Origin of the sequence: Methyloligella sp. GL2 (assembly GCF_013341275.1) — a bacterium.
Taxonomy (GTDB): Bacteria; Pseudomonadota; Alphaproteobacteria; order Rhizobiales; family Methyloligellaceae; genus Methyloligella.
Window position 1 is genome coordinate 928,200 of sequence record NZ_CP054476.1, and the last position, 56,898, is coordinate 985,097.

Annotated in this window: 53 protein-coding genes and 1 tRNA gene (2 of these 54 running past the window's edge); 35 read left to right on the forward strand and 19 right to left on the reverse strand. The window is 63.4% G+C overall.

Going from position 1 to position 56,898, the window contains the following annotated elements; genetic code table 11:
• The 5 genes from HT051_RS04365 to HT051_RS04385 all read left to right on the forward strand — a co-directional run.
• Positions 1–379, forward strand: partial view of an NUDIX hydrolase gene (locus tag HT051_RS04365; protein WP_208454382.1) — the 3' portion only. The gene continues 8 nt to the left of window position 1, outside the view; 379 of the gene's 387 nt are visible here — the last part of the coding sequence; its start codon lies beyond the left edge, outside the window; its stop codon occupies positions 377–379.
• A 202-nt stretch (positions 380–581) separates the two neighbouring features.
• A complete protein-coding gene (gene hemH / locus HT051_RS04370) occupies positions 582–1,580 on the forward strand; it encodes a ferrochelatase (RefSeq protein ID WP_174540902.1) in 999 nt (332 codons plus the stop codon).
• Between the two features lie 163 nt (positions 1,581–1,743).
• The gene (locus HT051_RS04375; protein WP_174540903.1) at positions 1,744–2,718 is read left to right on the forward strand and encodes an SPFH domain-containing protein; all 975 of its coding nucleotides are present in this window, start codon (positions 1,744–1,746) and stop codon (positions 2,716–2,718) included.
• A 22-nt stretch (positions 2,719–2,740) separates the two neighbouring features.
• Positions 2,741–3,199 (forward strand): NfeD family protein, encoded by a 459-nt coding sequence (locus HT051_RS04380; RefSeq protein WP_174540904.1) that lies wholly within the window; start codon positions 2,741–2,743, stop codon positions 3,197–3,199.
• A gap of 172 nt (positions 3,200–3,371) precedes the next feature.
• Positions 3,372–5,003: a B12-binding domain-containing radical SAM protein gene (locus HT051_RS04385; RefSeq protein WP_174540905.1), complete on the forward strand. Its 1,632-nt coding sequence runs from the start codon at positions 3,372–3,374 to the stop codon at positions 5,001–5,003.
• A 173-nt stretch (positions 5,004–5,176) separates the two neighbouring features.
• Here the strand turns inward: HT051_RS04385 and HT051_RS04390 are convergent, their stop codons facing one another.
• Positions 5,177–6,175, reverse strand: a complete 999-nt coding sequence (locus tag HT051_RS04390; protein WP_174542861.1) for an SIS domain-containing protein — start codon at positions 6,173–6,175, stop codon at positions 5,177–5,179.
• A gap of 333 nt (positions 6,176–6,508) precedes the next feature.
• Here HT051_RS04390 and HT051_RS04395 point away from each other — a divergent pair, with 333 nt between their 5' ends.
• A complete protein-coding gene (locus HT051_RS04395) occupies positions 6,509–8,113 on the forward strand; it encodes an outer membrane beta-barrel protein (protein WP_174540906.1) in 1,605 nt (534 codons plus the stop codon).
• A gap of 311 nt (positions 8,114–8,424) precedes the next feature.
• On the opposite strand, the gene galU is transcribed toward HT051_RS04395, so the two are convergent.
• Positions 8,425–9,300, reverse strand: coding sequence for a UTP--glucose-1-phosphate uridylyltransferase GalU (galU, locus tag HT051_RS04400; protein WP_174540907.1), 876 nt, complete (start codon positions 9,298–9,300; stop codon positions 8,425–8,427).
• Positions 9,301–9,415: 115 nt separating this feature from the next.
• Here galU and galE point away from each other — a divergent pair, with 115 nt between their 5' ends.
• The 7 genes from galE (at position 9,416) to HT051_RS04435 (ending at position 18,124) form a co-directional block, all read left to right on the forward strand.
• A complete protein-coding gene (galE, locus tag HT051_RS04405; protein ID WP_174540908.1) occupies positions 9,416–10,408 on the forward strand; it encodes a UDP-glucose 4-epimerase GalE in 993 nt (330 codons plus the stop codon).
• A 77-nt stretch (positions 10,409–10,485) separates the two neighbouring features.
• Entirely contained in the window at positions 10,486–11,793 is a 1,308-nt protein-coding gene (locus tag HT051_RS04410; protein ID WP_174540909.1) for a lytic transglycosylase domain-containing protein, read from the forward strand.
• A gap of 83 nt (positions 11,794–11,876) precedes the next feature.
• Positions 11,877–13,106 (forward strand): lytic murein transglycosylase, encoded by a 1,230-nt coding sequence (locus HT051_RS04415; RefSeq protein ID WP_174542862.1) that lies wholly within the window; start codon positions 11,877–11,879, stop codon positions 13,104–13,106.
• A 255-nt stretch (positions 13,107–13,361) separates the two neighbouring features.
• On the forward strand, positions 13,362–14,576 hold the full coding sequence (locus HT051_RS04420; protein ID WP_208454383.1) for an SGNH family hydrolase: 1,215 nt from the start codon (positions 13,362–13,364) through the stop codon (positions 14,574–14,576).
• 34 nt (positions 14,577–14,610) lie between these two features.
• Positions 14,611–16,122 carry a GDSL-type esterase/lipase family protein gene (locus HT051_RS04425; RefSeq protein ID WP_174540911.1) on the forward strand — a complete coding sequence of 504 codons (1,512 nt, stop codon included), beginning with the start codon at positions 14,611–14,613 and terminating at the stop codon, positions 16,120–16,122.
• Between the two features lie 12 nt (positions 16,123–16,134).
• Positions 16,135–17,613, forward strand: a complete 1,479-nt coding sequence (locus tag HT051_RS04430; RefSeq protein ID WP_174540912.1) for an MBOAT family protein — start codon at positions 16,135–16,137, stop codon at positions 17,611–17,613.
• Between the two features lie 10 nt (positions 17,614–17,623).
• A complete protein-coding gene (locus tag HT051_RS04435; RefSeq protein ID WP_174540913.1) occupies positions 17,624–18,124 on the forward strand; it encodes a hypothetical protein in 501 nt (166 codons plus the stop codon).
• A gap of 281 nt (positions 18,125–18,405) precedes the next feature.
• Here the strand turns inward: HT051_RS04435 and HT051_RS04440 are convergent, their stop codons facing one another.
• The 3 genes from HT051_RS04440 to HT051_RS04450 form a co-directional block, all read right to left on the reverse strand.
• On the reverse strand, positions 18,406–19,824 hold the full coding sequence (locus tag HT051_RS04440; RefSeq protein ID WP_174540914.1) for a glutamate synthase subunit beta: 1,419 nt from the start codon (positions 19,822–19,824) through the stop codon (positions 18,406–18,408).
• Positions 19,825–19,949: 125 nt separating this feature from the next.
• Entirely contained in the window at positions 19,950–24,629 is a 4,680-nt protein-coding gene (gltB, locus tag HT051_RS04445) for a glutamate synthase large subunit (protein WP_246810174.1), read from the reverse strand.
• 741 nt (positions 24,630–25,370) lie between these two features.
• The gene (locus tag HT051_RS04450) at positions 25,371–25,832 is read right to left on the reverse strand and encodes an Hsp20 family protein (protein ID WP_174540916.1); all 462 of its coding nucleotides are present in this window, start codon (positions 25,830–25,832) and stop codon (positions 25,371–25,373) included.
• 254 nt (positions 25,833–26,086) lie between these two features.
• Between HT051_RS04450 and HT051_RS04455 the strand changes: the two genes are divergently transcribed.
• Entirely contained in the window at positions 26,087–27,076 is a 990-nt protein-coding gene (locus HT051_RS04455; protein ID WP_174540917.1) for an alpha/beta fold hydrolase, read from the forward strand.
• A gap of 37 nt (positions 27,077–27,113) precedes the next feature.
• On the opposite strand, the gene hisN is transcribed toward HT051_RS04455, so the two are convergent.
• Both hisN and HT051_RS04465 read right to left on the reverse strand, forming a co-directional pair.
• Positions 27,114–27,833, reverse strand: coding sequence for a histidinol-phosphatase (hisN, locus tag HT051_RS04460; RefSeq protein WP_246810229.1), 720 nt, complete (start codon positions 27,831–27,833; stop codon positions 27,114–27,116).
• Positions 27,834–28,220: 387 nt separating this feature from the next.
• Positions 28,221–29,120: an N-formylglutamate amidohydrolase gene (locus HT051_RS04465; protein WP_174540918.1), complete on the reverse strand. Its 900-nt coding sequence runs from the start codon at positions 29,118–29,120 to the stop codon at positions 28,221–28,223.
• Between the two features lie 514 nt (positions 29,121–29,634).
• Here HT051_RS04465 and cpdR point away from each other — a divergent pair.
• Together cpdR and HT051_RS04475 are read left to right on the forward strand one after the other, a co-directional pair.
• Positions 29,635–29,997: a cell cycle two-component system response regulator CpdR gene (gene cpdR / locus HT051_RS04470; RefSeq protein WP_174542864.1), complete on the forward strand. Its 363-nt coding sequence runs from the start codon at positions 29,635–29,637 to the stop codon at positions 29,995–29,997.
• Between the two features lie 99 nt (positions 29,998–30,096).
• Positions 30,097–30,171 (forward strand) — tRNA-Val (locus tag HT051_RS04475).
• Positions 30,172–30,293: 122 nt separating this feature from the next.
• On the opposite strand, the gene HT051_RS04480 is transcribed toward HT051_RS04475, so the two are convergent.
• The 5 genes from HT051_RS04480 to HT051_RS04500 all read right to left on the reverse strand — a co-directional run bounded on the left by HT051_RS04480 (position 30,294) and on the right by HT051_RS04500 (position 32,901).
• The gene (locus tag HT051_RS04480) at positions 30,294–30,671 is read right to left on the reverse strand and encodes a type II toxin-antitoxin system HicB family antitoxin (RefSeq protein WP_174540919.1); all 378 of its coding nucleotides are present in this window, start codon (positions 30,669–30,671) and stop codon (positions 30,294–30,296) included.
• Positions 30,668–30,922 carry a type II toxin-antitoxin system HicA family toxin gene (locus tag HT051_RS04485; protein ID WP_174540920.1) on the reverse strand — a complete coding sequence of 85 codons (255 nt, stop codon included), beginning with the start codon at positions 30,920–30,922 and terminating at the stop codon, positions 30,668–30,670. The genes HT051_RS04480 and HT051_RS04485 overlap by 4 nt, the downstream gene beginning before the upstream one ends.
• A 276-nt stretch (positions 30,923–31,198) precedes the next feature.
• Positions 31,199–31,585, reverse strand: coding sequence for a DUF4345 domain-containing protein (locus HT051_RS04490; protein ID WP_174540921.1), 387 nt, complete (start codon positions 31,583–31,585; stop codon positions 31,199–31,201).
• 23 nt (positions 31,586–31,608) lie between these two features.
• A complete protein-coding gene (locus tag HT051_RS04495; protein ID WP_174540922.1) occupies positions 31,609–32,325 on the reverse strand; it encodes an SOS response-associated peptidase in 717 nt (238 codons plus the stop codon).
• A gap of 15 nt (positions 32,326–32,340) precedes the next feature.
• Entirely contained in the window at positions 32,341–32,901 is a 561-nt protein-coding gene (locus HT051_RS04500) for a nitroreductase (RefSeq protein WP_174540923.1), read from the reverse strand.
• A gap of 228 nt (positions 32,902–33,129) precedes the next feature.
• Between HT051_RS04500 and ykgO the strand changes: the two genes are divergently transcribed.
• The 8 genes from ykgO (at position 33,130) to HT051_RS04540 (ending at position 37,922) form a co-directional block, all read left to right on the forward strand.
• On the forward strand, positions 33,130–33,255 hold the full coding sequence (gene ykgO / locus HT051_RS04505) for a type B 50S ribosomal protein L36 (RefSeq protein ID WP_174542865.1): 126 nt from the start codon (positions 33,130–33,132) through the stop codon (positions 33,253–33,255).
• A 118-nt stretch (positions 33,256–33,373) separates the two neighbouring features.
• Entirely contained in the window at positions 33,374–34,252 is an 879-nt protein-coding gene (locus HT051_RS04510) for a tetratricopeptide repeat protein (RefSeq protein WP_174540924.1), read from the forward strand.
• 190 nt (positions 34,253–34,442) lie between these two features.
• Positions 34,443–34,763, forward strand: a complete 321-nt coding sequence (locus HT051_RS04515; protein ID WP_174540925.1) for a hypothetical protein — start codon at positions 34,443–34,445, stop codon at positions 34,761–34,763.
• Positions 34,764–34,767: 4 nt separating this feature from the next.
• Positions 34,768–35,169: a hypothetical protein gene (locus tag HT051_RS04520; protein WP_174540926.1), complete on the forward strand. Its 402-nt coding sequence runs from the start codon at positions 34,768–34,770 to the stop codon at positions 35,167–35,169.
• A 9-nt stretch (positions 35,170–35,178) separates the two neighbouring features.
• Positions 35,179–35,358, forward strand: a complete 180-nt coding sequence (locus tag HT051_RS04525; RefSeq protein WP_174540927.1) for a hypothetical protein — start codon at positions 35,179–35,181, stop codon at positions 35,356–35,358.
• Entirely contained in the window at positions 35,355–36,749 is a 1,395-nt protein-coding gene (locus tag HT051_RS04530; RefSeq protein WP_174540928.1) for an APC family permease, read from the forward strand. Before HT051_RS04525 ends, HT051_RS04530 begins: the two co-directional genes overlap by 4 nt.
• Before the next feature lie 110 nt (positions 36,750–36,859).
• Entirely contained in the window at positions 36,860–37,594 is a 735-nt protein-coding gene (locus HT051_RS04535; protein ID WP_174540929.1) for a hypothetical protein, read from the forward strand.
• Positions 37,569–37,922, forward strand: coding sequence for a hypothetical protein (locus HT051_RS04540; protein ID WP_208454385.1), 354 nt, complete (start codon positions 37,569–37,571; stop codon positions 37,920–37,922). The genes HT051_RS04535 and HT051_RS04540 overlap by 26 nt, the downstream gene beginning before the upstream one ends.
• A gap of 36 nt (positions 37,923–37,958) precedes the next feature.
• On the opposite strand, the gene pyk is transcribed toward HT051_RS04540, so the two are convergent.
• Both pyk and HT051_RS04550 read right to left on the reverse strand, forming a co-directional pair.
• The gene (pyk, locus tag HT051_RS04545) at positions 37,959–39,395 is read right to left on the reverse strand and encodes a pyruvate kinase (RefSeq protein ID WP_174540930.1); all 1,437 of its coding nucleotides are present in this window, start codon (positions 39,393–39,395) and stop codon (positions 37,959–37,961) included.
• Complete coding sequence (locus HT051_RS04550) at positions 39,392–39,883, reverse strand: DUF1036 domain-containing protein (RefSeq protein WP_246810176.1); 492 nt, start codon at positions 39,881–39,883, stop codon at positions 39,392–39,394. The genes pyk and HT051_RS04550 overlap by 4 nt, the downstream gene beginning before the upstream one ends.
• Before the next feature lie 270 nt (positions 39,884–40,153).
• Here HT051_RS04550 and HT051_RS04555 point away from each other — a divergent pair, with 270 nt between their 5' ends.
• Entirely contained in the window at positions 40,154–41,284 is a 1,131-nt protein-coding gene (locus tag HT051_RS04555; protein WP_174540931.1) for a DUF1244 domain-containing protein, read from the forward strand.
• Between the two features lie 152 nt (positions 41,285–41,436).
• On the forward strand, positions 41,437–41,700 hold the full coding sequence (locus HT051_RS04560; RefSeq protein ID WP_246810177.1) for a DUF2312 domain-containing protein: 264 nt from the start codon (positions 41,437–41,439) through the stop codon (positions 41,698–41,700).
• A 30-nt stretch (positions 41,701–41,730) separates the two neighbouring features.
• Here HT051_RS04560 and HT051_RS04565 read toward each other — a convergent pair whose 3' ends face one another.
• The 3 genes from HT051_RS04565 to HT051_RS04575 all read right to left on the reverse strand — a co-directional run bounded on the left by HT051_RS04565 (position 41,731) and on the right by HT051_RS04575 (position 46,740).
• Positions 41,731–43,050: a DUF882 domain-containing protein gene (locus tag HT051_RS04565; RefSeq protein WP_208454386.1), complete on the reverse strand. Its 1,320-nt coding sequence runs from the start codon at positions 43,048–43,050 to the stop codon at positions 41,731–41,733.
• A 308-nt stretch (positions 43,051–43,358) separates the two neighbouring features.
• A complete protein-coding gene (locus tag HT051_RS04570; protein ID WP_174540934.1) occupies positions 43,359–45,083 on the reverse strand; it encodes a murein L,D-transpeptidase in 1,725 nt (574 codons plus the stop codon).
• A 154-nt stretch (positions 45,084–45,237) separates the two neighbouring features.
• On the reverse strand, positions 45,238–46,740 hold the full coding sequence (locus HT051_RS04575; RefSeq protein ID WP_174540935.1) for a sigma-54 dependent transcriptional regulator: 1,503 nt from the start codon (positions 46,738–46,740) through the stop codon (positions 45,238–45,240).
• 377 nt (positions 46,741–47,117) lie between these two features.
• On the opposite strand from HT051_RS04575, the gene HT051_RS04580 reads away from it, so the two are divergent.
• A complete protein-coding gene (locus tag HT051_RS04580) occupies positions 47,118–48,959 on the forward strand; it encodes a M3 family oligoendopeptidase (RefSeq protein ID WP_174540936.1) in 1,842 nt (613 codons plus the stop codon).
• Between the two features lie 33 nt (positions 48,960–48,992).
• Positions 48,993–50,102 (forward strand): DUF6790 family protein, encoded by a 1,110-nt coding sequence (locus tag HT051_RS04585; protein ID WP_174540937.1) that lies wholly within the window; start codon positions 48,993–48,995, stop codon positions 50,100–50,102.
• A 24-nt stretch (positions 50,103–50,126) separates the two neighbouring features.
• On the opposite strand, the gene HT051_RS04590 is transcribed toward HT051_RS04585, so the two are convergent.
• Positions 50,127–50,570, reverse strand: a complete 444-nt coding sequence (locus tag HT051_RS04590) for a DUF411 domain-containing protein (protein WP_174540938.1) — start codon at positions 50,568–50,570, stop codon at positions 50,127–50,129.
• A gap of 74 nt (positions 50,571–50,644) precedes the next feature.
• Positions 50,645–51,598 (reverse strand): endonuclease/exonuclease/phosphatase family protein, encoded by a 954-nt coding sequence (locus HT051_RS04595; RefSeq protein WP_174540939.1) that lies wholly within the window; start codon positions 51,596–51,598, stop codon positions 50,645–50,647.
• A 100-nt stretch (positions 51,599–51,698) separates the two neighbouring features.
• Between HT051_RS04595 and HT051_RS04600 the strand changes: the two genes are divergently transcribed.
• The 7 genes from HT051_RS04600 to HT051_RS04630 form a co-directional block, all read left to right on the forward strand.
• Positions 51,699–53,069, forward strand: a complete 1,371-nt coding sequence (locus tag HT051_RS04600) for an AarF/ABC1/UbiB kinase family protein (RefSeq protein WP_174540940.1) — start codon at positions 51,699–51,701, stop codon at positions 53,067–53,069.
• Positions 53,070–53,209: 140 nt separating this feature from the next.
• Positions 53,210–53,599, forward strand: coding sequence for a hypothetical protein (locus HT051_RS04605; protein WP_174540941.1), 390 nt, complete (start codon positions 53,210–53,212; stop codon positions 53,597–53,599).
• A gap of 275 nt (positions 53,600–53,874) precedes the next feature.
• Complete coding sequence (locus tag HT051_RS04610) at positions 53,875–54,111, forward strand: hypothetical protein (RefSeq protein WP_174540942.1); 237 nt, start codon at positions 53,875–53,877, stop codon at positions 54,109–54,111.
• Positions 54,112–54,740: 629 nt separating this feature from the next.
• Entirely contained in the window at positions 54,741–54,884 is a 144-nt protein-coding gene (locus HT051_RS04615) for an aa3-type cytochrome c oxidase subunit IV (RefSeq protein WP_174540943.1), read from the forward strand.
• Between the two features lie 104 nt (positions 54,885–54,988).
• The gene (locus tag HT051_RS04620) at positions 54,989–56,212 is read left to right on the forward strand and encodes a Re/Si-specific NAD(P)(+) transhydrogenase subunit alpha (protein ID WP_174540944.1); all 1,224 of its coding nucleotides are present in this window, start codon (positions 54,989–54,991) and stop codon (positions 56,210–56,212) included.
• A gap of 17 nt (positions 56,213–56,229) precedes the next feature.
• Positions 56,230–56,652 carry a proton-translocating transhydrogenase family protein gene (locus HT051_RS04625; RefSeq protein ID WP_174542868.1) on the forward strand — a complete coding sequence of 141 codons (423 nt, stop codon included), beginning with the start codon at positions 56,230–56,232 and terminating at the stop codon, positions 56,650–56,652.
• Positions 56,653–56,654: 2 nt separating this feature from the next.
• Positions 56,655–56,898: the beginning of an NAD(P)(+) transhydrogenase (Re/Si-specific) subunit beta gene (locus HT051_RS04630; RefSeq protein WP_174540945.1), read on the forward strand. It continues 1,154 nt past the right edge of the window; 244 of the gene's 1,398 nt are visible here — the first part of the coding sequence; its start codon is at positions 56,655–56,657; its stop codon lies off the right edge, out of view.

Sequence of the window (56,898 nt, forward strand, 5' to 3'; positions counted from 1 at the left end):
TGACGCCTCGGGAAGGGTGCTGCTGATCCGGCGTAAGAACCCGCCGTTCCAGGGCGAATATGCGCTGCCTGGCGGGTTCGTCGATATCGGCGAGACGGTGGAGGCGGCCTGCCGGCGGGAGCTCGCCGAGGAGACCGGGGTCACGGCGGGCGATCTTCATTTGATCGGCGTGTTCTCCGATCCGTCCCGCGATCCGCGCGGCCATACGGTCAGCGTCGCCTATCTCACCGAGCTGCAAGACGAGGCAGTGCCGGTGGCCGGAGACGATGCGGCGGCGGCCGAATGGGTAGCGGATTGGCGCGCCGAGCGGCTTGCCTTCGACCACCGTGAGATTCTGGAACGCGCTGTTTTGGTTGCAGAAACGATATCTTCGCGCTAGCCACCCTCTTTGGTGGTGGTGCAAACGCGAATGGTCTATCTAAGGATCGGGACGTCTTGCGGATCGCTCCACCGCGTTCGAAGCGTGCCAGATGCGGCCGTGCAAGACGTGCTCGAGGTTTCAGTCTTCGAGAAGGCGTTGCGAGATGAACGAGAGGCCTGCTCCGTGCCAATTTGCTGCCGAGCGGTCGAAGGAAGGACCGATGCTGGCGACTGGTAGAGTTGGCGTGCTGCTGGTGAATTTGGGCACGCCGGATGGGACCGATTACTGGTCCATGCGCCGCTACTTGAAGGAATTCCTCTCCGACCGCCGCGTGATCGAGGTCAGCCAGCTGATCTGGTGGCCGGTCCTCAACGGCATCATCCTCACCACACGGCCGTCGAAAAGCGGCGAGGCCTATGCCTCGATCTGGAACGAGGAGCTGAACGAATCTCCCTTGCGCACCATCACGCGCAGCCAAGCGGAGAAGCTCGCCGCAGCATTCTCCAACCAGCCGGAAATCGTGGTCGATTGGGCCATGCGCTACGGCTCGCCAAGCATCAAATCGCGGATGACGGCGCTGGTCGAGGCGGGCTGCGACCGTATCCTGGTGTTTCCGCTCTATCCGCAATATGCGGCGGCGACCACGGCGACCGTGAACGATGTCGCCTTCGAGGCGCTGCAGAAGATGCGCTTCCAGCCGGCGGTGCGCACCGTGCCGGCCTATCCCACCGAGCCGATCTATATCGACGCGCTAGCGAAATCGATCCGGGCGCATCTGGCCAAGCTCGACTACGAGCCGGAGGTGATCCTCGCCTCGTTCCACGGCCTGCCCAAGGAATATGTCGATAAGGGCGATCCCTATCAGGGCCAGTGCAAGCGCACGACCGAGGCGCTGCGCAAGGCGCTTGGCATGGACGAGACCAAGCTGCGCCTGACCTTCCAATCCCGCTTCGGCAAGGCCGAATGGCTGCAGCCCTACACCGATAAGACGGTGGAGGCGCTGGCCCAGCAAGGCGTGAAGAGCATCGCCATTCTCACCCCCGGCTTCGTCGCCGATTGCGTCGAGACGTTGGAAGAGATCAACGGCGAAGCGCGCGAGATCTTCGAGGAAAATGGCGGCGAGAAGTTCAGCTTCATCCCTTGCCTCAACGACTCCGACGAAGGCATGGCGGTGCTGCAGACGGTGATCCACCGCGAGCTTGCCGGCTGGGTGGGCTAGGCGTCCGCAGCCTCCAAAAAGCCGGACGCTTCAGCGAACAGCGTAAGAAAAACGAGCTAGCGCTTAAGCTTAGCCGAAATGCCTTGCCGCGCTCTTCTCATTTGGAGCGTGCCGGCCCATCTTAGGGCTGGTTATCAGCCGCGATCTGCCTGGGGAGGGCGCCATGTTCGGCTTCAACGTCTTCGTTCTGGTTCTGCTTGTCCTTTTCGTCGTTGTTATCCTGGCTGGCGTGAAAGTCGTGCCGCAAGGCTACAACTACACGGTCGAACGGTTCGGACGGTATACCCGCACGCTGCATCCCGGCCTCACCCTGATCATCCCGTTCATCGACCGGTTGGGCCGCAAGCTCAACATGATGGAGCAGGTCTCCGAGGTGCCGAGCCAGGAGGTGATCACCCGCGACAACGCCATGGTGCGGGTCGACGGGGTCTGCTTCTTCCAGGTGCTGGATGCGGCGCAGGCGAGCTACGAGGTGACGGATCTGGAGAAGGCGGTGATGAACCTCACCATGACCAATATCCGGACCGTCATGGGCTCGATGGATTTGGACGAGCTGCTCTCCCAACGCGACGAGATCAATCACCGGCTGCTGCGGGTGGTGGACGATGCGACCCATGCCTGGGGGGTGAAGATCACCCGTATCGAGATCAAGGATATCGAGCCGCCGCGGGATCTGGTGGATGCCATGGCGCGGCAGATGAAGGCGGAGCGCGACAAGCGCGCCGCGATCCTGGTGGCCGAGGGCGAGCGGCAATCGGAGATTCTGGAGGCGGAAGGGGCGAAGCAGGCGCAGATCCTCGCCGCGGAAGGCCGGCGCGAGGCGGCCTATCGCGATGCCGAGGCGCGCGAGCGCGAGGCGGAGGCCGAAGCCAAGGCCACCGCCATGGTCTCGGAGGCCATCTCCCGCGGCAATGTGCAGGCGATCAACTACTTCATCGCCAACAACTATGTGGGCGCGCTGAAAGCGCTGGCCGAGGCGAAGAACCAGAAGGTCTTGATGCTGCCGCTGGAGGCGAGCTCGCTGATCGGCTCGATCGCCGGTGTCGGCGAGATCGCCCGCGAGGCTTTCGGCAAGGATGGCGGTGAGGCGCCGCGTCCGCCCGCCGGTCCGGTGCCACGAACCGGTCCGAAGACTTAAATGCTAGACCTGGGAGGAGACCATGGAGGAGGAGCTGCTATTCGGCCCCTGGGGGTGGATGGTTCTCGCCGGCGTGCTGTTCGTGCTCGAGGTGATTGCGCCGGGCATCTTCTTCATGTGGTTCGGGCTTGCGGCGGCGATTACCGGGCTGCTGGTCTTCGGCTTCGACATCTCCTGGCAGTGGCAGCTGATCTGGTTCGGCATTCTGGCGACGGTGATCGTCGGTATCGTTGTGCGCTTCCTGCGCCGCCATCCCCTGAAAAGCGAGCGGCCGCTCCTCAACGAGCGGGCGGTCAGCCAGATCGGCAAAAGCTACGAGTTGCTCGATCCGATCGTGAACGGGCGCGGCTCGGTGAAGATCGGCGACAGCGTCTGGAGGGTGACCGGACCTGACCTTCCCGCCGGCACCAAGGTCAAGGTGACGGGCGCAGACGGCACGCTGCTTTCGGTGGAAGCGGCAGGAAACTCCGAGGCCGCTTAAGCGCCGAACGGCCCGGTTCGTCGTGACAGCGACAAAAACTTGCGACATTCTGTCTGGCGAAAGCCGGATACTGCGCTCCCTCCGCGCCCCGGCGGCCGGTTGCGGGCGCAACCCTTCAGCGGATGGGGCGTTGGTATCCCTGTTGCCGACGTCCAATAGCTCGGAGGGCTGAATGGCCGATATTGTCATCGTCAACCCGCGTTTCGACGTCTCCTTCTGGGGGATGGAACATTGCATGGGGCTGCTTGGTAAGAAGGCCAATCTGCCCGTTGCCTGCCTGGCGCTGCTCGGCGCCCTGGTTCCCGACCATCACGATGTGACGCTGATCGACGAGAATGTCGAAGACGTCGATTTCGACCGGCTCGGCCGCGCCGATCTGGTCTGTCTGACGGGTATGAGCATCCAGGGGCGGCGCATCGGCGAGCTCCTGGACGAGCTTCGGGCGCGGGATGTGATGACCGCGGTCGGCGGGCCGATGGCCACGGTGGAGCCGGAGCAGCTTGAAGGTCTTTGCGACGTGATCTTCGTCGGCGAGGCCGATACCACCTGGCCGCAATTCCTGGCCGAGTGGGAGGAAGGGTGCCACAAGGACCGCTACGAGCAGGCGGAGAAGACCGATATCACCCAGCTGCCGCTGCCGCGCGTCGATCTCCTTCGATCCGAGCGCTACATGTTCGGCAGCATGCAGATTTCCCGCGGCTGTCCGTTCACCTGTGAGTTCTGCGATATCATCGTGACCTTCGGTCGGAAGCCGCGGCTGAAGACCTCCGACCAGGTGATTGCCGAGCTCAATGCCTTCTGGGAGGCGGGGCTGAAGATCGTCTTCGTGGTCGACGACAATCTGATCGGCAACAAGAAGGCGATCAAACCGATCTTGCGCGACATCGTCGCCTGGCAGCAGAAGCACGCCTATCCGCTGACCCTGTTCACTGAAGCCTCGCTCGATCTCGCCGAGGACGAGGAACTGATGGAGCTGATGGGGCTGGCCAATTTCCAGAGCGTGTTCATCGGCATCGAGACGCCGAACGAGGAGTCGCTGAAAGAGACCAAGAAGCTGCAGAATGTGCGGCCCAAGGCGGGCACGCTTCTCGACCGGGTGCATACGATCCAGGATCACGGCATCGATGTGTGGTGCGGGATGATCGTCGGCTTCGATCACGACGAGCCGGATATTTTCGAGGTGATGCCGAAATTCTTATCGGACGCCCGTATCGCTTCGGCACTGATCGGCATGCTGCACGCCATTCCGACCACGCCGCTCTATAAGCGGCTGAAGGAGGCCGGGCGGCTGAATGACGACGATGCCTCCGATTGCTACGGCACCAATGTCATTCCGCTCGGCATGAGCCGGGAAGACTTACGCGACGGTTTCGTCGATGTGATGCAGGAATCCTATGGCGCGGGGGCGTATTTCGAGCGGCTGGATTCGCTGTTCGTGGAGAAGCGCTTCCAATTCGTCATCCACCAGCTTCCCTATTGGTGGAAGCGTCCCTTCGCCTACACCAAGCGGGCGACGCTGAACTATATCCGCTTCGCCGTGGTGGCGGCGCGGCTGCTGCGCCATGTAGAGGACGAGGAGCTGCGGGCTAGATACAAGACGCAGCTCATGCGTATCGCCAAGACACGGCCGCTGGAGCCGCATATCCTGTTCGTCTATGCGCTGAAAGTGGCGCTGCATCACCATTATGCGGCGCTGACGGCGCAGCTTTCGGACGTCTATGAGGAGGGGAACGTGATGCCAAATGCGGGCCGCTCCTTCTCACGGGTGCGCCGGGCCGAGCCGGTGCAGGTGCTGGCGTCTTAGGAGACAGCCTCGCAAGAGAGAACGACCCCACGTAAAACAGACGACCCCCACCCCGGCCCTCCCCCTTCTAGGGGGAGGGAGAGTATCGGCGCGATGTCGCGGCGAGTCGCTCTCCCCCCTAAAAGGGGGGAGTTGGAGGGGGGTCGGATTTTCCGGCTGAGTGTGAGGCGCCTCTAAACGACGCCGGCGCGGAGCAGGTCGTGGACGTGGAGGATGCCGACGGGGCGGCGATCGTTCTCGACCACGAACAGCGCGGTGATTGCCCGGGAGTTGATCACCTCCAGCGCGGCGCTGGCCATGATCTCCGGGGTGATCGTCTTCGGATCGGCGGTCATGATCTCGCCGGTGCGCCGCTGCAGCAGATCGTTCCCCATATGACGGCGGAGGTCGCCATCGGTGATGATGCCGACGAGCTGGCCGTCGCTATCGACGACGCCGAGGCAGCCGAAGGCCTTCTCGGTCATGATCACCAAAGCTTCCGCCATGGGGGTGTCGTCGCCGGCTATCGGCAGGCGCTCGGCCTTATGCATCAGATCGCCGACGAATTTCAGCTTGGCGCCGAGACGGCCGCCAGGGTGGTATTCCTTGAAGTCCTCGGCGGTGAAGCGCTTGCTCTCCAGAAGTGCGATGGCGAGGCTGTCGCCAAGCGCAAGCTGCATCGCGGTGGAGGTGGTCGGCGCCAGGCCCAGCGGGCAGGCCTCCTTGGCGTTGGGCAGCGCCAGCACCACGTCGCTGGCCTCGGCCAGGGTGCTGTTGGGGTTCGAGGTTACCGCGATCAGCGGCACCGTGAAGCGTCCCGAATAAGACACCAGATTGCCCAGCTCCATGGTCTCGCCGGACCAGGAGAAGGCCAGGATCACGTCGTTCTTGGTGATCATGCCGAGATCGCCATGGCTGGCTTCGGTCGGATGCACGAAGAAGGCCGGCGTGCCGGTGGAGGACAGGGTGGCGGCGACCTTCACGCCGATATGGCCGCTCTTGCCGAGGCCGGTGACGATGATCCGGCCCTCGCAATTGCGCATCAGCTCCACGGCGCGGGCGAAATGATCGCCGAGCCCGTTGCCAATGGCGGCTTTCAGGTCGCTGAGGCCCTGGATCTCAAGGGCAAGAGTGCGGGTGGCCGAGGCAATGGCTTCGGCACCCTGCGCAGCTTCGCTCTCAGCGCCGGTCATGCCTTCCGGCGCGGCGCTGTTTTCGATCTTATCGGTTGCGAAATCCCGGCTCGTACCGGGAATGAGTCCGCTGGACATGAAGGTCCCCCCTGGCGCAGTACCGTCATTGATTTAGCATGAATTTGACGGTCTTAAGGCCGTCGCGCGTGCGCCATTTGGAAACATGGCTAAACGTCCCGTTAACAATATGGCCGCTAGGGTCGGAGGACAACGGTTCGGAACGCTGCGCCAACAGCGTTTTTCGCAATCGCATCCGAGGGTTTGTCCTTGCCGCGTCCTCTTCATCCCAGCGCAGCGGGCGCTCTCGCGATCGCCCTGCTCCTCAGCGCACCTATGCCTTCGACCGCCCAAACGGCCGATTCCGTCGCTTTGCGGGGGGCGGTTGGGGTCGAGACCGCCGATGCGGGCGAGGAGCTCGGTTCGCGGCGGGATACGCCTTTTGGTGCCGCGCCCTCGGCGGCGACATATCCACAGCCTGTTGCAAATCCCGATGCGCTTTCCGGCGCTGGCAGCGCCCCGCCGCCCTCCAACCAGGCCCTGAACTCCGGTCTCGGCGATGTCGGCGAGGTGCGCACCGGCCCGCCGCTCGGCGGGATGGGCGACGAGACGGGCGGCCAGCAACAGCCGCAAGCGGCGGGCGAGAACCCGTTTGGCGACCGGCAGACGCCGTTTCCCGGCGGCGGGACGACCCGTTCGGAAGCCGACCGGATCCTGCAATCGGCGGCGCAGCGGGCGACCGGCCGGCGCGAGGCGCCGCCGCTTTCGCCTTTGGCGCCGGCGGCGGGTGAGGTCTCGTTCGACCCTTACGCGCCGATCGGCACGCGGATCGGCAGCTTCCTGCTCTATTCGGAGCTCACCTCCAACATCATCACCACCGACAACGTGTTCGCCACGCGCGGCGATCAGCGTTCCGATTGGGGGCCGGAGCTGAAGCCGGATATCCGGCTGGAGTCCAACTGGAGCCGCCACTTCCTGTCGTTCAACGTCAATGCGACGCGGAGCTGGTATCAGAACTATCCCAGCGAAGACACCAAGGATCTTCAGGGACTGCTCAAGGGGCGGATCGATATCCGCAGCCGCACCAATCTCGCCTTCGAGCTGGAGAAGAGCAAATCTCAGGACGGGCGCAATGCGGAGGATCTGCCCGACGCCAATGTGGCGCGCAGCGATCTCGACGAGCAGCATGCGAGCCTTGCTCTCGACCACCGCTTCAACCGGCTCACCTCAACGGTGACCGGTACCGCCACCCAATACGACTATAACGATGTGATCCTGCTGAGCGGGACCTCGGCGGCGGCGGACGACCGGGATTATCTGGAGCGGGAGCTGAGGCTGCGCAACGCCTATGAACTGCAGCCCGACCTCACGCTGTTCGTGGATACGGCGATCAACGACCGCGACTACACCCAAGGCAGGTCGACGTCGGGCGGCTTCCTGCGTGGTTCCGACGGCTATCGGCTTCTGTCGGGGGCGGCGTTTCGCGTCGGCGGCAAGATCAGCGGCGAGATCGGCCTCGGCTACGGCAAGCAGACGCCGGTCGACAACCGGCTGACCGAGGTGTCCGGGTTCCTGTTCGATGCCGATGTGCTGTGGCAAGTCACCGGGCTCACCGCGTTGAGCTTCCAGGCGCGCACCGATCTGAACGAGACTTCGGCGAGCGATGCGTCCGGCGTGTTCAGCCGCTTCTTCGGCGCGACGCTGACTCATAACCTGCGGGACAATATCATTCTCGGCGGCTATGTGAGCTACGACACGGCGGACTATATCGGCCAGAATCTGACCGATGACCGTTACCGCGAAGGCGTCACGGCCGAATATCTGTTCAACCGCAACATGGCGCTGGTCGCCGCCTACGAACACACCAACTATGTCAGCTCGAGCAGCACCGGCGATTACGAGGCAAACGAGGTGACGGTCGGGATGCGGCTGCGGAAGTGAGCGGTGCGCGCGCCGTCATCCTTCGAGGCGCGCAAGCGCGCACCTCAGGATGACGATCTTCGTTTCACGGATCGCTAAGGGGTGAGTATTCCCCTCCTTCGTCATTGCCGGGCTTGACTTGAGCCTGCGCCCGGGCTGGCAGAGCCGGACCCGGGTGGCAATCCATGCCGTTTCGGTTCGGCAAATTCGGAGCTTACTTCTCGCTATTGCGCCGGCTGCACGGTCACGGCATGGACCCCCGGATCAAGTCCGGGGGTGACGAAGCAAGGGGCTGAAGTCGACGCCGCTAAAGGGGACGCGAAGTCCCAGCCCTAATCCAGCAGCTTCAGGATCTCCGCCGTGAAGGCCTCCTTGAGATCCGGCCGGTCCAGCCCGTAAGCCACATTGGCGGCAAGGAAGCCGATCTTGGAGCCGCAGTCATAGGTGGTGCCTTCGCACTTCACCGCGTGGAAGGGCTGGCTCTCGAGCAGCTTCAGCATGGCGTCGGTGATCTGGATCTCGCCGCCGGCGCCGGTCTCGTGTCCCGACAGGATGTCGAAGATCTCCGGCTGCAGGATATAGCGGCCGAGAATGCTCAAATTGGAGGGGGCCTCTTCCGGCTTCGGCTTCTCCACCATGCCGTCGACCGGGAAGACGTCGCCGTCGCCTTCGCCGACGCTCAAGATGCCGTAGCTGGAGACGGCGTCGCCCGGCACTTCCTCCACGGCGAGGATGTTGCCGCCATAGGTGTCGTAGACGTCGAGCATCTGGGCGAGGCAGCCCTTGCCTTCCGCTTTTACCAGCACGTCGGGCAGCACCACGGCGAAGGGCTCGGCACCGACGATCTCGCGGGCGCACCAGACGGCATGGCCGAGGCCAAGCGCATCTTGCTGCCGGGTGAAGCTGGTGGTGCCGGCATGGGGCAGATCCTCCTGCAGCACGGCCAGGGCCTCGGTCTTGCCGCGGGCGGCGAGCACTTCCTCCAGCTCGTATTGCCGGTCGAAATGGTCCTCGATGACCCCTTTGTTGCGTCCGGTGACGAAGATCAGATGCTCGATGCCGGCGTCTTTCGCCTCGTCGACCACATGCTGAATCAGCGGCCGGTCGACAACGGTGAGCATCTCCTTGGGCATGGCTTTGGTGGCAGGCAAAAAACGCGTGCCGAGACCGGCCACGGGGAAGACAGCCTTGCGGACGGGGGCGTTCATTCAGTCCTCGTTAGGGTTAAGGGAAGGAACATTTGGCGAGTTGGCTCGACGTTACCGCCCTTCAACCGGTTTTGCGATAGCAAGAGGCGGGATTATCGGTCGAGGATCTACCAGCGTGAGCGTACTTGTCACCGGCGGCGCCGGCTATATCGGCAGCCATATGGTTCTGGCCCTGCTCGATGCAGGGGAAGAGGTGGTGGTTCTCGACAATCTATCGACCGGGTTTCGCTGGGCGGTGACACCGCCGGCGCAGCTTATGGTTGGCGATATTGGCGATTCTGAGCTGGTTCGGCATCTGATCCGCGAAGAGAAGGTAGAAGCGATCGTCCATTTCGCCGGTTCCATCGTGGTGCCGGAATCGGTCTCCAATCCCCTCGGCTACTATCTCAACAACACCTGTAAATCGCGCGCGCTGCTCGAATGCGCTGTGGACGAAGGAGTGAAGAATTTCATCTTCTCCTCGACCGCCGCGGTCTACGGCATGCCGGAGAAAAATCCGGTCGCCGAGGATGCGCCGCTGGCGCCGATCTCGCCTTACGGCAGCTCCAAGCTGATGACCGAGACCATGCTGAAGGATACCAGCTTCGCCCATGATCTCCGCTATGTGGCGCTGCGCTATTTCAACGTTGCGGGCGCCGATCCGGCCAAGCGGGCGGGCCAATCGACGCCTAACGCCACCCATCTGATCAAGGTCGCGGTGCAGGCGGCGCTCGGCATGCGGCATGGCATGGAGGTGTTCGGCACCGATTACGACACCCCCGACGGCACCTGCATGCGCGACTTCATCCACGTCACCGATCTGGTCGCGGCGCATCTGGCGGCGCTGCGCTACTTACGCGAGGGCGGAGAGAGCCAGGTGCTGAATTGCGGCTACGGCAAGGGGTTCTCGGTGCTTGAGGTGATCGAGGCGGTGAAGCGCATTTCGGGGCGCGATTTTCCGGTGAAGATGAGTCCGCGGCGGCCCGGCGATCCGGCGATGATCATCGCCGGTGCCGCGAAGATCGGCGAGGTTCTGGGCTGGCAGCCGAAACATGCCGATCTCGACGAGATCGTGGAGGATGCGCTGAATTGGGAGCAGCGGCTGACGGAAATCCGCGCCGCTTCTTAGGGCGCCTTTTTCCGTCTTTCCCTCCAGGTGACCTTTCGCCTTTTCAGCGTCAAAGCTGCCCGGCACACTCTCACCCCATGAGAATCACCCGTCTTGCCGCCGGGCTCGCTTTGAGCCTCGCCGTTCTTTTGCTTTGCCTGACGCCGGCGCGCGCCGATTCCGTTTCCGCCTATCGGGCCGCGGTGGACAAGGAATTTGCCGCCTGGATCGCGGCGCGCTGGCCGGAGGCGGAAGCTGCCGGCGTCTCGCGCCAGACTTTCGAGACCCAGACCCGCGGGCTGAAATTCGATTGGGATTTGCCGCATCTTTCCTTGCCCGATCCCGCCTATGCCGGCGGGCCGGCTCTACCGCAATCGATGAAGCCGAAAGCGCCGCGGCACCAGCCGGAATTCGATTCCCCGGGCCGGTATTTCTCCGCCAACAATCTCAATGCGCTGGCCTCGCAAGGACGGGCGAAATACGCCCAATACAAGGATGTGCTGGCGGCGGTGCAGCAACGCTTCGGCGTGCCGGCCAGCATCATCGTCGCCATTTGGGGCCGCGAGACGGGGTATGGCGGGGTGCGGCTGCCATACGATGCGCTCTCGGCCATCGCTACCCAGGGCTTCGCGGGCATGCGCAAGGACGTCTTCACCAAGGAGTTCGTGCTGGCGCTGAAAGTGCTGCAATACGGCCATGTCTCACGCGCCGAGATGCGCAGCTCCTGGGCCGGGGCGATGGGGCATACGCAATTCCTGCCCAGCGATTTCCTGCGCTATTCCATCGATTTCGACGGCGACGGGGCGGCGGATATCTGGAACTCGACGGCGGACGCGCTGGCTTCCACCGGCAACTCCTTGCGCGACCACGGCTGGATCGCCAGCCAGGCCTGGGGCTATGAGGTGAGTCTGCCGAAGGGCTTTGACTGCACCTTGCAGGGGCCGGACAAGGCGCGGCCGTTTTCCGATTGGATCAAGCTTGGCATCGTCCGGGTGAAGGGGCGGCAATTCAAACCGGAGACGCTGGACGATAGCGGCTTCCTGGTGCTGCCTGCCGGGATGAAGGGACCGGCTTTTCTCGTCACCGAGAATTTCTCGGTGCTGAAGAAGTACAACAACTCCGATGTCTATGCGCTCTTCGTCGGACATCTGGCCGATATGATCGCCTATAACTCGCCTGCGAATTTCGTCGGCGCCTGGCTGCCGGTGGAGCGTTTCACCCGGCCGCGCATCCTGGATTTCCAGAAAGTGCTGGTCTCGCGCTACGGTTACGATGTCGGCAAGGTGGACGGGCTGGTCGGCTTCAAGACCCGCCAGGCGATCGGCCTGTACGAGAAACGGATCGGCGCGCCACTCACCTGCTATCCGAGCGAGAAGATCGTCGCCTCGGTGCTTGCCCAGCGATAAGCGCCAATGACCATGGTTGCCTAGGTTTTGCCCGCAGCCATTGTTAGAATCCCGGCATGCGAATCAATTTCGGCATGGGCAGAATGCGCCCGGTGCAAAAGAATCTTCGGCGTGCCGCGCTTGCATTGGCGCTGCCGCTCCTGGTGCTCGGTGCGGTTGCGGGATACGCGCCGCGGGCGGAGGCGGCCAGCTTCCAAGCCTGGGTGGAGAGCTTCTGGCCAACGGCGCGGGCCGCCGGCATCCGCCGCGACGTCTATGAACGCGCCTTCCGCGGCCTGACCCCCGATCCGGAAGTGATCGAGGCGGCCAATTATCAGCCGGAATATAAGCGCCCCGTCGGCGAATATATCGACCGGGCGGTCTCCGATAAGCGGCTGGAGACGGGCCAGCGGGTGCTGGTCGAATATAAGCCGCTGCTCGATGCGGTGGAGAACCGCTATGGCGTCGACCGTCATATCGTCGTTGCCATCTGGGCGATCGAATCCAATTACGGCGAGAATCCCGGCGACGATAACGTGATCCGCTCGCTGGCGACGCTGGCCTACCGTAATACGAAGGCGAAATTCGCCCGGCAGCAGCTGATCGCGGCGCTGAAGATCCTGCAGCGCGGCGATATCGATCTGGCGCATATGAACGGCTCCTGGGCCGGGGCCATGGGTCATACCCAGTTCATTCCCACCACTTACGAGGCCTATGCCGTCGATTTCGACGGGGACGGGCGGCGCAATATCTGGGGCAGCCTGCCCGATGCGCTGGGCTCCACCGCCCATTACCTGAAAGTCTCAGGCTGGCGGCCGGGCGAGACCTGGGGCTATGAGGTGCAGGTGCCGCGCGGCTTCAACACCAAGGCTTACGGGCTGAAAAGCTACAAGACCCTGGCGCAATGGCAGCGCATGGGGGTGCGGCGGGTGAGCGGGGCGCCGTTCCCGCGGCCCAACGACAAGGCGGGCATGTTCGCGCCGGAGGGCACGAACGGGCCGATCTTCCTGGTGATCAACAATTTCCGCTCGATCCTGCGTTACAATCAGGCGCCGTCCTACGCGCTTGCCGTCGGGCATCTGGCGGACCGGCTGATGGGCTATGGCGAGTTCGCGCACCCCTGGCCGACGGATGAGAACCATCTCTCCCTCGATCAGCGCAAGGAGCTGCAGGCGCGGCTGTTGAACGGCGGCTTCCTGGACGGCGATGTCGACGGGGTGATCGGGCCGGCGACGCTTTCGGCGGTGAAGGCCTATCAGCGCCAGAAGGGGCTCGCCGTGGACGGCTATCCGACCCTGACCCTGCTCAAGATGCTGCGGGCCGATTCAACCTAAGGTCGGCCCTCGATCGGATGCCCCTTCCGAGGTAATGGCGGCGGACCATATTCTTCATTCGGCCTTCTCAGGCACGTATTGTGAATAGAGTCTTCCCGGAACGCCGCCTATCTGCCAAAAACGTTCCAAAATGGGAATAACAGGGGGGCCAATTCGACGGTCCGATTGAGCATGGTCAGTTTTGCGTCTCTATTTCTTACGGGCTTCTCGTTTTCGCCCCGCAGGCTTCGCCGTCTCGGCGTGGCGGGGCTGGTTTTGCTGCTGCCGGTTTTGGGCTTAGCTGGGATTTCCGGTTTTGCCGGTCTTGCCGCGGCGCAGAACAATGCCAGCTTCCAGCGCAGCTATATCGATCCCTTCCCGCGGGGCGATCGCTACCGTGTGCTGGTGCTCGGCGACTCTCTCGGCGATGGGCTGTGGTCGGGGCTTTATCGCAGCTTCGACGAGGATAAGAACCTGGAGATCATCCGCCGCTCCAAGGTTTCCACCGGCTTCGTGCGCACCGATTACTACGACTGGAACAAGGCGCTTCCCGAAATCCTGGAGGATGAGGGCAAGGTGCAGATCGCCGTTGTGATGTTCGGCGCCAATGACGGCCAATCGATCCGGGAGAACGGCAAGTGGTACAAGCCGGGCACCGACGAATGGCGTGAGATCTACGGCAAGCGCGTCGAGACATTCCTGCGGACGCTGCGCGAGAACAATATCGCTACCTATTGGGTCGGCTTGCCGGTGATGCGCACCCAGGCGCAGAACCAGAATGCCGAGCTGATGAACGACATCTTCCGCGAGAAGGCGTTTATCTATGGCACCAAGTTCATCGAGACCTGGGCCGGCTTTACCGACGAGGCCGGGCGCTATAGCGCTTACGGGCCGGACATGACCGGGCAGACGCGGCGCTTGCGGGCCAATGATGGGGTGCATTTCACCCAGCGCGGCTATCTCAAGCTTGCGCATTTCGTCGGCAAGGAGATCCGCCGCGATCTCAGCCTGGCCAAAGAGGAGCGCAATATTCCGCTGGCCGGCAGCGCCGAGGAGCAGGCGCGGGTGATGGGCCGGAAAGTTTCCAAGGGGGCGGTCGATTCCGCCGGCCATGCCATCTCCGTCGACGGGGCGCCGCTCGGCGATGAGAGCGAGCTGGCCGGGGAACAGGCGCCGAAGCTCGAGGAGAGCACGGTCGGGGGCGTGGCGCTGCTCCGGCCCGCCATGTCGGAGACGCTCGAGGCCGGGCGGGCTTTGATGCCGCAAGGGGCCGCGGCGGGGGTCGCCGACGGGGAGCGGATCGCAAGCGAGCTGGATAGCGGGCTGATCGCGCTGGCCTCGATTTCGCCGATCAGCGATTTGTCGGTGGTCTCGTCCAAGCCGCGCCTGCCGCTGGCGGAGCGGCCGTATTACCGCGTGCTGGTGAAGGGCGAGCAGCTGCCGCCCAAGGATGGGCGGGCCGACGATTTCCGCTGGCCGCCGCAGCAATAGGCGCGCCGAGCGCGCGGCCTCCAGGGGGGCTCCGATGGATGCTCCGCAAGATCCAGGATCGAACGGGAAGCCCCGCCGCGGTGCGGGGCGCAGCCTGCGGCTTGCCGGGCTGATCGCCGCCTGTCTCGGGCTGGGGGCGATCGGGTTCTTTGCCGTGCATCTTCTGGTCGACGGGCCGGGCGATGAGGCCAGCTTCTGGCAAGGCGAAGACGGGGAGCAGGTCGATGTCAGCGGCCTGCAGCCGCCGGAGCAGGTCAGCAGCAAGGCGAAGCGCAAGCGCGTTCCCGCCAAGCCCGATGGCTCGTTCTACGGCGATCTCCGCGCGCTGGAGACGGCGCCCTCCGGGGCGGGGCAAGCCGTGAGCGTGCTGCATCTTGGCGACAGCCATATCGCCGCCGACCGCATGACCGGTACGCTGCGCGATCTGCTGCAGGCGCGCTTCGGGAATGCCGGGCGCGGGCTGGTGATGCCGGGCTTTCCGTTTCCCTATTACAAAGCGCGCGGGGTGAGCTTCGAAAAAAGTGGCGACTGGACCGCGCTGAACAGCCTGAACGAGGACGGCGTCTATGGCGTCACCGGGGTGAGCCTGACGGCGTCGAAGCCGGACGCCAAGCTGACGCTGACAGCGGAGAAGCCGTTCGCCTCGGCCAGTGTGGAACTGCTCACCGGGCCGGGGCAGGGCAGCGCGATCGTCACGCAAGGGGACAGCCGGCAGAGCATCGCCACGGGGAGCGAGAGCCGAGGCATCAAACGCGTGGCGCTGAAGGGCGGATCGTCCTTCTCCATCGCGCCGGCGGGGGACGGACCGGTAACGGTGCTGGGGCTTTCCACCGAAAGCGGCGCGCCGGGGCTGCGCTACGTCAATCTCGGCATTCCGGGCGCCTCGGCTTTGACCACGCGGCGCTGGGACAAGGCGCTGGTCAGGGACGATATCGCGGCTCTTAGTCCGCAGCTTATCGTGCTCGGCTACGGCACCAATGAAGGCTTCCAGGACGGGCTCGATCTCGATGCCTACGAGGCCACCTATCGCGACCTTCTGGCGACGATCCGGCAGGCGGCCCCGAAGGCGACGATTTTGATCCTCGGGCCGCTGGATGGGGCGCGGATGCCGGGTTACGCCAAATATGACGGGGCGCTGGAGGCGCCCTGCCGTCCGCTCAGCTCCGCCGAGCTGCAGAATTATCAGAGCTATGTCTCGGACAAGAGCGATGCGCTGGCGCGCTGGTTCCCGCCGCCCAAGCTCGCCGGGGTGCGGGCGCGGCTGAAGACGATCGCCGAGGAGACCGGCGCCGAGTATCTCGACCTCTCCGCCCCGATGGGCGGACCGTGCGGCATTCATCGCTGGGCGCTCGCCGAGCCGCGCTTGGCGTTGCCCGATCATGTGCACTTAAGCGATCTGGGCTCGGAGAAGGTCGGACAAGCGGTGTTCGATACGCTGATGGCGGGCTACGAGACCTATAAGGCGATGCCCGCAAGCCCCGGCGCCAAGACCAGCGCGATCACCTCTGAGGACGGGGCGGCGCCCAGCCCCTCGGCCGAGAATTAGAGGGCGCGCGCGATGCTGTTCCCGACCCTCGATTTCGGCTTGTTCTTTCTTGTGGTGTTCGCGGTCGCCTGGGAGCTGCGCAGCCGCCCCGAGGGGCGCAAAACTTTCCTCGTTGCGGCGAGCTATCTGTTCTACGGCTATTGGGATTGGCGCTTCGCCACGCTGCTGGCGGCAAGCTCGCTGATCAACTACGTGGCCGGACGGCTGATCGCGACCACCGAGGCGGATCGGGCCAAGCGCCAGCTTCTCGCCATCGCCGTCGCCCTCAATCTCGGCATTCTCGGCTTCTTCAAATATTACGGCTTCTTCCTGGATTCCCTGGCCAGCCTGCTGGATCAGGCCGGCTGGCAGCGCGATCTGCCCTTCCTGGAGATCATCCTGCCTATCGGCATCTCCTTCTTCACCTTCCAGGGCATCTCCTATGTGGTGGATGTCTACCGGAAGCATGTGACGCCGGAGGAGAACCCGCTCGACGTCTTCCTCTATATCTCCTTCTTCCCGCAGCTGGTCGCCGGACCCATCGTGCGGGCGGCGGATTTCCTCCCCCAGCTGAAAGAGGAGCCGAAGCTCGAGCCTTCCATGGTGGCGAAGGGGATCGTGCTGATCCTGCTCGGCCTGTTCAAGAAGATGGTGATCGCCAATTATCTGGCGACGCTCCTGGTGGACGACGTGTTCTTCGCGCCCGACGCCTATTCCGGGCCGGATCTGCTGCTGGCGCTCTACGGTTATGCGGTGCAGATCTATTGCGACTTCTCCGGCTATAGCGATATAGCCATCGGCGTGGCGGCGCTGCTCGGCTTCCATTTCAAAGCCAATTTCCTGCAGCCTTACCGCGCGGCGTCTTTGCGCGAATTCTGGCAGCGCTGGCATATCTCGCTCTCCACCTGGCTGCGCGATTATCTCTACAAGCCGCTCGGCGGCAGCCATCACGGCGAGGCCAAGACCCACCGCAATCTGATGATCACCATGCTGCTCGGCGGGATCTGGCACGGGGCGGCCTGGACCTTCCTGATCTGGGGCGGTATTCACGGGCTGGCGCTGGTGGCGGAGCGGGCGATCCGCCTGCGTGTGCCGGCGCGCAGCGGCACTGTGGCTGTCGGCGGGGGTGGGAAGGGGAGCGCGGCGCTCGCCGCTGGGCTGCCGCCGGTGACCCAAGCCTTCAAGACCGCGGTGGGCGTGCTGCTCACCTTCAATATCGTCTGCCTCGCCTGGATCTTCTTCCGCTCCGAGTCGCTGGACTATGCGCTCTCCTATTTGCAGGGGCTGACCGATTGGTCCGGGCCGGTGGAGCTGGCGACGCCGTTCCTGGTGGCGCTGGTGTTCTTCTCCCTGGCGGCGCATTTCGTCTCCGAGGATCTGACGGCGCGGATCGCCGCCAAGCTGGAGGGCCTGGGGCCGCTGGGGCTCGGCGCCGTTCTCGGCTTCGGTCTTCTTCTGATCTGGGGTATCGCGCCGCCGGGCGTCGCCCCCTTCATCTATTTCCAGTTCTGAGTTCCGTCTGATGTCGTTCGTGTTGGAGTTCCGGAGGAGCTATTTTCTCGAGCCCGCCCGCGCCAAGGCGGCGGCGGAGGCACGCGCGCGCAAGGCCAAACGGCGGGTGGCCGAAAAGCCCAAGCCGCCGGCGCATCTGATCACGCGCAAGGCGAGGCGGGGCATGCTGCTGGCGCTGATGACCGCCGCATTGATCCTCGCGGTGTTCAACTCCGAAGGGATGAAATCCTATGCCTGGGACCTTGCCGAGCAGCCGATGTTCCGGCCGGTTCTGGTGCTGGCGGAGGGCTGGGACCGGGCGATGGAGAAACTCGGCGCCAAGGCGCTGATGGCCGATCTGCAGGACATCGCCAGCACCGCGCAGGCGGCGCGCTGGTCCGATGTGGCGGGGCTGTTCAGGCGAGGTGAGGCGGACGACGCCATTGCCCGCGGCGGCGCCGATCCGATGACCACCGGCTCGCTGCCGGCTGCGGCGAGCGATGTTCCGGGTGGTGTTGGGAGCGCCGATTGACCCTCCTCCATCGCTTCTCTTTCAGGGAGAGGGTGTACGGGCACCGTCATGCCGGCAACAGCCGGCATCCAACCAAGAGCTCCGAGATTGTTGCTGGATCCCGGCGTTCGCCGGGATGACGCCGTGCCCAAACTCTCTCTCCCCGCCGGGGAGAGGTGAAGGCGGCCGGCGATGACGAGAAGAGGTTGCGCGCGGCCGTAGGGGGACGAACTCCCTCCCCCTAAAAGGGGGAGGGTTGGGGTGGGGGTCGTTTTCCCCTCAGCCGGTGTTATTTTGACCGCTTAGCGCGGCAGGTCGGTGTGGCCCATGAGGAATTTGTCGACCGCATGCGCCACCTGGCGCCCCTCGCGGATGGCCCAGACCACCAGAGACTGGCCGCGGCGCATATCGCCGGCAGCGAAGATCTTCTCCTTCGAGGTCTGATAGGCGAGGGTGTCGGCCTTCACATTGCCGCGCGGGTCGAGCTCCAGGCCGAGGGCTTCGAGCATGCCTTGCTTGACCGGATGGACGAAGCCCATGGCGAGCAGCACCAGATCCGCCTTGAGGTGGAACTCGGTGTCGGGGATCGGCTTCATCTGCTCGTCCAGGCGCACGCATTCCAGCCCGGTCACCGTGTTGTCCTCACCGATGAAGTGCTTGGTGGAGACGGAGAAGTCGCGGATCGCGCCTTCCGCCTGGCTGGAGGAGGTGCGCAGCTTGAGCGGCCAGTGCGGCCAGGTCATCGCCTTGTCTTCCTTCTCCGGCGGCATCGGCATGATCTCCAGCTGGGTGACGGAGACCGCGCCCTGGCGGAACGAGGTGCCGATGCAGTCGGAACCGGTATCGCCGCCGCCGATCACCACCACATGCTTGCCCTTGGCGCCGATCGGCTCGACATCGCCCAGAGGCTCGCCGGAGACGCGGCGGTTCTGCTGGGTGAGGAAGTCCATGGCGAAGTGGATGCCGGACAGGTCGCGGCCCTCGATGGGAAGATCGCGCGGGTGCTCCGAGCCGCCGGTCAGCACCACGGCATCGTAATCGCGCACCAGCTCCTCGGCCTGCACGTCCTTGCCGATATGGGTGTTGCAGCGGAAGACGACGCCTTCGGCCTCCATCTGCGTCTGGCGGCGGTCGATGATGTGCTTTTCCATCTTGAAGTCCGGGATGCCGTAGCGGAGCAGGCCGCCGGGCTTGGCGTTCTTCTCGAACAGATGCACCTCGTGGCCGGCGCGGGCGAGCTGCTGCGCGGCGGCCATGCCGGAAGGGCCGGCGCCGACGACGGCGACCTTCTTGCCGGTCTTCTGCTCGGGCGGCTGCGGCGTGATCCAGCCTTCCTGGAACGCCTTGTCGGCGATGGAGCATTCGATGGATTTGATGGTCACCGGGTTGTCGGTGATGTTCAGCGTGCAGGCGGCCTCGCAAGGCGCCGGGCAGACGCGGCCCGTCACTTCCGGGAAGTTGTTGGTGGAGTGGAGGTTCTGCGCCGCCACCTCCCAATCGGAGTGATAGACCAAATCGTTCCAGTCGGGGATCTGGTTGTTCACCGGGCAGCCCTGATGGCAATAGGGAATGCCGCAATCCATGCAGCGGGCGGCCTGGCGCACCACGTCGGTGTCGGGCAGCGGATTCACGAACTCGCGGTAATGGCGCACGCGATCGGCGGCCGGCTCGTAGCTCTGCTCCTGACGGTCGATCTCGAGGAAGCCCGTGACCTTACCCATGCTGTTCCCATCCTTCCGGCGGGCATTGGCCGCGCCGGCTCTCATCTCTCGTTTCGTTCACTCGCAGTCCGGCGCCGAGGCCTCACCTTACCGGCAGGCCACTCGCCATGCTCATTGCTTGCTCGCTATTTCGCCTCGCCGAGGCCGAGCTCCAGCTCGCCCATGCCAGTTTCGTCGGCGACTTGCGCGCGCGCCATCTCTTCCAGGGCGCGGCGGTACTCGACCGGCATGACCTTGACGAATTTCGGCAGATAGTCGTCCCAATTGTCGAGGATCGCCTTGGCGCGGCCGGAGCCGGTGTAGTGCAGGTGGTTCTCGATCAGCTGGCGCAGCCGCTCGGCATCGAAGCGGGTCATGTCGGAGAAATCCACCATGCCGTGGCTCTCCATGTCGCCCGATTGATGGCGGCTTCTGGCGTTCAGGCTGTCCTCGGCCGGGACCGGCTCGAGGTCGACCATGGCGAGGTTGCAGCGGTTCTCGAAATCGCCGGCCTCGTCCAGAACATAGGCGATGCCGCCGGACATGCCGGCCGCAAAGTTGCGGCCCGTGCCGCCGAGCACGACGACAACGCCGCCGGTCATGTATTCGCAGCCGTGATCGCCGGTGCCTTCGACAACGGCGATGGCGCCGGAGTTGCGCACGGCGAAGCGCTCGCCGGCAACGCCGTGGAAGTAGCATTCACCGGCAATGGCGCCGTAGAGCACGGTGTTGCCGACGATGATGGACTCTTCCGGCACGATCCGGGTGTTTTCCGGCGGGCGCACGATCAGCCGGCCGCCGGAGAGGCCCTTGCCGACATAGTCGTTGCCTTCGCCGACCAGATCGAGGGTCACGCCTTGCGCCACCCAGGCGCCGAAGCTCTGGCCGGCGGAGCCGCGCAAGGTGATCCAGACGGTGTCCTCGGACAGGCCCTTATGGCCATAGCGCTTGGCGATCTCGCCCGACAGCATAGCGCCGGCGGTACGGTCGATATTCTTGATCGGCAGGTCGAGCTTGACCGGCTGCTTCTCCACCAGAGCCGGGCGGCACATATCGATCAGCTTGCGGTCGAGAACCTCTTCCAGCTCGTGATCCTGACGCTCGGTATTGTGGACGGAGACGCCGGCCGGCACCTCCGGCTTGTGGAAGATGCGGGTGAAGTCGAGACCGCGCGCCTTCCAGTGGTCGATGGCCTTGCTTTTATCGAGAATGTCGGAGTGGCCGATCAGCTCGTCGAACCTGCGGAAGCCGAGCGCGGCCATGTATTCTCGCACCTCTTCGGCGACGAAGAAGAAGTAGTTGATCACATGCTCCGGCTTGCCGGTGAACAGCTTGCGCAGCACCGGGTCCTGCGTGGCGACGCCGACCGGGCAGGTGTTCAGATGGCATTTGCGCATCATGATGCAGCCGACCGCGATCAGCGGCGCAGTGGCGAAGCCGAACTCGTCGGCGCCGAGCAGACCGCCGACGATGACGTCGCGGCCGGTGCGGAAACCGCCATCGACCTGAACGGCGATGCGGCTGCGCAAATCGTTGAGCACCAGCGTCTGCTGGGTCTCGGCGAGGCCGAGCTCCCAGGGGCTGCCGGCATGTTTGATGGAGGTCAGGGGCGATGCGCCCGTGCCGCCTTCGAAGCCTGCGATGGTGACGTGATCTGCCTTGGCCTTGGCGACGCCCGCCGCGACGGTGCCGACGCCGATCTCGGAGACCAGCTTCACCGAGATATCGGCGATCGGGTTCACGTTCTTCAGATCGTAGATCAGCTGCTTCAGATCCTCGATCGAATAGATGTCGTGATGCGGCGGCGGCGAAATCAGACCCACGCCGGGCGTCGAATGGCGCACCTTGGCGATGATGGAATCGACCTTATGGCCGGGAAGCTGGCCGCCTTCGCCGGGCTTGGCGCCTTGCGCCACCTTGATCTGGATCATGTCGGAATTGACCAGATACTCGGTGGTGACGCCGAAGCGTCCCGACGCCACCTGCTTGATGGCCGAGCGCATGGAATCGCCGTTGGGCATGGGCGTGAAGCGGTCGGGCTCCTCGCCGCCCTCGCCGGTATTGGACTTGCCGCCGATGCGGTTCATGGCGATGGCCAGGGTGGTGTGGGCCTCGCGGCTGATGGAGCCGTAGGACATGGCACCGGTGGCGAAGCGCTTGACGATCTCGGTGGCCGGTTCGACCTCGTCCAGCGGCACCGGCTCGCGCCCGATCTCCTCGGCATTCTTGATGCGGAACATGCCGCGCAAGGTGAGGAGCTGCTCGGACTGCTCGTTCACGCGCTGGGCGAACTCGCGGTATTTCTCCGGCAGGTTGCCGCGCACCGAATGCTGCAGATCGGCGACCACTTCGGGGCGCCACATATGAGCCTCGCCGCGGATGCGGAAATTGTATTCGCCGCCGACGGCTAGGGCGTTCTTCAACACCGGCGCGTTGGAGAAGGCAAGGCGGTGACGCTCGAAAGCCTCGGCCGCGATCTGCTCCAGCCCAACGCCCTCGATCTGGGAATGGGTGCCGGTGAAATATTTCTCGATGAAATCGGAACGAAGCCCGACAGCGTCGAAGATCTGCGCACCGCAATAGGACTGATAGGTCGAGATGCCCATCTTTGAGCAGACCTTGAGAATGCCCTTGTTGATGCCTTTGACGTAGCGCTTCACCGCTTCCTTCGGCGTCAGCTCCTCGTCCAGATCCTCGGCGATTTCCTCGATGGTCTCGAACGCCAGATAAGGATTGATCGCCTCGGCGCCATAGCCGGCCAGGGTGCAGAACTGATTGATCTCGAAGGCTTCGCCGGTCTCCACGACGAGGCCGACCGAGGTGCGCAAGCCCTGGCGGATCAGGTGATGATGCACGGCGCTGGTGGCCAGCAGCGAGGGGATCGGCAGCCGGGCCGGGCCGACGGTGCGGTCGGACAGGACGATGATATTCTCGCCGCGGCGGACAGCGGTCTCGGCTTCCTGACACAGCGCATCGAGCGCATCTTCCATTCCTTCCGCGCCCTTCTCGACCGGATAGGTGATGTCGAGGGTCACGGTGTGGAACTGGTTGTCCGCCACATCGCCGATGGAGCGGATGCGCTCCAGATTCTCATTGGTGAGAATCGGCTGCGCCGCTTCCAGACGCTTCTGATTGGCGGTGCCTTCCAGGTCGAGCAGGTTCGGCCGGGGACCAATGAAGGTCACCAGCGACATGACTAGCTCCTCGCGGATCGGGTCGATCGGCGGGTTGGTCACCTGGGCGAAGTTCTGCTGGAAATAGCTGTGCAGCAGCTTGGGCTTGCTGGACAGCGCCGAGATCGGCGTGTCGGTGCCCATGGAGCCGACCGCCTCCTGGCCCACCTCGGCCATGGGCGCCATCAGCGCCTTTATCGCTTCCTGGGTGTAGCCGAAGGCCTGCTGGCGGTCGAGCAGGCCGACATTGGTCGGCGGCAGGTGGCTGTCGCCATTCTCCGGCCCCGGCAGGTCGTTGACCTCGATCTGGGTCTTGTTCAGCCATTCCTGATAGGGATGCGCGGCGGCAAGCTCCGCCTTGATCTCCTCGTCGGAGATGATGCAGCCCTTCTCGAGGTCGATGAGCAGCATCTTGCCCGGCTGCAGACGCCATTTCTGGACGATTTTCTCTTCCGGCACGGGCAGCACGCCGGTCTCCGAGGCCATCACCACCATGCCGTCCTCGGTGACGAGGTAGCGGGCCGGGCGGAGGCCGTTGCGGTCCAGCGTTGCGCCGATGCGGCGGCCATCGGTAAAGGCGACGGCGGCGGGGCCGTCCCACGGCTCCATCAGGCAGGCGTTGTATTCGTAGAAAGCCTTGCGCTTGGCATCCATCAGCGGGTTGCCGGCCCAGGCTTCCGGGATCAGCATCATCGCCGCGTGCGGCAGGCTGTAGCCGCCCTGAACCAGGAACTCCAAGGCATTGTCGAAGCAGGCCGTGTCGGACTGGCCGTCATAGGAGATCGGCCACAGCTTCTCGATATCCTCGCCGAACAGGGGCGAGGATACGGACGCCTGGCGCGCCGCCATCCAGTTCACATTGCCGCGCAGCGTGTTGATCTCGCCGTTATGGGCGACCATGCGATAGGGATGCGACAGCTTCCAGGACGGGAAGGTGTTGGTCGAGAAGCGCTGATGCACCAGGGCCAGGGCCGAGGCCATCTTCGGATGATGCAGGTCGGCGTAATAGGCGCCGAGCTGATAGGCCAGGAACATGCCCTTATAGACGACGGTGCGGCAGGACATGGAGACGGTATAGAAACCGATATCGTGGCCGCCGGTATCGCCATTGATGGTGTTGGCGATGGATTTGCGGACGATATAGAGCTTCCGCTCGAAGTCGTCCTCATCCTCGATGCCGGCGCCGCGGCCGATGAACACCTGGCGGTGGAACGGCTCGGTCTCGATGACGATCGGCGGCAGGCAGGAATTGTCGGTCGGCACGTCGCGCCAGCCGAGCAGCTTCAGCCCCTCCGCCTCGATGATGCGCTCGACGGTGGATTGGCAATAGATGCGCTGCGCCTGGTTCTGCGGCATGAAGAGCTGGCCGACGGCGTATTCGCCGGGCTCGGGCAGCTGAAACGGGCACACCTCGACAAAGAACTCATGCGGGATCTGCAGCAGCATGCCGGCTCCGTCGCCAAAGCGCGGATCGGCGCCAGCCGCACCCCGATGGGTGAGGTTCACCAGAAGCTGCAGACCCTGCTCGATCGTCTCGTGGCTGCGTCGGCCATTGAGATCGGCCACGAAGCCCACGCCACAAGCATCGTGCTCATTGCGCGGATCATAGAGTCCTTGCGCTTCGGGAAATTCCTTCGGTGTGTTTTCCTTCATACCCAAACTGTGATTGCGGATTTTCATTACAGCTCGAAAACACAGCCATGCTGGCATCGCTCAAGGCAAGCGTTCTCCTTGGAGATTACCGGCATGACCTACCCATGTTAGATTTGCAGATCAGCTGTTAATTCAACGCCGAAGCTGCTTGGCTCGCAAGTCAGTACTGGCTTGCGCGACCCCAGCCGCCGGCATTGGCTACCGGCATACCCCATTTTTGTGAGGGGGCAAGGCTGAAGAGACCCTTTCGTGTGCGATCCGCGCGCAACGCTCTTATGCGCCGCGATTGCGGACACGACAAAGGTCAGCAAACCTGTCCTATTCCCTCCCAAAATGCCAGAATTCCCCTGACCGCACAAGACGAAAGTCCGGCGCTGGGGGAACGTTTAGATTCCTGGCGAAAAAACGACGAAATTTGGCGTTGTGCGGCGAAAAACGTCCGATTTTTGGTGCCGCCCGCTCAACGTTAACAAATATGAAAAACGATGAACTTATATGTTATTCAATAAGTTAGTATCGTTTGTTGGCGCCAAATCTCGCCGAGAAAATCCTCAAAAATTAAGATTCGCGTAAAGGGTCCTCCCTATGATCCCTCTTATCGCTTCAGGCGAATGTCCAGCGTGTCTGGGGCGGACGACGTTCGCAGGTTTTCCCATAGCACCTGCAACAAAGAGGGGTGCGGTCTCTATAGACCGCACCCCTCTGCGTTTTTCGGTTGATGCGTTCGGAAGCTCGCCGGATTTACGCGGCCTTGCTGTCGATCACTTTCGGCGTTTCCGCCTTGCTGGTGATCGGAACCGTGCGGGGCTTCATAGCCTCCGGGATCTCACGTTTCAGATCGATATGAAGCAGGCCGTTCTCCAGTGCCGCGCCGGTTACCTCGACATGATCGGCGAGCTGGAAGCGGCGCTCGAAGCTGCGCGAGGCGATGCCGCGATGAAGGAAGGTGGTGTCCTCCTTCCCCTCGGTCTTGTCGCCGCGTACCGACAGAACGTGCTCCTTCACCTCGATATTGAGATCGGGCTCGGCGAAGCCGGCGACCGCCATGGAAATGCGGTATTCGTGCTCGCCGACGCGCTCGATATTGTAGGGGGGATAGCTCGGGGCATCGCCCTCGAGCGAGCTCAGCGTATCGAGCAACGAGCCGAGGCGGTCGAAGCCGATGGTGGAGCGGTAAAGCGGGGCCAAATCGAATTGTCTCATCTCACATCCTCCTTCAGAAGCGATATGGAATGTCCGCTCCGAGCGGAGCCGGACGGAAAGCATGCAGCCTGTTGCGGCCTACACAGGGTGAGATATGGGGAGCAATGCCGTGCCGATCAAGATTTCTAGGGTGCTGAAATCAAACGAGAAACAAATTTTTTCTGCGGAAAACCGGCAAACTCGCCCACAGGCTGAACGCGTTGCTGTAAAGAAGTGAGAGGCGGGTGCGCGCGGCACATCGAGGGGCATTTTCAATGGCGAAGGATCAACCGCAGGCGGCACTGGTCGGCACGCCGCAAAATCCGGTTCCGATCGGCGGCAAGGTCGGGATGCTGGATCTCTCGCGGCGGTTCCACAAAGTTCATGTCCGCTATGCGATCTGGCCGTCGGCCTTGCGCGAGCGTCATGGCACGGTGTGCATCTTCCAGGGTCGCACCGAATTCATCGAGAAATATTTCGAGGTGGTGGGCGAGCTTAGGCGGCGGGGTTTCGCCGTCGCGACGCTGGATTGGCGCGGGCAGGGCGGCTCCACCCATCTTTGCTTCAACCGGCTGAAAGGCCATGTCCGCAGCTTCGACGACTATAGCGCCGATATCTTCAAGCTGATGAACGAGGTGGTGCTGCCGGATTGCCCGCCGCCCTATTACGTGCTCGGCCATTCCATGGGCGGGGCGATCGCGCTGAAGGCGGCGACGATGCGCGGGAGCTGGTTCGACCGTATGGTGCTGACCGGGCCGATGCTCGGCGTCGAGCAGCTTCCGGTTTCGCCGGGGCTGACGGGCGCGGTGGCGAAGGGCCTAAGCCTCACCGGCTTCTCCCGGGTTGCGGTGCCGGGCGGCATGAAGATGTATCGGCAGACGCAGCATTTCGACGGCAACCCTTTGACCTCCGATGCTGAGCGCTTTGCCCGCAATCTTTCGGTGATCAAGACTGCGCCGGAGCTGGAGATCGGGCCGCCGACCTTCGGCTGGCTCAGCGCTGCCTTCAAGATCATGGGCGAGCTCGCCCATGACGATTTCCCCAAGCAGCTGCGCGTGCCGGTGCTGATGGTGGCGGCCGGCAATGATGCCATCGTCTCCAACAAGGCGATCGAGCGGCTCGCCGAACGGCTCAAGATCGGCGACAAGATCGTGCTGCCCGGCGCGCGCCACGAAATCCTGCAGGAAAAAGACTCCATCCGGCAGGAATTCTGGGCCGCGTTCGATGCCTTCATTCCCGGCGCAAAGCTGAAGGTCGCGGTCTAGGCGTTCGCCGCGACGTCTTGCTTACGCGGCGTCTTGTCTACGGATTGAGAATGGCGAGGGCCTTCTCGTGCAGGCTCGGGTCGCCGGCAGCCAGTATCCGGCCGCCGTTCCGCGGACTGCCGCCATCCCAGGTGGTGACCACGCCGCCGGCCGCCTCGATGATCGGAACCAGCGGCACGATGTCGTAAGGCTGGAGATCGGACTCGGCGACGAGATCGATCTGGCCGAGAGCGAGCAGGCAGTAATTGTAGCAGTCGCCGCCATAGCGCCGTAAGCGCACCTTGTCGGCGAGCACGCCAAAACGCTCCGCCTCTTCGGGGCTGAACATCTCCGGTGCCGTGGTGCCGAGCAGCGCTTCCTCGAGCGAGGCGCAGCTCCGCGTCTGCATCAGCTGCTCGGTCTTGCCGCGCTGATAGATGGCTTCCTTGCCGTCGCTCCAGAACCGCTCGCCGGTGAAGGGCTGGTCCATCATGCCGAGGATCGGCGCGTCGTCCTGAAGGAGGCCGATCAAAGTGCCCCAGATGGGCTGGCCCATAATGAAGGCGCGGGTGCCGTCGATGGGATCGAGGATCCAGCAGAACGGGGCATCCTCGTTCTCGACGCCGAACTCCTCGCCGATGATTCCATGGTCGGGAAAGCGCTTGCCGATCAGGCTGCGCATCACGCGTTCGGCTTCGCGATCGGCCTCGGTGACCGGATCGAAGCCGCTCTCTCCCTTATCGGTTGTGGCGATCCCCGCGCGGAAACGCGGCAAAATGACCGAGGCTGCGCCATTGGCAAGCGCCTGAGCAAGGCTTAGAAAGCCAGGGAAATCGGGTTCGGACGGAGAGGTCAGTTGTACCTCCCTAGGCCAGTTTTCCCCAGGAATTCAACGTTCATTTTTCAGTTGTCTCCGTATAGCTGGTTGAAAATGCCGAGGTTTCCTAGAGGGAGTATGGCTAATTTGCACCACTGTTCTAGGAATGCCACCCGACTGTCGCATAAACTTGCTTTTTGTGCGTCGCAATGACATATTGTTGCAACGCGGCATAACGGATTGTTATGTCGCTGCCCTCCTTGGGCGTTTCCTCCCTAGACTTGGGCCGTTCGGATCCTTTCGAACGGCCCTTTTTTCTTGTCATTTGCATTGAGCTGAAAGCGCGGGTTATTCGGCTGCGGCGCGCGGCAGCTCGAGGCCGCCGGCATAGGCGATGAGGGCTTGCACCATCTGGTGCAGATCGGCTTCCAGGCGAGCGAAGCCCGAGGTTTTGGCAAAGCTGCTCTCGTCCATATAGAGCGCCCGGTTGATCTCCACCTGCAGCGCATGGCGACCCTGCTGCGGCCGGCCGTAATGCTCGGTGATGTAGCCGCCGGCGTAAGGCTTGTTCAGGCTGACCACATATCCCAGAGAACGAAGCTGCTGCGCGGCGAGCTGGATCAGCTCGGCATGGCAGGCGGTGCCGTAGCGGTCGCCGAGCACGAAGTCGGGACGCACGCCGTTATAGTCGGCCATCGGGCTGGAGGGCATGGAGTGGCAGTCGATCAGGATGGCGGCGCCGAACTTGGCCTGGGCCTCGGTGAGAAGCCCGTTCAGCGTTTCGTGATAGGGCGCGTAGATCAGATTGATGCGCTCCAGCGCGGCGGCCACGGAAAGCGGCTCGCGATAGATCTCGTCGGATTCGGAGACGATGCGGGCGATGGTGCCGAGTCCGCCGACCACGCGGACCGACTGGGTGTTGGCGTAGTGGGGCAGCCCGTCGCCGAACAGCACCGGATCGAGCTCGTAAGGCTCGCGGTTCACGTCGAGATAGGCGCGCGGGAAATGCGCCATCAGAAGCGGCGCGCCGAAGCCGGTGACGAAGCCGAACAGCTCGTCGACGAAGCAATCCTCCGACCGGCGCAAGGTCAGCGGATCGAGCTTCGAGGCGGCAAGAAAGCTCTTCGGATAGACCCGCCCGCTATGGGGCGAATTGAAGATAAGGGGAAGTGTCGTCTCGGTGGGCCGTTTGATCTCGAAGGCCGGGTCGAGCTCGGTCCTGATCGAGTCAGCCTCGTCGGGGTGCATCCTGGTTCCTTGCCGATCCTTTGTTACGCTGTCCGTATTATGACGGACAAAAGTCTAAACCGACTTACCGTAAAACCGACCTAACGCCGCATCGTTTTCTTGCCGCACCGAAATGGCCCGGCAATTCCCGATATGTCCGCCGCTCACTCACGCGGGCAGGGCGCCTTACAAAAACGACATAAGCGCTCAAACTGTGCCAACCGGGATCAATTCTGTCTAGGCGTCTTATGGCTTGTGCGCCGGGGAAATAGACGCAATGATCGGATCTCTAAGAGGCCGCGCTTGGGGCCGCTGGCCGAGGGAACGGGGGCGTTTCCCTGTGATATGATGAGTGGCCGAACGCCGCACCCGCCCGGAAATCCGGGTTCGCCTGGTTTGGTATCCGGTTTGGCAAGGGGTCCTTTACCGGATTGGTGTATTCGCCGGGATGCCCTTGTTGACGGGCGAAGAGGCGAAAGCGCCGTGAGTATTTAGGGGGAATGGGATGGTAGCGAACGATCCGAGAGCGCGCAGTCTGCAGCGGATTCTTTTGGCTGAGGACGACGACGATATGCGGCGCTTCCTGGTCAACGCGCTCAATCGTGCCGGCTTCGACGTGGTCGCTTTCGGCAATGGGCTGGAGGCTTACGACCGGATGCGGGAGGAGCCCTTCACCTTGCTTCTGACCGATATCGTGATGCCCGAGATGGACGGTATCGAGCTGGCCCGACGGGCCACCGAGCTGGATCCCGACATCAAGATCATGTTCATCACCGGCTTTGCGGCCGTGGCGCTCAATCCGGACAATCAGGCGCCGAAAGACGCCAAGATCCTGTCCAAGCCGTTCCACCTGAAAGACCTGGTCAACGAGGTGGAGCGCATTCTAGAGACCTGCTGAAGCGGCGGGTTTCCGGTTTCTTCTTCACGTGGGCGACAATACCGGGTTGCCTTGCCCGCCATTCACCCGATATAGAAGCGGTCCTCGACCCGAGGTATAGGGCGGCTAGCTCAGCGGTAGAGCACTACGTTGACATCGTAGGGGTCACTGGTTCGATCCCAGTGCCGCCCACCATTTCCTTCCTGTCGGATCAAAGCATTAAGCCCATCGGCCAATATGGCCGGTGCTGCGGAGCCGCCATTGGCCGATTGGCGGATAATCTTGGACGTGCGGGTGATCGAGTAAGGTTGAGAGGGTTAGGCGGCCGACCGCGGTGCCTCTCTCATATTCTCTTTCTCTGCTTCGTCCACTGCCGATGCGATGGCGTCCTCTGCCCATTGGTTGAGGCTAACGCCGGCGAGCTCCGCCGCGACGGCCGCCTTGCGGTGCAGCTCCGGATCGAGCCGCAGCATGAATTTTCCCGAATAGGGGCGCTGAGGATCCTTGCCGGCCGCCTTGCAGGTCGCGAGATAGTCGTCGACGGCTTCCTCGAACGCGGCGTGAAGATCTGCAACCGTCTCGGCATGAAAGCCGACAATATCGCTGATGCCGGCGATGTGTCCGACCATTAGGCGATCTTCGTCATCATATTCGATGCGGGCCATGTAGCCCTTGTAGCTCATTACATTGCTCATGCTGTCACTCCAATCTGTTTTAGGAAGGCGCGGGCATCCTTGACCTGATACCGCTTGGCTTCCTTCGCTGGGTGAGGGCGGTGAAAAGTGGCGACGATGCCATCTTTCTCGAACCGGACCCGCGAGCCGCTTCCCTCGATCAGCGTTGCTCCGGCGGCGACCAGCAAGCTCTCGATATCGTTCCAAGCGACATTGCCTTTGACGGGCTCTGCGAAGACTGCGGCGAGGGTCTTTTTCTGCCGGCTATTCATGGTATCATTATATGATATCGCTCCGAATGTGAAACTAAAAAATGATATCACTCATACGGCTCTTGCCTCTGGTGCGTTCACCCGTCCGTGCCGTAGATCCTCTTGAAAAAACCGCCCATGAGCGGTTCGGGGACTTCCGCTACGTTGACATCGTAGGGACCCCGGTTCGATCCCAGTCGCGCTCAGCATTGCTTCTCGGGGTTCCCACCTAAAGAGATCGCCGGTCCTCGGCCCGCCTGGCTGGGAGATGCGGCCGCCCTGCGTTGGCGGCGGCGCTCATTCGGGCAGCTTGTAGATCCACCAGGCGAGCGGGACGGTGATTAGCTCCATCGCGGCATAGACGATCAGCAGCGGTGCCGGCTCCCCGTCCACCGCGAAGCTCAAGAGCCGCCCGGCGAGAAGCCCGCCGGCAAAGATCATGACGGTCAGGATCGCAGCGTCCTTGTGGGTGTTGCGGAGGGCGCAAACCAGCCAGAAGACGGCGAGCGCCAGATAGAGGCCCATGACCGCGCGGCAAATATGGGCGAGGCTGACATCGAGCTGGCCGAGGCCGAGGAAGGTCTTGGCGAACCAGTCCGGATCGATGCCGTAGCCGGCTGCGATGATCGACACCGCGGCGAAAGCCACGATCAGGAAGCCGCGTTTCAGCTTTGCCGCTTTCATCTTGGTTTCCCCCTTTTTATCTGTCAGCCCGTGCGCCGCTTGGCGGCCGGCATCTCGATGGCTGCGCCGACCGGCTGCAATATAGACGGATCGTCGTTCTCCGGCTTGTTCACCCGCGTGGAGATCGGCCGCAAGATCATCGGCTCGGCGGGATAGCTGATCAGGAGGTCGTGCGGGTCGGGCTCCGGCCCGAGCCAGCGCTGGTAGCTGTCCGGCGTCAGGATTGCGGGCATGCGGTCGTGAATCTGTGCCATAAGTTCGTTGGCCGGCACGGTGATGACGGCGAAGCTGCGCTCCCATTCGCCGGTTTTCGGGTTGCGCCAATTCTCCCATAGCCCGGCGAGGCCGAAGGGCGATCCGTCCTTCATCATCACCGCGTAAGGCTGCTTGGGGCCGCCCTTGATCGCCTGCCATTCGAAGAAGCCGTCGACGGGGACGATGCAGCGGCGCCTGGCGTAGGCCTCGCGGAAGGAGGGCAGGCGCGTGACGGTCTCCGCCTTGGCGTTGATAGGTTTCCGGCCGCCGTCCGACTCGCGGCACCAATGGGGGATCAGCCCCCATTTTATGAGGTCGAGGGAGCGCTCATTCGTCTTGTGGTTTTCGCGAATGATCAGCAGCTCTTGGCTCGGCGCTCCGTTGAAGCGCCTCGGCACGTTACCGCGGTTGTCTTCGCGCACATCCAGCCCGTCTACGATGGCGAGGCGGAAAGGCTCCGAGGTCTGGATGATCCGTCCGCACATGGCATCACTGCCTCGTCAGCCGATCCATCGGATGTCGGGGCTTTGCCGGGGCACCTCGGGCGGCCAGACCGGCGGGTAGCCGATGATGATCGGGGCGACGGGAACATGCCCCTCGGGAAGCTCCAGGGTCTTCACGCCGTCTTCGCTGCGGAGCCAGCTTTGCGCCAGGCCGATCCAGCAGGAGCCCACGCCGATATTGCAGGCCGCCAGCATCAGATTTTGGGCCGCCAGGGTGCAATCCTCGACCGCCCATTCGGAGGGGCCTTCCGCGGCGATGACGATCAGGGCCGGCGCGCCGTAGAAGATGTCGAAGCTCTTATCCCGCAGCATGTCCTGGATATGCGGAGATTCCAGGTCCGGCGGGGCGGTCTCCAAAAGATGCGTCTTGGCGTTTTCCGAGATCTTGGACAGCACCGCCTTATCGCGCACGACGCAGAAGCTCCAAGGCTGGCGGTTGATCGCACTGGGCGCTTGGACGGCGGCATCGATCAGCCGCCGAATCGTCTTCTCGTCGACGGGCTTCTCTGTGAACTCGCGCACGGCGCGGCGCCGATAGATCGCCTGGGTCAGATCCATAGGAGGCTTCCCTCTGGTTGCGAGCTTCTGTGCTTAACTTTTAGGCGATAACAATTGCAAGAGCCGATGGTTTGTTTCGACGCGGCGGGCGCGACCTTTGGTCTTGGCGTTGACAGGCCGTGCGGCGCTCCTTATGGTCCGCCGCAATTGCGCCGTCCTGTGCATCAGGGGGGCGATTTTCATTTAGAGACTCGTTTAGAGACGACGGAATCGCGGAAAGCTCGCGCCATGAAAATCAAGAACTCAATCAAGGCTTTGCGCTCGCGCCACCGGGCCAATCGCGTGGTGCGCCGCCGCGGCCGCCTTTACGTTATCAACAAGGTCAATCGCCGCTTCAAAGCGCGCCAGGGCTAAGGCATACAGCCAAAGCGAGACGCTCTGCGCCTTGCTTCGTCCGGTTTATGAAAATCGGATTTTTGACCTTTTCCGAATTGCTTTGACGGCCGAGCCGGCCGGCAAGTACGCTTCTTCCATGAGCACGCGGTTATGGGGAAAGCGGCCTTGCCGCGCGGTTTCCCTTCAGCTTGAAGACCGGTTTTTAGGTCAGGCGCGTCTCCGCCCGGCGGTTTCCTCCGGCGGAAACCGTCTTGCCGTCTGGCTCGCTGCGGCGCTGATCGGCGCGGCCGCATTCGGCGCCTCCGCCGAGGCTCATCCCGGTTTTGCACCGGGCTCCCATGTACCGGATTGGCGCCTTGATTGGCGCCTTGCCACGGTCGGGCCGCTTGCGGGCCTGCGCGAGCGGGAGCTTGCACCGATGCCGGGCGAGGAGCCTGCCGCCGCGGGCGATCCGATCCCGGCGCCGGACGGCGCCATGGTGCCGCCGCCACCGCTCGCCGGCTCAGACGAGGTGCTGGCCGATCCGCAGGCGCGGGCGGAGATCTTGGCTCAGCTCTACGATGCGCTGGCCGAAAGCAGCGATGCGCAAGCGGCCGAACATATCGAATCGGCGATCAGCGATATCTGGCATCAGACCGGCAGCCCGACCATCGACCTTCTGCTGGTCCGGGCGGAGATGTTCGAGGAGATTTCCGAATACGAGCTCGCCTTGGCGATTCTCGATGCGGCGATCGAGCTTGAGCCGAATGCCGCCGAGGTCTGGCATCAGCGGGCCATGGTGCACTACCTGCGCAACGAGCACGGCGAGGCGCTGTCCGACCTCCGCCATGTGCTGGCGCTGGATCCCCGGCATTACCAGGCGATTTGCGGGCTCGGCCGCGTGCTGGAAAGCTTGGGCCAGAAGAAAGCGGCGCTCGCCGTCTTCCGCAAGGCGCTGAAGGTCAATCCGTATCTGGTGCCGGCGCAAGCTGCTGTGGACGATCTTTCGCGCGAAATCGAAGGGCAGGATATCTGAGCGATTAATCGCTTTATATCAACGGCTTGATCCGACCGTTCGGGTCCCGTTCCGGCCCTGCCCGCCGCCGCTATCCACTTTTCTCTCCCTGCGACACATTGACAACCTCGAGAATGTGAGGAAATAATCTTTCCTCTCGGGAAACCATAAAAAAACGAATCCCGGGCGTTCAAGGGAGGAAATCAACGCTATGAACCGCACCCATTCGGAGCGGATCGATGCCCTATTCCGGGGTGACAAGGCCTGGGCATTTGGCTTTGTCGCGCTGCTTTGGGCAGTGGTCCTATTCGTATTCTTCGCCATCACACCGCTGGTGGAGGATAACAATGTGAAGATCGCGATCGGGGTGGCCGGTGCCGCCGTGCTGATCTTCAACACCTCTTCCATCATCGCGATGATCCGGCACTACGCCGCCGACAAAGAGGATATCTACGGCCTCGACATTCGTCATGCCGATGCTCTCAAGAAACTGAAGGCGACCGGTCGGCTCGACCGTCAGCTGGTGGAGTAGTGTCATGGCGAAAATCTATCAGCCGCCGAAGCAAAGCCGCCTCGGCCAATTCATCGACTGCGTTTTCCTGATCGCAATCGTCTATGGCAGCCTGATGCTGCCGCTCTTGTTCAACTTCGGCAACGGAGAAGAGACGCCGCCGCCGGAGACTGCCGCCGCTGTGCAGGAGGCGACCTGGGAGTCCCTAGGTCAGAACGCCGTGATGCAGCAGCAATGGGAGAAGCTCGGTTTCGATCCCGCCAGCGCAGGCGAGATCATCAACGACCGCTTCGACTACACCATCGAGCCTTGGTCACTCGGCATCACCGCCGCGATTCTGATCGGGTATTTCATCTTCGTGCTGACGTTCTCGGAGAAGGAATACCGGGAGGTGATCGACGAGCGTTTCGGCAAACGGCAGCGCTAGGGGGCAAGCATGACAATCTGGAGCATCGCCACTTACGTGGCGTGGGGCATCTCCGGCCTGCTTTTGGGCTGGATGCTGTTCGATGTGATCCGCGTTGGGCAGAACTACAGCGAAAGCTTCCTGCTCAGCGCGCGGGAGGGCGAGGACGAACTTCTGCATGAAGCCGAAGAAGAGGAGGGGCGGCAATGAGCGACACTGTTGCGCAAGCGCCGGAGAAAGACCGGCTATTCCTTCTCAAGGTTCTCGGCCCGACCCATGTCTGGGCGCTCGGCGTCGGCATCGTGCTGGTCGGCGAGTATATGGGCTGGAACTTCTCGGTGGCGAAAGGCGGCGCGCTCGGCTCGCTGATCGCCTGCTGGGTCATCGGCCTGCTCTATACCTGCGTGGCGATGATCGACTCGGAGGTCACCTCCACGGTCGCCGCCGCGGGCGGGCAATACACCCAGGCCAAGCACATTATCGGGCCGCTGATGGCCTTCAATGTCGGCCTCTATCTGGTCATGGCCTACACCATGCTGGAGGCGGCCGATGCGCTGGTGGTGGGCGATCTGATCCATCAGATCGGCGTTGAGACGGGGGCGGTGGGGCTCGACCCGCGGGCCTTCGTGGTGCTGACCATTGCGTTCCTCGCCTGGCTGAATTACCGCGGCGTTCTGATGACGCTGACGGTGAACTTCCTGATCACGGCGGTGGCCTTCGTCGCCATCATCGTGCTGTTCTTCGGGATCCAGCCCTGGCAGGAAGGCCAGACCATCTTCCACCGCGAGCTCCTGACGGGGCTGCCCTATGGCTGGATCGGCGTCGTCGCGGCGCTGCAATTCGGCATGTGGTACTATCTCGGTATCGAGGGCACCTGCCAGGCGGCGGAAGAGGTGCGCAGCGCGGGCCGTTCGATCCCGCTGGGCACGATGTTGGGCATGATCACGCTGCTGATCGCCGCATCGCTCACTTGGTTCGTGGCTTCGGGGCTGTTGCCCTGGGAGTATCTCGGACAATCCGTGGTGCCGCTCTACGACACGGCGCGGATGACGGGGAGTCCCTTCCTGCAGAGCTTGCTGTTCATCGGCACGCTATTCGCCGCGATCGCCTCGGCCAATGGCTGCATCAACGATGCGGCGCGGGCCTGGTTCTCGATGGGGCGCGACAAGTACATGCCGATCTGGTTCGGCGCCGTGCATCCGCGCTACCGGACGCCGTTCCGATCCATCGTGTTCCTGATCCCGATCGCGGTGTCCTTCGCCTTCACCGGGTTGCTGGATCAGGTGATCACCTTCTCGATCCTGTCGGGTCTGCTCGGCTACACCTTCATGTCGATCAACGTCATGAAGTTCAGGCGGAGCTGGCCGCTCGGCTCGATCGACCGGGGCTATGTGCACCCGTTCCATCCGGTGCCGGCCTTGATGCTGCTGACGCTCTGCCTTGCGACCTATTTCGCGACCTATCTGGGCTACGGCGCACAGCTGATCTCGATCCTGGTGTTCTACATCATCGCCTCGATCTGGTTCGCGCTGCACCGCTACAGGTACGTGGCGCGGGGCGATCAGTTCACCATGGCCTGGCCGCGGCCGGCGAATTACTGACCATGCATGTTGCATGAGCCGGTCCGGCGGGGCGCACCATCCTCCACCCCTCCATCGGAGGAAAGCGGCCCGCCGGATCGGATTTTCTCTCGTTTCAGGATATTCCGCCGATGCCATTTCTCATTCTCTGTCTCATGGGCGCCGTGCTCGGTGTGCTCTACATGCGCGACAAGCGCCGAATGCACGCGGCGCGCGGCGCGTTCTTCGACCGTCTCGACGACGTGATCGACTGGCCGGCAAAGCGCACGCAGCCGGACGGGTTTCCGGAGCTGCGCGGCAGCTATCGCGGCTACCGGGTGGTGCTTCGGGCGACCACCGATACGCTGATGGCGCGCAAGCTACCTTCGCTCTGGCTGGAGGTCTCGGTGCTCGCGCCGCTGCCCTATGACGGGGTGCTCAGCTATCTGGTGCGGCCCTGCAATACGGAGTTCTTCTCGCCTTCCATGCGTCTGCCGGTCCGGCTCGAGGTGCCGGAGGATTGGCCGAAGGAGCCCTCGATGCTGCGTTGCGACGATCCCGACACGACACCGGCGCCAGACCGGCTGACGCCGCATATGGCGATCTGCGCCGACCGGCGCATGAAGGAGGTACTGCTGACGCGGCGGGGTGTCCGGCTGGTCTATCTCGCCGACGAGGGCGACCGCTCCACCTATCTTCTTCTGCGCCAGGCACAGTTCAGCGGCGGTGCGGCCGATCCGGCGCTGGCGAGCCGGCTTCTGGATGCCGCAATTGCCGTTGCCGAGGATCTGCAGACCGATGCGCAGCCCTTGCCGCGGGACGCGCAGAAGCCGGCGATGCCGGATACCAAGGAGGACCGCCATGAGCGCGAAGTCGCAAGTCGCTAAGGCTGCAGTTTCCGGGGCTGAAGGCGCGGAGGCCGGAACCCCGCCTTCGATGCCGCTCAGCCCCTATCTGGTGATGGGGGCGGCAATCCTGTTTCCCGGCGTGGGGCAGCTGCTCAACAACCAGCCGCAGCGGGCGCTGACCATGCTGTTCTTCATGATCCTCTTGGGCATGATCACCATGTACACCGCGCCGGAGAATGCGTCCTTCGTCGGCCGCTATGCGGGCGGCTTCGCGGTCTATTCGATCTCGGTGCTGGATGCCTATCGCTGGGCGCGGGTGCGCTACGAGGTGGCCCGGGCGGCGCAGCGGAAAGCGGCCGGCGCATAAGCGCGCCGGCACGTCCAATCTCCGTCAGGGGACGGGCTAAGCGCCGATATGAGAGCCGTCTTCGACGGAGGCGATGCGCAGCATATTGGTGCCGCCGGATTTGCCGAAGGGAAGACCCGCCGAGATGATGACCTTGTCGTCGGGCCGGGCGAAGCCTTCTTCCAGGGCGATGCGGCAGGCCTTGTCGACCATATCGTCGAGATCCTTGGGATCGCCGGTCAGCACGCAGTGCAGCCCCCAGACGATGGCCAGCTTGCGTCCCGTGGCAGGCACCGGGGTGAGCGCCAGAATCGGCTGATCGGGCCGCTCGCGGGCGGCGCGCATGCTGGTGTTGCCCGAAGAGGTGTAGCAGACGATGGCAGCGAGGCTCAGCGTGCTCGCCACGGTGCGGGCGGCAGCGGAGACGGCGTCGATACCGGTCGCCTCGCGATAGATGTTCTGGGCGTGGCTGATCGCTTCGTAGAGCGGATCGCGCTCCACCTCGATGGCGACGCGGTCCATGGTGGCCACGGCCTCGTAGGGGAATTTGCCGACGGCGGATTCGGCCGACAGCATCACCGCATCGGCGCCCTCGAACACCGCGGTGGCGACGTCAGAGACCTCGGCGCGGGTCGGGACCGGCGCCTCGATCATCGATTCCAGCATCTGGGTGGCGACGACCACGGGCTTGCCGGCATTGCGGGCGGCGCGGGTGATCTGCTTCTGGATGCCGGGGACCTTCTCCACCGGCATCTCGACGCCGAGATCGCCGCGGGCGACCATGATGCCGTCGGTCAGCTCCAGGATGTCGGCGAGATCGGTGACCGCGGACGGCTTCTCGATCTTCGCCATGACGGCGGCGCGATCCTTCACCAGCGCCTTGGCGTCGGTGATGTCTTGCGCGCGCTGCACGAAGGACAGGGCGATCCAGTCGACGCCGACCGAGCAGGCATGCTCCAGATCGGCGCGGTCCTTGTCGGTCATGGCGCCCATGGGCAGCACGGTGTCGGGCAGGCTGACGCCCTTGCGGCTGCCGAGCGAGCCGCCGACCAGCACCTCGGCGTCGATGCGCACATCGCTTGCCTCGACCACGCGGAGCTTCAGCTTGCCGTCGTCGAGCAGCAGCGTGTGCCCGGCCTCGATGGCTTCGAAAATCTCAGGATGGGGCAGGTGGATGCGGCCCGATCCGTCCGTGACCTCGCGGCGGACGAAGCTGACCACGTCGCCCTCATTGAGGCGCATGGCACCGGATTCGAACTTGCCGATGCGAAGCTTCGGCCCTTGCAGATCGCACAGAATGCCGATCGGGCGGGCGAACTCCTCCTCCAGCTTGCGGATGGTGGCCTGCGTCTCCGTCATGCTCTCATGGCTGGTGTGGCTCATGTTGATGCGGAAGACGTCGGCGCCCGCCTCGAAAAGGCGGCGCATCGCTTGCTCGTTGTTTGAAACGGGTCCGAGCGTTGCGACGATCTTGACCCTACGGTTACGCCTCATTGGGAATTTTCTTCAGCTTCCGGGTCAGTGAGGCGGACGGTCCAATCCCGCTCCTCGCCGGTATCAACTTCAAAGAACCCGGTACGCTTGTAGCCCCGGGTCACGCAATCGTCGGTGCCGCGGATGGTAAAGGCCTTGTCATCGGTGCACATGTGGAGCGTACCCGCCCACTCGCCGCCGCGGTCGTAGTCGATGGCGTGGAGATAGTAAAAGCGGGCGATCAAGACACCTTTAAGAAGCGTCTCGCAGGAATGGGCCGAAACATTCCACCAGCCTTCCGTCGCCCAGCCTTGCTTGTCCTTGTAGCCGATGGCGACACCGACACGGCTGGTGGTGGTGTTGCACAGCTTGAGATCGGCCTTGGCCGGGGCGCTCGCTGCCAGCAGCGGCGCGGCGAGGCAGAGCGCGGCGCAGGCGGCCCGGAACGGTTTCGGGAAGCGCCGGGCTGGACGTTCGGCAGCCCGAATGGATGTGGAAGCGACTGTCAAGTCTGGCCCTACTTGCTTGCGTGAAAGGTGGCGATACCGAATGGCGTGACTTAAATATTCGGCACAGACGATTATAAGAGTATTTCAACTCCGCAAAAACCGGACCGCGCCGGACGGAAACATCGAGCCGGCGGTCGGCCCCAATCCCCCGATCTTCGAATCGAAGTTTTATAGGGAGCGGAGCTTTAGCGAAAGGGCTTCAATCCTTATCGCAAAAAATCCGACACAGGGTTCCTATCCGGGCGCGGCAGTCAAATCAATGAGGCGAATGTGGAGCAAAGGACCGTTCATCCCCTTCAATCCGAGGCGGAAAACGAGGCTTACCGGCTGATCGAGGGCGATCCGGAGCTGGGGCTGATCATTCTGTGCGATCACGCGGAGAACCGGATACCGCCCGAATACGACCAGCTCGGGCTGAAGCCGGAGCATCTGCGACGGCATATCGCATACGATCCGGGGGCGCTTCCCGTGGCCGAGAAGCTGGCGGCAAAGCTCGGCGTGCCGGCGGTGGTGACGCGGTTTTCGCGCCTTCTGATCGACCCCAATCGCGGCCCCAGCGATCCGACCCAGATCATGCAGATTTCCGACGGGCTGGTGATCCCGGGCAATGTGGGGCTCAGCGAGGCGGAGAAGGAGAACCGGCGCAAACGCTTCTACGAGCCCTATCACGCGGCGATCGATACGCTGATCGACGAGGGTATCGCCCATGGCCGGGTGCCGGTGCTGCTCTCCATGCACAGCTTCACCCCGGCCTGGAAGAGCGTGCCGCGCCCCTGGCATGCCGGCATCTTGTGGGACAAGGATTGGCGGCTGCCGAAGCCGCTGCTGGCCGGGCTTGCCGCCGATCCGGAGCTGATCGTCGACGAGAACGTGCCCTATAACGGCGAGTTGGAGGGCGACACGCTGAATCGGCACGGCTCGCGCCGCGGTATTGCCCATGCGCTGGTCGAGCTCAGGCAGGACCTCCTGTTCACCGAGGAGGAGCATGAGGACTGGGCCGAGCGGCTGGCGCGCATCGTGCGGGGCATCCTGGACGATGCGGCAATGGCCGCGGAGCTGCACAAGATCCATCATTTCGGCCGCAAGGGGCATGAGCTCGAGGGGCATGAGCTCGGCGCCAGGTGCGCGCCGCCGGCCTCGGGCGGGGCAGAGATCTCCGACGAAACGCTTCGCATCGAGCTGGAGGCGGCCGTCTTTCGGCGTTTGCGCGATCACCTGCGCAAGCGGACCGATGTGCAGAATATCGATCTGATGGAGCTTGCCGGTTTCTGCCGCAACTGCCTGTCCAACTGGTACCGGGAGGCGGCCGAGGCGCATGGGCTGCTGCTCAGCAAGGAGGAGGCTCGGGAGATCGTCTACGGCATGGCCTATGACGAATGGAAGGCCCGATATCAGAAGTAACGCACTGATATGAAAGGCCTAATCCTGAGATCTTTGGATAGTTTGGAAAAGCCGCCGCAATCGGCTTTCGGCTCTTGCCGCGGCGTTCTGCGGCTGCCTACTCTTCCCTTCGATTCTTTTTCACATCCGTAACCCGTTCAGTGAGGTTCAACGTGACGCTTCATTCGTCAGCCCAGGAGCAGCTCCGTACCATCATCTCCCGCATCGAGCGGCTCGAGGAGGAGAAGGCGGCGCTGGCCGCCGATTTGAAGGAAGTCTATGCCGAGGCCAAGTCCAACGGCTTCGATACCAAGGCGCTGAAATCGGTCATCCGCATCCGTAAGCAGGACGAGCAGAAGCGCAAAGAGGAAGAGGCGGTGCTGACCACCTATCTGCATGCGCTTGGCATGGATGAGGATTCCGCCGCCGCGGCCTAGCCTGGCTTCGAGCCGGCGCGGCGTCTTCGATCAGCGCGAGGCGAGCTGCGTCCTGCCGGGCAGGGCGGCGTAGAGGCTCTTCACCGCCGCGCCTTCGAAGCCTTGGCGCCGAGCCAGGCTCATCACCCGGCCGGAATCCCGCAGCTCGAGAGCCTGCGGGACCGGCAAGTCTTCGAACAGATACGCGATGCGGCTCTGCTCCGGCGCCTGAAGCGGCGCGATGGTGCGGTCGTAGCCGACGGATCGTTCGGTCAGCAGCGTCGCCACATCGTATTGGATGTAACTCAGGCTCTCTTCGGGATGCTCGTCATCCTCGGCGGGCAGGGCGAGCACGTCGGTCTTCTGATAGGAGGCGGCGCTGGCGGGAGCGGGCGGAAGGCTCGGCGCATCGCCGGCGCGAAACACGGCCGGCTCCGCTTGCGGGGCAGCGGGGGCCGTGGAGAAGGGCGAGCCGCCTGCGCTGGCGACGATAAAGCCTTTGCGCTCCGGCATCGGCATGGTGGCGGGAGCCTGGTTCTCCGCCACAGCCGGAACTGGCGCATCGGCCTGACCGAGGGCCATAGGTTGGGGCTCGGATGCGCCGAATACCTTCGGCAGCATGCCGCTCCCTGCGCTGGCTAGGGCAACCTGATGGATCGGCGAGCGGTCGGGCATTGGCGGCGGAGCCATATCGGCGGCGGCAATGGCGACGGCGGATGCACCGGAGCCCAGCACCTGGCCTGCGGTGGCGTATTTGCCGCTTGCTGAGGCGACCTGATAGTCGCGCTTGGAGATCATCCGCCCGTCACTCGGCACATAAGCGGTCTTGCCGCTGGGGAAGAGGGCGGCGAGCTCCATATGCGGAATGCGCGGCCACATGCGCACGCGTCCGGTATCGACATGGACGAAGGGAATGCCGGAATTGGGGTAATAGCCGACGCCGCCCCATTCCTGGATCAGCGCCATATTGCGCAAACGCTTCACCGGCACGCCGGGGATATGGATATCGGCGGCCTTGCCGAGGGTATGCTGGCTGTATTTGGCTTGTCCGCCGCCCTTGGCGCGCAGGGCGTCATTGGTCTTCTTGGAGCGGTAGCCGGAAATCAGATGGATCGGCTCGCTGGCGCCGAGCCTGGTGTAGATGGTCCAGATCAGATCGATCAGCTCCGGGTCCATCTTGGTAGGTTCGTTGCGCCGCCAATCGCCCATGAAGCGGTTGAGCTTGTCCATGGCGGACGGCACATAGCGATCGTTCACCTTATAGGTGACGGTCAGATATTCCTTGGTGTGGATATTGTAGAAGCGCAGCGTGCGGGGCACGGCGTTGGCATTGGCGGGATTGAAATCCGGCAGAAGCAGGATTGCAGCCAAAGCGCCGACGAGAAGCGCACAGAGTGCGCGCGTGCACTGTCCCTCACCCCGTTTCCGCATCAGACCCCTACGCAGCTACTGAAGGCCGACGACTGTCCCAACGGCCTTCGGTTTTAGGCCTCGGCCAATCCCCTTATTCGAGCCTCTCGAACGCGACTCGAAGCGGCGGATCATCCTTACCCGTGGTTAAGGATACGTGTTTTCAGCGAATTTTGGGAAAAACAAGGCGCCTAAGTTAACGCCGCCGACAGGTTACCCCGCGGCGGCGTTAACTTTTATCGCGATTGTATAGGCTTGAAGCGCCCGCTTTAGAGGTTAAGCGCGCGCTCCATCCGGGCGTCGTGGCCGTAGATATCGCCATAGGTCGACATCGAACCGTCGGCATTCACCCAAGCGGTGAAATAGGTGATGTAGACCGGGATCTTGGTCTTCAGCGCGATGCCCTGGTCGTAGCTGTTGGCGATCCTGTTGCGCACCTGACTCATATTCCAGTTCTGATCGTGGTTCAGAACCACCTCGGCCAGCTGGTCGGGGTTCTGGATGCGCATGCAGCCATGGCTCTCAGCGCGGATCTGCTTGTTGAACAGGAAGCGCTGCGGCGTGTCGTGCATGTAGACGTCGTGCTTGTTCGGGAACAGGAACTTCACCACGCCAAGCACATTGCTCGGCCCCGGAGGCTGGGTGAAGGCGATCTTGCGGACATCGACGCGATCCCAGTCGATGCTCTGCGGATTGGTGTTCCCGTTGTAGTTCACGCGCAGATTATGGCGGTCCAGCACGCGGGTATCCCAGCTAGAGCTTTGGAACCAGCCGCCGGTGCGCCGGATATAGGGGCGGATTTCCTCCGTCTTAATGGAGTTCGGCACATGCCAGGACGGGTTGAACACCACCGTCTCCATCTGGTCGGAGAACACCGGGGTCTGCTTGCTCGGCTTGCCGACCACGGCGCGGGCGGTATGGATGACCTTGCGGTCTTCCACCACGCGCAGCTTGAATTCCGGGATGTTCACGCGGACGTAGAAGTCGCCCAGATCGTTGGGCAGCCAGCGCCAGCGCTCCATATTGGCCAGGATCAGGCGGATCTTGGCGTCATTTCCGGTGATCGCCGGAACGCCGCCGCCATTCATCACGCGCCGCGTGCCCGGGCCGACGAGACCGTCCGGCGTCAGACCGTGCTCGCGCTGGAACTGACGGACCGCTTCGTCCACCGCGCCATCGAAAATCTCAGGATCGGAAGCTGGGGCACCGTCGCCGATAGCGGCAATGGCCTCGACGTCGAGACGCTTGCGCAGCAGCGCGACCTGGGAATGCTTCATGCCGCGGCGCAGGGTCGGGCCCGCCGGCAGAACGATCTGCTCGGCAACCACTTCCTCTTCCACGCCGTCTTCGGCGCGCAGCTCGGCCAGCTTGCGGCGCAGCGCCTCGAATTGCGGCTGATCGGGCTGGAAGCTCCGCATGTAAGCGGCGGGATCGGAGCGGAACGAAATCGATTCGATCACCTCGAGCGGCTTCGGCAGGCGCAGCTCGGGATCGAGATAACCGCTGAGCCGCGCCGGCTTGATGCGGCCGCCGCGGGCATCATTGGCGTAGCGCATCACGGCGTAGCTGATGTTGATCTCGGCATCGGCCAGGCGCTTGGCGGCCTTGCCGGGATTGGCCTTGAAGCTCGCCGGCTTGAAATCGCTGAGATCGGGAACTGCGTAATCGGCCGAGCGCAGGCCGTATTCGTCGGCCTTGCGAAGCTCGGCAACGATCGCCTTGCCCTTCTTCGTCAGGCCGTCCTCGTCGACCCAAAGGGTCTCGTGCTCCGGCAGAGAGTAAAATTCGACCAGCGCGCCCTGTTCCTGCTTATGGGTCTCGGTCGTGCTGGTGAATTTGGCGGAAAGCTGCTCTTGAATGGCGATGCGAATCGCCTCTTCGTGCCCGACCAGCTTCTCCGGCCCGTCTGGCTCCGCCGCAAACGCCGGAACCGGCCCTGCCGCGAAGGGCAGGCTCAGAAGCGCTGCGACAGCGATGGAATGGAATGGCCTCATAAATCCTGCTCCTCTGCCGAAAACCCCATACGATTCGGCACGATGGGACCCTAGCTTGACGCCGGATAATTGGCTAGGCGCAGGCGCGAATTCCACCCCCGGGTCCCCGTTTTTTCAAACCACTGTGGCTTTCTTACCAAAGACGGATTGAAATTTAGCCAACGCGCGCTTCGAGGCCGATTTCGCGCATTTTCCGGTACAGGGTGGAGCGGCCGATTCCCAGCCGTTTGGCAATCTCCGTCATGCGGCCGCGATAGCGCCCGAAGGCGAGGCGAATCATGTCCGCCTCGATGTCGTCGAGGGGGCGGATTTCGCCGCTATCGCTCAAGGCGGGAATGCCCACCGCATCGCGGCCATTGCCGGCAGAAATCTGGATGGTGGAAGGGGTGTTGAGGGAATCCCCCAGCATCACCGGACCTTCGATTTTGGGCGCTTTTTTGGGCTCCGGCGCAGGCGGCACGGTGACCTGATAGCCCTCCACATGGGCGGCAATCTGCGGGAATTCGTTGACGCTCAGCATATTGCCGTCGGCCAGCACCACGGCGCGGAACACGGCGTTCTCCAGCTGGCGGATATTCCCCGGCCAGCTATAGCGCTGCAGCATAGAGATGGCCTCGGCCTGGATACCGTCGATCTGCTTGCCTTCCTCGGCGGCGAAGCGGGCGAGGAAATGGCGCGCCAGCTCCGGCACGTCTTCCAGGCGTTCGCGCAAGGGCGGAATCCAGATCGGGAAGACGTTGAGGCGGTAGTAGAGATCCTCGCGGAAGCGGCCTTCCTGGACCAGCTTGATCAGATCCTGATTGGTGGCGGAGATCAGGCGGAAATCCACCTTTACCGGCTGTTTGCCGCCGACGGGATCGATCTCGCCCTCCTGCAGGGCACGCAGCAGCTTGACCTGGGCCTCGGGCGGCAGCTCGCCGATCTCGTCCAGGAACAGGGTGCCGCCATGGGCCTCCTGGAACTTCCCGGTGCGCTTCTCGGTGGCACCGGTGAAGGCGCCGCGCTCATGGCCGAACAGGATGCTCTCGACCAGGTTCTCGGGGATGGCGCCGCAATTGACGGTGACGAAGGGGGCCTCGGCGCGTTCGCTCTCGCCTTGGATGGCGCGGGCGACCAGCTCCTTGCCGACGCCGCTTTCGCCTTCGATCAGCACCGGGATCTGGGAATCGGCGGCGCGTTTGCCGAGCTTGATGACCCGGGCCATGGTCTCGCTGCTGGCGATCAGGTCGTCGAAGTCGAGCTCGCCGCCGGCGGTGGCCTTGATGCGGGTGATCTCGCCTTGCAGCGCTTCGATGCGCAGCGCGTTCTTGATGGAGACTTCGAGCCGTTCGGGGCTCACCGGCTTGACCACGAAGTCAGCAGCGCCGGCACGCATGGCGGCGATTGCCGCGTCGATGGAGCCGTGGGCGGTCTGAACGATGGCCGGGGGCCGTTTCGGTAAGGTCTTCATTGCCGTGAGCACCGCCATACCGTCAGTGCCCGGCATCACCAGATCAAGAAGAATGAGCTGGATGTCGGCGCCTTCGGCGCTGAGGATTTCCAAGGCTTCATCACCGCTCTCGGCGGTGGCAACGCTATATCCAAACCGCTCGATGGTCGCTTCCAGAATACGACGCTGAGCAGGGTCGTCATCGACGACCAAAACCCGTTTAGCCATGACGCAGAACTCGCTATGGTTACTCAATACTGAAGAAAGAGGTTGGACGGCCAATACACGGCCGGATCGCCCCGTTCCTTTCGAGAAAATTTGAACCACAAGGGTAAATATCCTCTTTATTCGGGTTCGATTTTGGTGAGCCTTGGATCTCGGCCAGTATTCGCAAGCGCGCCAGGCGGCCGATTTTCCGCCGATCTGCAAGCAAAATGGCGGTCTCGGGGCGCGCGCGAAACGGCCCGCCGCAGCGCCAAAGTCCGGTGCGAAACTGCATCCGATGGACAGCCGCCCCGTTTCGGCGCTACAGGCAGTATCCTGAGCTTCCTTCGAATGAGTGGAGACGATTTCACATGCCGACTAGTCCGATAAGGCGTTTTCCGATGACGAGCTTTGCCAAGGCGGAAAGCCTTGCCGCCGGAGCACCGGCGGAGGAGGGGCTCGGAACCTTGCCGGAGTGGAATCTCGGCGACCTATACGCGGCGCCCGATGCACCGGAGCTGGAGATGGATCTCGCCCGGGCCGAGCATGCGGCGAACGCGCTGCAGGAGAGCTATCAGGGCAAGCTGTCGGATATGGCCAAGGCGGGCGGCGAGGAGCTGGCCGTCGCGGTGCGCGAGTTCGAGGCGCTGAACGATCTGATCGGCCGGATCATCTCCTACGCCACCTTGCGCTACACGGCGGACACTTCGGACACCTCGCGGCAGAAATTCTTCGGCGACATCCAGGAGCGGGTAACGGCGATCAGCTCCAACCTGATCTTCTTCCCGCTGGAGCTCAACCGGATCGACGATGCGGTGATCGAGCACGCCATGGAGAGCGATCACAATCTCGGCCATTACCGGCCCTGGATCGAGGATCTGCGTAAAGAAAAGCCCTACCAGCTCGACGATAAGCTGGAACAGCTGTTCCACGAGAAGTCGGTGACCGGGCGGGGCGCCTGGAACCGGCTGTTCAACGAGACCATGGCGGCGATGCGGTTCGAGGTGGACGGGGAAAGCCTGAGCCTGGAGCCGACCTTGAACCTGCTTTTGGGCTGGGACGAGGAAAAACGGCGTAAGGCCTCCGAGGCGCTGGCCAAATCCTTCGGCCAGAATATCCAGCTGTTCACGCTGATCACCAACACGCTGGCCAAGGACAAGGAAATCTCCGACCGCTGGCGCGGCTTCGAGGACATTGCCGATTCCCGCCACCTGGCGAACCGGGTGGAGCGCGAGGTGGTAGATGCGCTGGCCGAGGCGGTGCGCGGGAAATATCCGACCCTGTCGCATCGCTATTACGCGCTGAAGGCCAAATGGCTGGGCAAGGAGCGGCTGCCGCATTGGGACCGCAACGCGCCGCTGCCTTCCGAATCCAAGCAGTCGATCCCCTGGGCGGAGGCGCGCGCCACGGTGCTGAAGGCCTATGGCGATTTCTCGCCGCGCATGGCGTCCATCGCCGAGGATTTCTTCGAGAAGGGCTGGATCGATGCACCGGCGCGCGAGGGCAAGCAGTCGGGTGCCTTCTCGCATCCGACGGTGCCGAGCGCGCATCCTTACGTGCTGCTGAACTATATGGGTAAGCCGCGGGACGTGATGACCCTCGCCCATGAGCTCGGCCACGGGGTGCATCAGGTGCTGGCCAACGCTCAAGGTCCGCTGATGGCGCCGACGCCGCTGACTTTGGCCGAGACGGCGAGCGTGTTCGGCGAGATGCTGACCTTCCGCGAGCTGCTCAGCGCCGCGCCGAGCAAGGCGGAGCGCAAGGCGATGCTCGCCGCCAAGGTCGAGGACATGATCAACACGGTGGTGCGCCAGATCGCCTTCTACATGTTCGAGCGGGAGATCCATGCCGAGCGGCGCAAGGGCGAGCTGACCGCGGAGCGCATCAACGAGATCTGGCTCGACGTGCAGCGCGAGAGCTTAGGCCCGCCGATCGAGCTGAAGGAGGGATACGAGACCTTCTGGTGCTATATCCCGCATTTCATCCATTCGCCGTTCTATGTTTACGCCTATGCTTTCGGCGATTGCCTGGTGAATTCGCTCTACGCCGTCTACGAGAAGGCCGATGCCGGCTTCGCCGAGCGCTATCTCGATATGCTGGCAGCGGGCGGCTCCAAGCATCACAAGGAGCTGCTGGCGCCGTTCGGGCTGGATGCCACCGAGCCGGGCTTCTGGGCCATGGGCTTGAGCGTGATCGAAGGGCTGATCGACGAGTTGGAGACCTTGGACGCGGAGGGCATTTGAGCCCGTCGCGCAACGGCTAGCCGATAGAAATCTATGACCGCGCTGTTTCCTATTCTCATGTGGGTGGCGGCCCTTGTGGGAGCGGGGGCGGCGCTGAGATTCGGCTCCAAGCCGGCCGATATTGGCCGGGCGGTCAGCGAGCTGACCCGCTACGTCTTCATCTTCCCGCTCGGGGTGATGGGGGTATGGACCTTCATCCTGCACAGCCTCTACGCCCAGGACACGGCGCTGGCGCTCGGCTGGGCGCCGAGCCCGTTCCAGTTCGAGCTGGCGCTGGCCAATCTGGGGATCGCGGCCGGGTGCTTCTACGCCGCGTTTGCCGGCAAGTCCGGGCGGCTGATGATGGCGCTGATCGTGGGCGTGTTCCTGATCGGCTCCGGCGTTGCGCGCATCGACAGCATCGTCGAGGGCGAGGTGTTCTCGCAAGGCGTCGGCTGGTCGATCCTGATCGTGGATTTCGCCACGCCGATCGCGCTGATGCTGCTGCTCTGGTTCGCACCGAGAGAAGAGCCGGCGGCGAAAGCGGCGGAGCAGCCGCAACAGCCGGCGCGGCCTCAACCGCAGCCGGTGACGCGCAACCTGCCGCAGATCGCCCCGCCTCAGCCCTCATCGCCGCAGCCGGTCTCGCTCTATCCGCCGCCGCGGCCCTCCGGACCAAGCCGGTCCGGTGTCAATCAATCCGGACCTGTGCAACGCCCCCCGAGACAGCAGCCTGCACCGGTACGAGCCGAGCCAAGACAAGCTGAGCCAAGGCAGGGCGAGTCAAGACAGCCGGGCGGACGGCTGCCGGCACCGCGGCAGCCCGCGCCGCCGCGCCAGAGCCCGCCGCTGCGGCCCGCACCGGATCCGACCCCGGCGCCGCCGCAACCGCGAAACGAGCCGCTGCCGCGGCTCGATCCCGATCCAGGCTTTGAGGATTTCGAGCTGCCGCCGGATTTCGAATTGCCGCCCGGCTTTGAGCCGTCGCCGAGCTTCGATCCCCCGACCGGCTTCGAGACGCCGAATTTCGATCCGCAGCCGGGGCGTCGTGCGCCGCTGCCGCAAGATCCGCCAAGCGGGGCGGGCGGCAGCCTTGAGGATGAGCTGGAGAAGGCCACCCGGGCGATGCGCGATCGGCTGGCCCGGGAGTCCGACAAGGGGTGAGGCTTGCCCCGGAGTGGCTAGACTCTAGCCGTGATGGGCGAAGACTTCCGTGGTGCCGTCGCGCTTGATCAGCAGCACGTCATAGGGCTCCGGATCGGGGCCTTCCATGCCGGGCGAGCCGATGGGCATGCCGGGCACGGTGAGGCCGATGGCGTCGGGCTTCTCCGCAAGCAGGCGCTTCACATCCGCCGCCGGAACATGGCCCTCCACGATATAGCCGCCGATCTTGCCGGTATGGCAGGAGGCGAGATCCTTTCCGATGCCGGCCTGGCGCTTGATCTGGCGCAGCAGGGCGGGCTCGGTATTGTTGGCTTTGACGGTGAAGCCGCTTGCTTGCAGATGCTTCACCCACGCGCCGCAGCAGCCGCATGTCGGCGATTTCCACACCTCGACGGTCTCGCCGGCGGCAAGTGCGGAGCCGGCGCCGAGAACCAGCGCGGCGACCAGAGTCAGCACAAAGCGAAGCATGGCGTTTTCCTCCTTATCCGGATTGTCGCAAGCTTAGCTTGCTTCGGCAATCGGGGGTGCTCCAGGATCTCCTCTTAAGGCCTCGCAGGCACCGGGGTGCCGAGGGCGATATCGGCGATCACCGCGCGGTGGTCGGAGCCAAGCCGCGGTCCCGTGGTGATGCCGAGACTGGCGAGCCCCGGCGAGATCAGCACATTGTCGATGGGAAACAGCGGGATCAGCGCCGTGTCCCGGCGCTTCAGCGGCCAGGTGGGGTGGTAGCCGTTCATCGGCATCAGGTTGGTGCGATGGGTGAAGGCTTTCATGTTCTGGGTCCAGGGCGCCATGTTGAAATCCCCGGCAACGATCAGCGGCGGCGGGGTCTGGCCGACGAATTGGGTGAGGGCGAAGAGATCCTGCTGCTTCAGCTCCGGGTAATAGGGGCGGGCGAGATGGATGCCGGCGACCCGGACTTGCTGGCCGTTGACGTCGAGGCTGGCCCAGCGGGTGATCAGCGAGTTCCAGGGCTGGAAGCCGGCGCGGTCGATGCGCCCGTCGGCGGTGCTGGGGTAGCGCGACAGGATCACCAAGGAGCGCTCGCCGATGCGGTAGGGGTAGGCGCTGGCCAAAGACTCCAGCAGCGGCTCGGTGCGCTGCCGCGCCTCCTGGAAGATCACCACATCGGGGTCTTGCTCTTCGATATAGCGGGCGACCTCATTGAGATGCGAATTGCTGCCGCCCCAAAGATTGAAGGTGGCGACGCGCAGGAAGCGCTTGGCGCCGTCCGGGGCTTGCGGCGCGCCGCCGGTCATCGCCGTGGCGATAAGCCCGGTATTGAGGGCGAGCAGCACCGCGGCGGCGAGGGTGAGCTGGCGCGCGCCGAGAAAGGCGAAGGCCAGAAGCAGCACCAAAAGCCCCGCGACATAGAAGGGCAGGCCGTTGCTGACGATATCGAGGGCGGGCAGCCAGGCGGCGAGGATCGCGCAAGCCGTAATGACTGCGAAGAAGATGAGGGCCGCCGCCGCGAGCCATTTGAGAATCTTTTTCATGAGGTCCGGAATGGTTTTTTCGGGGCGCGGTCACGACATAGCCGTTCGCGCCGCCCTATATGGAAGAAAATCCGTTTCAGTGTGAAGAGTTCGATGCTGCATGAGTGACGCCCCCGACGATCATGAGAAGAACCGGTTAAGCGCCCGCGCCATGCGTTACGGCAAGGTGGGGGCCAATGTTGGCGGGGTTGCGGCGCGCATGGCCGTGCGCCGCGCCTTTGGTCTCGACCCCGAACGCGACAAGGATGCCGCGGCGCTGGCCGCCGCGCTTGGCGGGCTTAAGGGGCCGATGATGAAGGTGGCGCAGCTGCTTGCCACCATCCCCGAAGCGCTGCCGGCCGAATATGCCGCGGAGCTCGGCCAGCTGCAAAGTCAGGCGCCGGCCATGGGCTGGCCTTTCGTGCGCCGGCGCATGAGCACCGAGCTCGGCCCCGACTGGGAGGGGAAGTTCGCCGAATTCGAGCGGACTGCGGCGGCCTCCGCCTCGCTCGGCCAGGTGCATAAGGCGCGAGCCCATGACGGGCGGCGCCTGGCGGTGAAGCTGCAATATCCGGATATGCAGTCGGCGGTGGAGGCCGACCTCACCCAGCTCGGCATTCTGTTCTCGATCCATAAGCGGATGAGCCCGGCGATCGACACCTCCGAGATGCGCACCGAGATCGCCGCGCGGCTGCGCGAAGAGCTGGATTACCAGCTGGAGGCGAAGCACATGGCGCTCTATGGGCGCATCTTCGCCGGCGATGCGCTGATCCGCGTGCCGGAGGTGTTGCCCGAACTCTCCACCAAGCGCCTTCTCACCATGACCTGGCTCGACGGGGCGTCGCTGCTCGATTATCGCGAGCATCCTCTGGAGGACCGGAACCGCATCGCCGAGGCGATGTTCCGCGCCTGGTGGTATCCGTTCAGCCATTACGGGATCATCCATGGTGACCCGCATTTAGGCAATTACACGGTGTTCGAGGAGGACGGCAAAGCTGCCGGCATCAACCTGCTCGACTATGGCTGCATGCGCAGCTTTCAGCCGAAATTCGTGCAAGGGGTGGTCGATCTCTACAACGGCCTGTTGCGCGAAGACCGCGACCTGATCGTGCATGCCTACGAGACCTGGGGCTTCACCGGGCTCAAGCCAGAGGTCATCGACGTCCTGAATATCTGGGCGAAGTTCATCTACGGCCCGATGCTGGAAGACCGGGTGCGCTCCATCGCCGAAGGGGCGAGCCCCGCCTCATACGGACGCCAGGAGGCCTTCAAGGTGCATCAGGCCTTGCGCGAGAAAGGGCCGGTGAAGGTGCCGCGGGAATTCGTGTTCATGGACCGGGCGGCGATCGGGCTCGGCGGGGTGTTCCTGCATCTCAATGCGGAGCTGAACTATTTTAGGCTGTTCAACGCCGCCATCGCCGGCTCCGGCGAAGCCGAGGTGGCCGCGCGGCAGAACGAGGCGTTTGGGGCTACGGGCGTGCCTCTGCCTTGAGGGGGGAGTCCTTGGCACTAGCTAGGAACGGCGAGGGAATTGACTGCAACCTCTAGTTACCATAGCGTCCAGCACACCAGGTAAATGGGGGCGTTATGGGGTTGGGGTGGAGAGCAGTATCGCGTACTGCAATTTGGTTTTTGGCTGTGCTCGTAGCGTTGCTTCCGATAGTGACCGCCGCAAAGACGGGCTTCTTTGAAGGCTCTAGTTTGTTCGAAAAAATTCGTTCTGCAGGGCTCATGCGTGACCTTGTTTTTCTGGCCGTAGTTGCGGCTGTCGGGTCAGTTACAGAGATCGTTTATCACATTGCAACTAAAGGATTTTCGCTGCCCGACTGGGCAAGAGCGGTTGCAATCCTGGGTAGTTGTTACTTTATATACGTCATCGTATACGGCACGGTAAGGTTCTCCTTGCTAGTCAGTTCTGGACAGCCGGCGACGGAAACAGATGTTTCGTCAGACGTTACGTTCGTAGGAACCTGCCTTGTAATGGTTCTTTTTGCGCAATTGGCTGTGGACCTGACGGAATAGTGGCGCGGAAAGAGAGGACTTGTGTTGGATTTTCTATTTTCGCCAGATGGTGCGGTCATCGTGAGCACGATAACCCTCGTCCTAGTGGTGGCCATTTTTGCGCTTCGCTTCGCTCTGCCTCAACACTCGCGCGAAACGTTGTGGCGATTATATCATGGGCTTCTGTCGCCTCTTCATAAGTGAGGACGGTGAGACGATTCTTGTCCGATCCGCACGTTGTCGCCTACCCTAGCTATTCAGCTCGCATGGCTCCTGATCCCGAACTCAGAGCCCAAATGGCAGAGATCCTCCGCGAGGACTGGGACCCCATCGGGATTCGCGATGTTCCGGCGGCGTCGGATGAGTATGACGACTACGCGCCGGGCTTGGCGGCCAAGCTGCTATCGGGGGCCTCGCTGCAAGAGCTCACCGAGGCTTTGCTCAGAATAGAAACCGAGAGTATCGGCTTGGAGGGCGATCGCGCCCGTGCGGCGGAGATCGCGGCGAAGCTGACGATGCTCAGCCAGAGCTGAGCATCGTCCCTCGGTCCACCTCGCCAAAAAATAGCCCGCGCGAAGCGGGCCTTTTAGGAGGGGGACTGATGGTGAGGTGGTCGCTACCGACCGCCTGGCCGCTGGTCTGCAGCGCGGTCGCCGCAGATCGAGCCGTCCTTGGCGGTTTGCCAAGCATGATCACAATTGCCGGCCAAGGCCGATCCGGCTCCCAGCGCCGTGAGAACGGCGAACAGAATTGCAGTTCGCATGATCGCATCTCCCTTTCCGTGAGCACGTGCGACTATGGGCGATGCGCAACCTAAAGTCGATGCAAATCATTATATACAACTTTTAAGAGAGAGCCGTCTTGGCACACGGCTACTGCCGTCAACTGTCAGCGCTTTGCCGTCGGGCTCGTGGATCACCGGGACAAGCCCGGTGATGACGACCTCGGCTGGGCGTCGGGGCGTGCATTGCGCCGCGGTAACGGCATGGATGCCCGGATCAAATCCGGGCATGACGATTGAGGGGGCGGGCGGAACGGGAAAAGTCCCGAACTGCAACAACAGCACAAGGACGGATTGCCGCAACGTCCGGCTTTGTGCTATCTGCGAAAAACAATCAGAATTCAAACACGACCAATCAGGTTCAGTCCTGGGGGAAACAATATGAAAATCGATCGGGCCGAGTGCCATCCCGCAATGGATTACGACGAGCATGAGCGGAGCTATCAGCTCTTCATCAAGATGAGCCTTATCGTGGGCTCCGGCGTCGTCCTGCTGATGATCTTCCTGGCGCTTTTCGTCGCGTAAGGTTTCTGCCGCCTTCTCCTGGCGGCATATCACTCCCAAATTTTTTCCTGGAAACGCTGAAGGTTCGAAGTCGGGCCTTTCTGCAAAGCAACGGAAACCGCGCGATGATTACAATCGGTGTGCCGGCCGAAGGGCCGGACGAGCCGCGGATCGGGCTTAGCCCCGAGACTGCCAAGCGGCTGACTAAAAACGGCGCCAAAATTCAGGTCGCCTCGGGCGCAGGAACGCGCTCTCACTTCTCCGACACAGATTTCAAAGATGCCGGCGCCACTATCGTGAAAGATAGTGCGGCTGCGGTGAAGGGTGCCGACGTGGTGTTCACGGTGCGGCGGCCTTCGGCCACGCTGGTTCGCGGGATGAAGAAGGACGCGCTGCTGATCGGCATGCTCGATCCCTTCTCGGACGCGAAGGGGCTGGAGACGCTGGCCAAGACCGGCGTCGATCTGTTCTCCATGGAGCTGATGCCCCGGATCACCCGGGCGCAGTCGATGGACGTGCTGTCCTCGCAATCGAACCTCGCCGGCTACAAGGCGGTGGTGGATGCGGCGGCCGCCTTCGGGCGGGCGCTGCCGATGATGATGACCGCCGCGGGCACGGTGCCGGCGGCAAAGGTCTTTGTCATGGGGGCCGGCGTCGCCGGCCTGCAGGCCATCGCCACGGCGCGGCGTCTGGGGGCGGTGGTCACCGCCACGGATGTGCGCCCGGCGGCGAAGGAGCAGGTTGAGTCCTTGGGGGCGAAGTTCATCGCCGTGGAGGACGAGGAGTTCAAACAGGCGGAGACGGCGGGCGGCTACGCCAAGCAGATGTCCGCCGAATACCAGAAGAAGCAGGCGGAACTTATCGCCGAGCACGTCAAAGCCCAGGACATCGTCATCACCACGGCGCTGATCCCGGGGCGGCCGGCGCCGAAGCTTCTGACCCGCGCCATGGTGGAAAGCATGAAGTCGGGCTCGATCGTCGTCGATCTGGCGGTGGAGCGCGGCGGCAATGTCGAGGGCGCCAAGCCCGGCGAGGTCATCCAGCACGACGGGGTGACCATCATGGGCAAGTTCAACCTTCCCGGCTTGATCCCGGTCAACGCTTCCAGCCTCTACGCCAAGAACCTCACCTCCTTCCTCGATGTGATGATCGACAAGGAGAGCAAGGAACTGGCGCTCGACTGGGACGATGAGGTGATCAAGGGAACGGCGATCGCCAAGGATGGCGAGATCGTCAACGCCATGGTGGCCGACCAGCTGGTCGGCGGCGGCGCGAGCCCGGCTGCGAAAAAGCCGAGCGCGGCGGCGAAAACACCGGCGAAACCGAACCCCGAGGGAGGAAGCAAATGACCTGGAAGCGCATCTTGATGACGCTTGCCGTCCTCGCCTTAGGGGCGGCGGCGCTTGGAGCGTTCAACGATCCGGCCCTGGCGCAAGAGGCCGGGAGCCAAGCAGCAGGACAAGCAGGGGGGCACGGCGATCTGCATGATTTCGTGTTCCGCTTCTCGATCTTCGTGCTGGCGGTGTTCGTCGGCTATTACGTGGTCTGGGCGGTGACGCCTGCGCTGCACACGCCGCTGATGGCGGTGACCAATGCGATCTCCTCGGTGATCGTGGTGGGCGCGCTGCTGGCGGTCTCGGTGGAAGTGGGCGATGCGCTCAGCTCCACCAATAGCTGGATCGCCAAGCTCTTGGGGCTTGCGGCGCTGATCCTAGCCAGCATCAACATCTTCGGCGGCTTCCTGGTCACCCAGCGCATGCTCGCCATGTACAAGCGGAAGGATCGCTAGCCATGAATAGCGAATTCGTACCGCTGATCTATCTGCTTGCGAGCGTTCTGTTCATCCTGGCGCTACGCGGGCTTTCCTCTCCGGAGACGTCGCGCCGGGGCAATTATATCGGCATGGTCGGCATGGCCATCGCCATCGTCACCACGCTGGCGGTGGCCCAGCCGGAAGATCCGGTCACCTGGGCGATGATCGTGGGCGGCATTGCCGTCGGCGGGACCATCGGCGCGGTGATCGCTCGCCGTATCG

Excerpts from the sequence above, each read along its gene's own strand:
- hemH (WP_174540902.1), top strand. The coding sequence starts at position 582 with ATGCTGGCGACTGGTAGAGTTGGCGTGCTGCTGGTGAATTTGGGCACG.
- HT051_RS04375 (WP_174540903.1), top strand. The coding sequence starts at position 1,744 with ATGTTCGGCTTCAACGTCTTCGTTCTGGTTCTGCTTGTCCTTTTCGTC.
- HT051_RS04380 (WP_174540904.1), top strand. The coding sequence starts at position 2,741 with ATGGAGGAGGAGCTGCTATTCGGCCCCTGGGGGTGGATGGTTCTCGCC.
- HT051_RS04385 (WP_174540905.1), top strand. The coding sequence starts at position 3,372 with ATGGCCGATATTGTCATCGTCAACCCGCGTTTCGACGTCTCCTTCTGG.
- HT051_RS04390 (WP_174542861.1), bottom strand. The coding sequence starts at position 6,175 with ATGACCGGCGCTGAGAGCGAAGCTGCGCAGGGTGCCGAAGCCATTGCC.
- HT051_RS04395 (WP_174540906.1), top strand. The coding sequence starts at position 6,509 with ATGCCTTCGACCGCCCAAACGGCCGATTCCGTCGCTTTGCGGGGGGCG.
- galU (WP_174540907.1), bottom strand. The coding sequence starts at position 9,300 with ATGAACGCCCCCGTCCGCAAGGCTGTCTTCCCCGTGGCCGGTCTCGGC.
- HT051_RS04410 (WP_174540909.1), top strand. The coding sequence starts at position 10,486 with ATGAGAATCACCCGTCTTGCCGCCGGGCTCGCTTTGAGCCTCGCCGTT.
- HT051_RS04415 (WP_174542862.1), top strand. The coding sequence starts at position 11,877 with ATGCGCCCGGTGCAAAAGAATCTTCGGCGTGCCGCGCTTGCATTGGCG.
- HT051_RS04425 (WP_174540911.1), top strand. The coding sequence starts at position 14,611 with ATGGATGCTCCGCAAGATCCAGGATCGAACGGGAAGCCCCGCCGCGGT.
- HT051_RS04430 (WP_174540912.1), top strand. The coding sequence starts at position 16,135 with ATGCTGTTCCCGACCCTCGATTTCGGCTTGTTCTTTCTTGTGGTGTTC.
- HT051_RS04435 (WP_174540913.1), top strand. The coding sequence starts at position 17,624 with ATGTCGTTCGTGTTGGAGTTCCGGAGGAGCTATTTTCTCGAGCCCGCC.
- HT051_RS04440 (WP_174540914.1), bottom strand. The coding sequence starts at position 19,824 with ATGGGTAAGGTCACGGGCTTCCTCGAGATCGACCGTCAGGAGCAGAGC.
- gltB (WP_246810174.1), bottom strand. The coding sequence starts at position 24,629 with ATGAAGGAAAACACACCGAAGGAATTTCCCGAAGCGCAAGGACTCTAT.
- HT051_RS04450 (WP_174540916.1), bottom strand. The coding sequence starts at position 25,832 with ATGAGACAATTCGATTTGGCCCCGCTTTACCGCTCCACCATCGGCTTC.
- HT051_RS04455 (WP_174540917.1), top strand. The coding sequence starts at position 26,087 with ATGGCGAAGGATCAACCGCAGGCGGCACTGGTCGGCACGCCGCAAAAT.
- HT051_RS04465 (WP_174540918.1), bottom strand. The coding sequence starts at position 29,120 with ATGCACCCCGACGAGGCTGACTCGATCAGGACCGAGCTCGACCCGGCC.
- HT051_RS04480 (WP_174540919.1), bottom strand. The coding sequence starts at position 30,671 with ATGAGCAATGTAATGAGCTACAAGGGCTACATGGCCCGCATCGAATAT.
- HT051_RS04485 (WP_174540920.1), bottom strand. The coding sequence starts at position 30,922 with ATGAATAGCCGGCAGAAAAAGACCCTCGCCGCAGTCTTCGCAGAGCCC.
- HT051_RS04490 (WP_174540921.1), bottom strand. The coding sequence starts at position 31,585 with ATGAAAGCGGCAAAGCTGAAACGCGGCTTCCTGATCGTGGCTTTCGCC.
- HT051_RS04495 (WP_174540922.1), bottom strand. The coding sequence starts at position 32,325 with ATGTGCGGACGGATCATCCAGACCTCGGAGCCTTTCCGCCTCGCCATC.
- HT051_RS04500 (WP_174540923.1), bottom strand. The coding sequence starts at position 32,901 with ATGGATCTGACCCAGGCGATCTATCGGCGCCGCGCCGTGCGCGAGTTC.
- ykgO (WP_174542865.1), top strand. The coding sequence starts at position 33,130 with ATGAAAATCAAGAACTCAATCAAGGCTTTGCGCTCGCGCCACCGGGCC.
- HT051_RS04510 (WP_174540924.1), top strand. The coding sequence starts at position 33,374 with ATGAGCACGCGGTTATGGGGAAAGCGGCCTTGCCGCGCGGTTTCCCTT.
- HT051_RS04515 (WP_174540925.1), top strand. The coding sequence starts at position 34,443 with ATGAACCGCACCCATTCGGAGCGGATCGATGCCCTATTCCGGGGTGAC.
- HT051_RS04520 (WP_174540926.1), top strand. The coding sequence starts at position 34,768 with ATGGCGAAAATCTATCAGCCGCCGAAGCAAAGCCGCCTCGGCCAATTC.
- HT051_RS04525 (WP_174540927.1), top strand. The coding sequence starts at position 35,179 with ATGACAATCTGGAGCATCGCCACTTACGTGGCGTGGGGCATCTCCGGC.
- HT051_RS04530 (WP_174540928.1), top strand. The coding sequence starts at position 35,355 with ATGAGCGACACTGTTGCGCAAGCGCCGGAGAAAGACCGGCTATTCCTT.
- HT051_RS04535 (WP_174540929.1), top strand. The coding sequence starts at position 36,860 with ATGCCATTTCTCATTCTCTGTCTCATGGGCGCCGTGCTCGGTGTGCTC.
- HT051_RS04540 (WP_208454385.1), top strand. The coding sequence starts at position 37,569 with ATGAGCGCGAAGTCGCAAGTCGCTAAGGCTGCAGTTTCCGGGGCTGAA.
- pyk (WP_174540930.1), bottom strand. The coding sequence starts at position 39,395 with ATGAGGCGTAACCGTAGGGTCAAGATCGTCGCAACGCTCGGACCCGTT.
- HT051_RS04570 (WP_174540934.1), bottom strand. The coding sequence starts at position 45,083 with ATGAGGCCATTCCATTCCATCGCTGTCGCAGCGCTTCTGAGCCTGCCC.
- HT051_RS04575 (WP_174540935.1), bottom strand. The coding sequence starts at position 46,740 with ATGGCTAAACGGGTTTTGGTCGTCGATGACGACCCTGCTCAGCGTCGT.
- HT051_RS04580 (WP_174540936.1), top strand. The coding sequence starts at position 47,118 with ATGACGAGCTTTGCCAAGGCGGAAAGCCTTGCCGCCGGAGCACCGGCG.
- HT051_RS04585 (WP_174540937.1), top strand. The coding sequence starts at position 48,993 with ATGACCGCGCTGTTTCCTATTCTCATGTGGGTGGCGGCCCTTGTGGGA.
- HT051_RS04590 (WP_174540938.1), bottom strand. The coding sequence starts at position 50,570 with ATGCTTCGCTTTGTGCTGACTCTGGTCGCCGCGCTGGTTCTCGGCGCC.
- HT051_RS04595 (WP_174540939.1), bottom strand. The coding sequence starts at position 51,598 with ATGAAAAAGATTCTCAAATGGCTCGCGGCGGCGGCCCTCATCTTCTTC.
- HT051_RS04600 (WP_174540940.1), top strand. The coding sequence starts at position 51,699 with ATGAGTGACGCCCCCGACGATCATGAGAAGAACCGGTTAAGCGCCCGC.
- HT051_RS04610 (WP_174540942.1), top strand. The coding sequence starts at position 53,875 with ATGGCAGAGATCCTCCGCGAGGACTGGGACCCCATCGGGATTCGCGAT.
- HT051_RS04615 (WP_174540943.1), top strand. The coding sequence starts at position 54,741 with ATGAAAATCGATCGGGCCGAGTGCCATCCCGCAATGGATTACGACGAG.
- HT051_RS04620 (WP_174540944.1), top strand. The coding sequence starts at position 54,989 with ATGATTACAATCGGTGTGCCGGCCGAAGGGCCGGACGAGCCGCGGATC.
- HT051_RS04625 (WP_174542868.1), top strand. The coding sequence starts at position 56,230 with ATGACGCTTGCCGTCCTCGCCTTAGGGGCGGCGGCGCTTGGAGCGTTC.